This window comes from Promicromonospora sp. NPDC023805, from assembly GCF_040639635.1.
GTDB lineage: Bacteria > Actinomycetota > Actinomycetes > Actinomycetales > Cellulomonadaceae > Promicromonospora.
This window is the reverse complement of record NZ_JBFAAH010000016.1, coordinates 56,444-114,114: the sequence shown is the minus strand read 5'-3', so window position 1 is coordinate 114,114 and position 57,671 is coordinate 56,444. Positions and strand designations below refer to the sequence as shown.

Below are 57,671 nucleotides of genomic sequence, written 5' to 3'. Positions count from 1 at the left end.
TGCCCACCTATGCGGTCCTCTTCCTGCTGGCGCCGCTGCTGTGGCGGCTGCCAGACCGTGCGCTGCTGGGCGTCGGCGTCGTGCTCGCGCTTGCCGGTCCGGCCGTCATCGTCGCGCACGAGACGATCTGGCCGAGCCCCCAGCCCTTCGACCCGGTCACCCTCGGTACACCGCCGTGGGAAGCGGCGTACTCGCTCCTGCTGACCGGCCGGTACCCGCTGCTGAGCTGGACGGTGCCGTTCGTCGCGGGACTGTGCATCGCGCGGCTCGACGTCACCGACACGGCCGTGCTCCGACGGCTGGCCGGCGGCGGCGCGGCCGTCGCGGCAGGCGCGGTCGCGATCGCCCAGCTCACCTACCTGCTCATCGGGCCGGACGCGGACCGCGGGCCCTGGCGTCTGCTGACCGGCGCCGCGCACGGCCAGATGCCGCTGTGGCTGGCCAGCAGCATCGGCGGAGCGGTAGCCATCGTCGCGGCATGTGTGCTGGTCCTGCGCCGGTTCGAACGGCCGCGGGTCCTCGGCTGGCTGGTCGCGTGCGGCCGGCTCTCGCTGACCCTCTATGTCCTGCACTTCGTCGTGCTCGCGCTGATCAAGCCCGCGCAGGGGTTCTCGCTCGGGCAGGGCGTCCTGATCAGCTCGGCGCTCGTCGTCGCGGTGATCGTGGCGGCCGCCCTCTGGGCGCGCACGGGACGGCAGGGTCCGATCGAACAGCTCCTCCGCCGGTCGTGGCTCCTGCCGCGGACGACGCGGGTACGCACCCCCACCCATACCGGACCGACCCCCGAAAGGGCGAGACAACAGTGAGTGACCAGAAGAAGCGGCCGGGCATCGCGGCGGCGTTCGTGACAGCCGCGGTCATGGTGGGGCTCGGCGCCTGTGCGGCGGCGCCGTCCGCCCCCGTGCCCAACCGGACGCCGACCGCGACGGCCTCGGAACCTGTCCCCTCGCCCTCGCCCACTCCTACACCGGAGCCGGAGCTGGGCGCCCACGGCGTCAGCGCCGGTCACCCGCTGGCCGCCGAGGCCGGCGCGCGGATGCTGGAGCGTGGGGGAACCGCCGTGGACGCCGCGGTCGCCGCGGCCTTCGCCGACGCCGTCCTGCAGCCGGCCAGCTCGGGCATCGGGGGCGGCGGCGCCGCGATTGTCCTGGCCGACGGCGACGCCGCGAACTACGAGTACCGCGAGGTGGTCAACCAGGCCGGCGAGATCCCGGACAGCGGCGCGGGGATCCCCGGCTTCGTCGCGGGGATGGAGCGGCTGCACCGCGACCACGGCAGCCTGCCCTGGGCCGACCTGCTCGAACCCGCGATCGAGCTGGCCCGGTCCGGCGAACCGGTCTCGCGGTACCTCGCGTCCCAGATCGCCGGTGCCCCGGGCCCTGAGGTCACCGCGTCGCTGCCGCACTTCCGGCGCGACGACGGTTCGCTCCTCCAGCGGGGCGACGTGCTGGTCCAGGAAGAGCTGGCAGCCACCATGCGCACCCTCGCCGCGGACGGCGCGGACTCCTTCTACACCGGCAGCCTCGCCCGGAAGCTGGCCGAGACCCCGGGAATCGACATGGGGTCGCTCGCCGCCTACGAGGTCGACGTCTCCGAACCCGCGACCGGCCCGGTGGGCGAGTTCACCATGCTCTCCGGAGCGCCGGCGCTGCCCGGCGCCGCCATCATCCAGCTGCTGCAGATCGCCCAGGCCGCCGGCATCGCCGACGTCGACCCCGACTCGCCCGAGTACGTCGACATCCTGTCGCGCGCCTGGCAGATCGCCGACACCTCCGTGCAGGAGCACTTCGGGGACCCGCGCTTCGTGGACGTCCCCGTGGAGCGGCTCACCGATCCCGAACGGAACGCCCAGCTCGCGGCGACCCTGCCGGGCGCCGCCGAGACGAGCCGCAGCTCCGCCGCGCTCGCGAGCTACGAGGGCGCGCCCAACACGACCCACATCTCGGTGGTCGACGCCGACGGCAGGGCGGTGTCGATGACCAACACCATCACCAACTACTGGGGCAGCGGGCAGTACGTCGCGGGGTTCTTCGTCAACAACCAGCTCGGGCGGTTCGGCGACGTCGGCATCGACGGAGCGAACCTGCCGGAACCCGGGCGCCGCTCCGTGACCTGGAGCTCGCCGTCCATGCTGCTCGACGAGCGGCAACGGCCCGTGCTCGTGGTCGGCACACCGGGCGGCCAGCAGATCCCGAGCACCATCGCCAACGTCGTCGCGCGCTGGGCCCTGCACGGCCAGCCGCTGGAGACCGCCGTCCGCTCCGGCCGGTTCTACCTGACCGGCGGCGAGCTGCGCCTGGAGACACCGCCGCTCGCCGACGCGATGGGCGGGATGGGCTACGACGTCGTCGTGACCGACGAGGCGGCCCGGTCCAGCTACGGCTCGGTGCAGGCGCTCGCGATCGACTGGCGCAGGGGCCGGGTGAGCGGCTTCGCCGACGAGCGCCGCTCGGCGGGCTTCGTGGTGGGGCGGGGCTAGCCCGGCTGGGCCCCGGACAGCAGGTCCTGGGTCGTCGTCACCTCGATCAGCGGTGCGTAGAGCCGGATGATGTCCAGCGCGCGCTCGTGGTTCTCCGGCGTCGAACCCGCGCAGGCGTCGGCGACCACGAGCACGTGGCGGCCCGCGTCGGCGGCGGCGAGCGCCGTCGAGATCACGCAGCAGTCCGTCGCGACGCCGGCGAGCACGAGTGTGCCGGCGTCGCGCGTGGCGGCTGCCAGCTCCGGGCCCCACTTGCCGAACGTGGGGAGCGTGACGACGGGCGCCCCGGCGTCCACGACGTCGGCCAGGTCGGTGATCTCGTAGAGCGGGTCGTCCTCTGGCACGAGGGCGAACGGCCACTGCTCGAAGTAGGCGCGCCAGGCGCCGTCGGGCACGGTGGGGGCGATGTACCTGGTGAGGACCGTGCGACCCGCGAAGGCGGGGAGCAGACGGCGGGTTCCGGCGAGCGCGGCGGGGTAGTCGGGGGAGGCCCACGGGCTGGGCGGGCTGGCGAAGACGTCCTGCATGTCGATCACGACCAGGGCGGCGTCCGGGCCGGGCGGCACGGCGGCGGCCGCTCCGGCGTCGGTCATCGCTCCTCCTGGCGGCGGACCTTGCGCGCGGTGAGCAGGAGCGTGCCGAAGAAGCCGAGGGCCAGGGCGACGAGTACGCCCAGGTTGGCGAACGCCCAGTTGCCGTCGACGCCGCCGAGGGGGCCGAGCAGGTATCCCTGCCAGGCCAGCCACGGCGCGTAGGTGTTGGTCACGAGGCCCCAGCCGATGGCGGTGCCGCCGAGCACCAGCGCCACGGCGGACCAGTTCACGGAGCCGTACCGGCCGGCGGCGTCGTACAGGTCGGCGTCGGCGTAGTCGCGGCGGCGCAGCAGGATGTCGGCGAGCAGCACGCCGCACCAGGCGGCGACGGGTACGCCCAGCGTGATGAGGAAGCCCTGGAAGGGGCCGATGAACGAGTCCGCGACGAACACGACGTAGATCGCGCCGATCACCATGAGCCCGCCGTCGATGGCGGCGGCGACCCAGCGCGGGGCGGGTAGCCCGAGGGAGAGCAGCGCGAGGCCGGAGGAGTAGATGTCGAGCGCCGCGCCCCCGATCAGTCCGGCCAGGGCCACCACGGCGAACGGGATGAGGAACCACGTGGGCAGGAGCGTGGACAGGGCGCCGATCGGGTCGGCGCCGATCGCCGCGTTCAGGTCGGGGTCGGAGCCGGCGAGCAGCAGGCCGAAGACGAGCAGCACCACGGGGGCCAGGGAGGCGCCGAGGGTGGTCCAGCCGACGATCCGCGGGCCGGAGGCGGAGCGGGGCAGGTAGCGCGAGTAGTCGGCGGCCATGTTGACCCAGCCCAGGCCGAACCCGGTCATCATGAACACGAGACCGCCGATCACCTGCGGTGCGCCGCCCACGGGGATCGCGGCGACCGCCGCCCAGTCGACGTGGTCGGCCACCAGGATGATGTAGACGACGGTGAGCACGGCGGTCAGCACGGTGATGATCACCTGCAGCCGCATCACGAGGTCGAACCCGAAGACGCCTGCGGCCACCACGATGCTCGCCACGACCACGAGGGCCACGATCTTGGTGACGGTGCCGCCGCCCCAGCCGAGTGCCCCGAGCACTGTCGAGGTGGCGAGCGTGGCCAGGGCCACGAGTACCGTCTCCCAGCCGACGGTGAGGATCCACGACAGCAGGGACGGCAGCTTGTTGCCGCGCACGCCGAACGCCGCGCGGGACAGCACCATGGTGGGCGCCGAACCGCGCTTGCCGGCGAGCGAGATGAACCCGCAGAAGAGGAACGACGCCACTATGCCGATCGCGCCGACCGCCGTCGCCTGCCAGAACGAGACACCGAAGCCGAGCAGGTAGGAGCCGTAGCCGAGTCCGAGCACTGACACGTTGGCCCCGAACCACGGCCAGAACAGGCTGCGGGGCGAACCGCGCCGCTCGGACTCGTCGATGGTGTTCAGGGCATTGGTCTCGACCGCCGTGGGGACGCTCATGGCGGTGATCATGCCACCCGCCGGTGACACGCACGAGGGCCCGCACCGTGTCGGTGCGGGCCCTCGTGGTCAGGCGCGTGGTGCGGGGCTGCGGCTCAGCTTCTGTCTATATCGGCTGCGCCTCCGGCTCAGCCTCTGTCCATATCGGCTGAGCCTGCGGCTCCGCTGCGGGCGCGTGCCTCGTTCCTCGGCCCGCACCCTTCGCTGCGCCTCCGGCTCAGCCGACGCGGATGAAGGTCGGGCTGTTCTGCCAGATCTCCGTGTAGCGCACGGACTGGCCGGGAACCGGCGCCTCGACCTGCATGCCGTCGCCCGCGTAGATGGCGACGTGGCCGGGGCTCCAGATGAGGTCTCCCGGCTGGGCCTCGGCCTGCGAGACCGGCGTTCCGGCGTAGCGCTGCTCCGCCGAGGAGTGCGGCAGGCTGATGCCGATCTGCGCGTAGACGTACGACGTGAACCCGGAGCAGTCGAACCCGGCGGGCGTCGCGCCGGCCCAGACGTACGGCACACCGAGGTACTGCATGGCGATCGCGACGATCTCGGAGCCTCCGGCGGCGGCCGGGACGGCCGGCTCGACGGCTGCGGCGGTCTCGACGACCTCCTCGACGACCGGCTCCGGCTCCGGCTCGGGGGCGGGGGTCACCTTGATGGTGCCCGTCTCCAGCGTGAACTTGCTGTCGGCCGCTACCTGCACGGCGGGTGCGGTGTTCACGGCGTCGACCACCGCGGCCCCGGCGACCGAGCCCTGCGACGTCTTGTTCAGGATGTCGAGCTCTGCGGTGGACGGGCTGTTGTCGGCCACCGGCGCGGCGTCCGCGGGAACGCTGAGCAGGGAGACTGCCAGGCCGGAACCGGCGACGACGAGCGCGCCGCGGCGGGCGGCACCTGAGATGCCCCGGGCCGCGGCGCGGGAGAGGGGAGTCAGCGGGGTGATGGGTCTGCGGGCAGCGCGGTGACGCCCAGGCGTGCGAGTAGTCAAGAGGTTCTCCTGACGCCTACGAGGTGAGCTGTCGGATTCGGATCGGAGAATGACCCGGCCGCGTACTACCTGTGCGGCTTCACCCCAAGGACACCGTCGGTGCCCGCTTACGTGGTTCCCCCGTCCCTGTCCTTGTCTTTGCAGTCTCGGGGCGGTGACAGGGCTCGGCGCCCACCTCGAGTGCCCGCGGACTTCCCGCGAACCGGAGCGACGCTAACCCCGTTCGGCGGCGAAGTCACAATCGCATCACGGCTCACGGGATACTTCGCGTCCTACTTGACCCGAATTGTCCGCATGAGATAGGTCACTTTGCGGCGGGCGGAACGTTGTGATTCCGGGCAAACACGTTGCTCGGGTCGTATTGCCGCTTGATCACCGCTAGCCGCTCGTAGGTCGCCGCCGGATAGACCGCCGCGACGTCGTCCGCGGTGGTCGAGCCGAGGAAGTTCGAGTAGGCGCCGTTGACGTGCGGGGCAAGCCTGGCCCAGATCGCCGCGATGCCGGGACGGGCGGCCTCGATCACCGGCTTCGGGCCGCCGGCCACGGTCGCGACCAGCAGCTCCGCGCCGCGGTGCGCGTACGCCGTCGCGTCGGCGGGGACCCGCGACACCGCGCCGCCCACGGTGCGGATAGCTATCGACGGCGAACCCGCCGACGTGCCGACCTCGGCGAGGATCCGCAGCGTGTCGGACACCGACTCCCGCTCGACGAAACCGCTGTGACCGAGCAGCTCGAGACCCGGCGGCAGCTCCGCGCCGTCTACGAGGATGTCGGCGTACGCGTGGAGCGCGACGTCGTCCTCCAGCACCGTCCCGAGCCGGCGGATCGGGTCGAGCGCCCTGGCCGCGAGCTCCGGGTCGTCGCCGTCGAACGCCACATGGATCTCGAGCGGCGCCTCCGGGCCGCCCGCGAACGGGTTGGCCAGGTTCGCGATCGAGGTGAGCTCCTCGGGCGCCGTGCGGAGGTGCTCCGCCCAGCCCTGGAGCACCGCAGCGGTCTCCGCGGCGGGGAACGTGATCTTCCCGAAGAAGACCTCCGTCGTCGGGTGCGCCACGAACTCGAAGGAGGTCACGACACCGAGGTTGCCGCCGCCTCCGCGGATCGCCCAGAACAGCTCGGGGTTCTCCTCGGCGCTCGCGGGCACTACCGCGCCGTCGGCGGTGACCAGCTGCGCGGCCACCAGATGGTCAAGGGTCAGGCCGTGCTTGCGGACCTTCCAGCCGATGCCGCCGTTCAGCGTCAGCCCGCCGACGCCGACGCTCTTCGTGTCGCCGGAGGAGATCGCGAGGCCGTGCGGCGTCAGCGCCTCGGCAACCTGGCCCCAGGTGGCGCCGCCGCCTACCCGGACGAGGCGGCGGCCCTCGTCGACCACCTCGACGTCGGCGAGCCCGCTCAGGTCGATCACGATGCCGCCGTCGTTGGTGCCGAAGCCGGGAAAGCTGTGGCCGCCGCCGCGTACGGAGAGCGTCAGCCCCGATCCGACGGCGAACCGGACCGCCGCCTGCACGTCGCCGACCGTCTTGGGGCGCAGGACGAAGGCCGGGCTGCCCGCGACCAGCTTCGCGCGGCTCACCGCCTCGTACTCGGCTGCGCCCGGCTCGACGACGTCGCCGCCGAAGTCGCGGCGGAGGTTCTCGATCGCTGAGGTCATGGTGTTCCTTCCACAGGGGGTGCGTGGTGCACCCGATGTGGAAGAGACTCCCCAGCCCCGGGAGATGTGACCGCGCGGGGTATGGCGCCCGTCACACCGACCTCGGGTCGGCCCTATGCAGGGAACTGACCATGCACGTGCTGCCAGAACCGGCCTTGATCTGGCAGCAGATGCATGGTCATCGACGTCGGGCGGAGCCCGACTCCGCCAAAGGTCGTAGGCCAAGTGCGTGCTCGCGGGCGATGTGCCGCCGCTGCCCGCCCGACAGGCTGGTGTCGTCCGGAAGAAAGCCTCCGGACCAGCCCGAACACCCGCCGAGCGCGAGGAGCGCGACGATGTCCCCGACCTATGAGCTACCCACCGAGCGGCCCGGCCGCGTACGCACCATGGCGGCGCTCGCTGCCCTGGGGGCGCTCGCGATCACAGTCGCCGCCGGCGTCCCGGCCTTCGCCGCGACCACCTCCGAGCCGACACCGCCCCCGCCCGTCTCCGCCCCGGTCGGCGAGCACACCCTCGTGCAGTCGGACGTCGACGCCTGGCTCGACGGTCTGCTGCCCTCCGCGCTGGAGAGCGCCGGCATCGCGGGCGGCGTCGTCACGGTGGTCGACGACGGCAAGGTCGTCACCACCCGCGGCTACGGCTACGCCGACACGGGCACGACGGGCGGCGAGGCGGTACCGGTCGACCCGCAGAGCACGTTGTTCCGCCCGGGCTCGGTCTCCAAGCTGTTCACCGCGACCGCCGCCATGCAGCTGGTCGAGAACGGCGACGTCGACCTGGACACCGACATCGGCGAGTACCTCGACTTCGATGTCCCGCGGTCGTTCGACGGGCCGATCACCATGCGCCACCTGCTCACCCACACCGCGGGCTTCGAGGAGCGGCTCGGCGGCCTCATCGGCTCGGGCGACGTATCGCCTGTCCTCCGGGACGAGCTGGCGGAGGACCCGCCGGAGCAGATCTACGAGCCCGGCACCGTCCCCGCCTACTCGAACTACGGCAACTCGCTGGCCGGGTACATCGTCGAGCACGTGAGCGGCGTGCCGTTCGAGGAGTACGTCGAGCAGAACATCCTCACGCCCGCCGGCATGACGTCGTCGACCTTCGAGCAGCCGCTGCCTGACGCGCTGCGCGACCGGATGTCCAAGGGCTACGACACGTCGGCCGCCGCCCCGGGCCCGTTCGAGATCGTCGGGACACCGCCCGCCGGTGCGCTGACCGCCTCCGCGCCGGACATGGCGCGCTTCATGCTGGCCCAGCTCGGCGAGCCCGGTACGGGCTCGATCCTGGAGCCCCGGACGCTCGAGCTGATGCATGCCCCGGGCCTTGACGAGAGCTCGCTGGGCAACCTTGCGGCGTCCCCGCGGATGACGCTCGGGTTCTTCGACGAGAGCCGCAACGGGCAGTGGATCATCGGACACGGTGGCGACACCAACTACTTCCACTCCCACCTGCAGCTCTACCCCGAGGAGCGCACCGGGATCTTCGTCTCGTTCAACAGCACGGGCGACAGCGGCCTCGTGACCCTCGAGCTGCGCGACGCGGTGCTGCACGGCTTCACCGACCGCTACTTCCCGGCGGGGTCCACCCCGGCCGCCGGCACCGTCGACGCCGCGACCGCCAAGGAGCACGCCGCGATCGCCGCGGGCAGCTACGTCGCCTCGCGCGGCATGCAGAGCACGTTCCTGGCCTCGCTGGAGGCATTCAGCACCACGCAGCTCACCCCGCAGGACGACGGCCGCCTCCTGATCACGCCGGGTCCGCTCAGCGACGCGCCCGCCCTGTACGAGGAGATCGAGCCGTGGGTCTGGCGTGAGGTCGGCGGCCAGCGCGTCATCGCGATGCGCGTCACCGACGACAAGGTCGAGGCGATAGGTATCGAGGGTGCCTTCACCCTGCTGCCCGCCCAGCCGGAACGCGCCCAGGCAGTGGTGCTCCCCGTGCTCGGCGTGTCCGCGCTGATCCTGCTCGTAGCGGCCGTTGCCTGGCCGGTCGGTGCGATCACGCGGCGTGTCCGGCGCCGGTCCCTTCCCGGCTCGGTGCCCGTGACCGAGGCCGGGCGTCTCCGCCCGGAGCGCACCGGACGGGTCGTCAGGCTGCTCACCAACATCGCGACGGTCTGCGCGGTGCTCGCCCTCGGCGGCTGGACCGCCACCTTGATCACCGTGATGGGCCTGCAGGACGTCTCCGCGTTCTCCCTGCGTCAGCTGCAGGTGGTCCAGGGCCTCGGCGTGCTGGGGATCGTCCCCGCGGCGCTCCAGGTGGTCGGCGCGATCCGGCACCGTCTCGGCTGGCGCAAGGTCCTCGGCACCGTGCTCGTGCTGCTCGCCCTGGCCGGAATCGCCTGGTTCGCAGCCGAGTTCCGCCTGCTCGCACCGTCTGTATCGTACTGACGATGCCCACGACCGACGGCCTGACGGTGTTCGACGACGTTCCGGTCCCGCCGCGCGTCGGCAGGCTCGACACCCTCCTGACCCGGCTCGGCGTGACCAGCCGGCTGGCGCAGGACGGTCTGCTGGCCGCACTCGTCGCCCTGATGACCGCAGGCTTGCTGGTGGTGCTGTTCCAGTACGTGCTGGAGGCGGAGGACCTGACGATCGGTCCGGCGCAGAGCGTGCTGCTCATGGTCGCGACGTGCGCCCAGGCGCTGCCGCTGGTCCTGCGCCGGACCCGTCCGGTCCTCTGCCTGGGCCTCGTCGTGGCCGTTCAGGTGTTCGTGATCGCCGTGTCGCCCCCCGACCTGTCGGTCGGCGGCATACCGCAGGTCATCGCCGCGTACACGGTCGGCACGCTGCTGCCCGCCCGCCAGGCCCTGGCGGTCACGGGCGCGGCGGTGCCGGTCGGGGTTGTGACGGCGGCGGTGACGGCGCTCGTGTCGGGCAACGGCCTGCTGATGCCGGCCGTGAACCATCTCGCGGCGGGGATCGCCACCTATGTGGTCAGCGCGCTCGTCGGCGGCGCCGTGGCGACCCGTCGCCGCTACGTCGACCTGCTCCACCTCCGGGCAGACGAACTGATGCGGACGCAGCGGGCGACCACCCAGGCGGCGATCTTCGCCGAACGGTCCCGCATGGCCCGCGAGCTGCACGACGTCGCGGCGCACCACCTCTCCGGCCTCGTGGTCCAGGCCGCCGCCGTGGCGCGGCAGATCGACAGCGACCCCGAGGCCGCGAAGGCAGGCACCGCCTGGATCCGTGGGCAGGGCAAGGAGACCCTGGACAGCCTCCGCCTGATCGTCGGGGTCCTCCGCGAACGCCCGAGCATCGACGACGACGGGCACGACGCACCGCCGCCCGGACTCGACGCGCTCGACGGGCTGGTGCGCACCGCACGCACGCTCGGCGACACCGTCGAGCTGGTCCGCGAGGGCAGGGCGCGTGCCCTCGCGCCCATCGCGGACGCCGCGTTCTACCGGGTGGCGCAGGAGTCGCTGTCGAACGCCCGCCAGCACGCATCGGGCGCACCCGTGCGGATGGCCGTGCGGTTCGCGGAGCGCGAGGTCTCGCTCGAGGTCGTCAACACACGCGCCGCGGGGGGCATCCCGACGGACTCGACACGACAGAGCTCGACACGACAGGGGATGGGCCTCATCGGCATGGGGGAGCGCGCGCACCTCGTCGGGGCGACACTGACGACGGGCGCCACGCCGTCCGGCGGGTGGCGCGTGCTGCTGACGCTGCCGCTGCACCACGAGCCCACGAACACCGGAGGACAGGAATGATCAGGGTCTTGCTCGTCGACGACCAGGCGGTGGTCCGGGCGGGGTTCCGGTTCCTCCTGGAGCAGGCGGACGACATAGAGGTGGTCGCCGAGGCCTCGAACGGGCCCGCAGCGGTCGAGCTCGCCCGCCGGCACAGCCCCGACGTCGTCTGCATGGACGTGCGCATGCCGGGTGGGGACGGCCTCGCGGCCACCCGCGAGATAGTGGCGGACGCCGCCTCCGGCGGGGCAGCACCCGCCGTACTCGTCGTGACCACCTTCGACCTCGACGAGTACGTGTTCGGTGCGCTGGAGGCCGGGGCCGGCGGTTTCATCCTCAAGGACTGCGAGCCCGAGGAGCTGATCGACGCCGTCCGCCGGCTCGCCGACGGCCATGGCCTCATCGACCAGGCGGTGACCCGCCGGGTGATCGCCGAGTTCGCCCGGCGCAAGGCGCCGCCCGAATCGGCGTCGGACATCGCGGCGCAGCTCACGGCACGCGAGGCCGAGATCGTGCGACAGCTCGCCCGCGGGCTGTCGAACGCGGAGATCGCGCGCGAGCTCGTCGTGGAGACGAGCACCGTGAAGTCGCACCTCGGCCGGGCGATGGCCAAGGTCGGCACGCGCGACCGCCTGCAGACGGTGGTCTGGGCCTATCAGAACGGGCTCGCACCGGGCTGACGCGGTCTATGCGGGTGGGCAGCCCACGGTCGCGCCGTCGCGTGCGAACGGGGCCGGGTCGAAGACGCCGAACCGCTCGCGGAACTCCGCCGCCCGGCCGGGCCACAGGAGCGTGAGGCGGCCCGAGCGTTCGTCCACGTACCAGCTGCGGCAGCCGCCGCGGAGCCACACCGTCCCGGCGGCGCGCTCGTCGATCTCGCGGGTGTAGGCGGCCTCGGCCGCCGCCGACACCTCGAGCGGCCCGCCCGCCCGATCCTGGTGGTCGAGCGCGCCGAGCACGTAGTCGATCTGCGCCTCGATCACCTCGAGGGCGGAGTGGTGGCCGAGCCCGGCGTTGGGGCCGTCGAGCACGAAGAGGTTCGGAAAGCCGTGCACGACCGTGGAGGCGTGGCTCGTCATGCCGCCGGACCAGTGCTCGGCGAGCCGCTGGTTGCCGCGGCCGGTCACCAGTCGGGCGAACGGCGGCGTGGTCGTCTCGAAGCCCGTGGCCAGCACGAGCACGTCGACCTCGTACCGCGCGCCCGACGCCGCGACCAGTGTCGATCCCTCTACCGCCACCGGCGGGCCCGGCTCCAGCGTGACGTGCGGCTGTTGCAGCGCCGGATACCAGTCGTCGCTGAACAACGCGCGCTTGCAGCCCACCGCGTAGTCGGGCGTGAGGAGCGCGCGCAGTGCGGGGTCGGGCACCTGGGCGCGCAGGTGGGCCTCCGCGCGCTCCCGCAGCTCGGCCTCCGCGGTAGAGCCGGCCATCCGCGCGTCGAACAGCCGGTCGGCCTCCTCCGCGAGCGCCGCCCGTTCCGGCCGGACGTCGCCGGGCGCGTAGGCCCGGTCGCCGCGCGGGAGCACCCAGGGCGGGGTGCGCTGCAGCACGACGACGGACTCCGCCCGGCGCGCCAGCTCCGGCACGAGCTGGACGGCGCTCGCGCCGGTGCCGACGACGCCGACCCGGAGCCCGGCGGGCAGGTCGCGGTCCCAGCGGGCGGAGTGGAACACGCGGCCGGGGAACGTGCCGAGCCCTGGGAGGTCGGGTACGCGGGGTTCGCTGAGCCTGCCGACCGCCGTCACCAGGACCCGGGCGGTCAGGGGACCCCGCGACGTCGTCAGATGCCACGCGGCCCCGCCCTCGTCCCAGCGCGCGTCCGCGAGCTCGGTGCCGAGGCGCAGGTGCGGGGCCAGCCCTTCGGACCGTGCGACGTCCCTGACGTACTCGTGGATCTCGGCGCCCGGCGCGAACACCCGTGACCAGGCGGGCTGGGGCAGGAACGAGTACGAGTACAGCGCGCTCGGGATGTCGCACGCGACGCCCGGGTAGACGTTGTCGCGCCAGGTCCCGCCGACGTCGTCGGCCCGCTCCAGGATCGCGAAGCCCGTGCGCCCGGCACGGCGCAGCCGGGCGCCGAGGCCCACGCCGGCGAGCCCCGCGCCCACCACCGCGACGTCCACCTCGGTGGCCGCTCCGGTTCTGGGGTTCGTGCCCGTCACCCCACCTGCTCGTACGTGGTCGTGCGCTGGCGTACGGGCCGGCCCAGCTCGGCGACGAGCCGCGTCAGGTCCGCCACGGTCAGCTCCCGGCCCTGTTCGGGGCCGGCGCCGGGGTCCAGCACGCCGTCGAGCAGCACGCCGCCGAGGTCGTCCGCGCCGCCCGCGAGCATGCGCTGCGCGCCACGCATGCCGAGCTTGGTCCATGCGGCCTGCACGTGGTCGATCCGCCCGTCGAGCATCAGCCGCGCCACCGCGTGCAGGGCGCGGCTCTCGCGCAGGGTCGCCGCACGTGCGCCGGCCACGCGCACCGGCGACTCCGAGGCCAGCCAGGGCATCGGGATCAGCTCGGTGAAGCCGCCGGTCTCGTCCTGCACGCGGGCCAGCGCGCGTAGGTGGCGCACCTGGTCGCGCGCCGACTCGACGTGCCCGTACACGATCGTCGCCGTCGACCGCAGTCCCGCGGTGTGTGCGGCGGTGACGAGCTCTACCCAGCGCTCGGCGGGGATGTCGGTGCCGCCGGTGAGCAGGTCCCGGATCCGGTCGTCGAGGATGCGGGCGCCCGTGCCCGGCACGGTGTCGACGCCGGCTTCGCGCAGCGTCGTCAGCCAGTCGGGCAGGGAGAGCCCGGCGCGGGCGGCGCCGTCGGCGAGCTCGGCCGGGCGGAAGGCGTGCAGATGCAGGCCGGGCCCGCCCCGCTTCACGGCGCGAGCCAGGTCGAGGTAGCCGTCAACGCCCGCCGACGTCGGCGGCAGGCCCTGCGCGCACACCTCCGTGGCGCCGAGCGTGACGGCCTCCTTCACCAGCTCCTCTACCTGCTCGGGGGAGAGCCCCAGCGACGCATCGATGTTCCGGTTCACCGCGTAGGTGACGGCGTCGCCGACGCGCGCGCGACGCACCTGGTCGGCGAGCCCGGCGAGCTCCTCGAGGTCGGCGCCGTCGGCGCCCAGCAGCTCGACCCAGCCCGCGTCGTCGACCCCGGCCGGATCGTCCGCGACGTCGCCAATCAGTCGAGCCAGCCGCCCCTCCCCGCCCCCACCGTTGAGTGCGGGCTTTTCGCCCTCTCGAGCGCCAGAAAGGGGCGAATATCCAGCACTCAACGAGGTGGAGGCGGGGAAGGCGCCCAACAGGGCATCCTGGCGGGCCAGACCGTAGTCGTCCGCCAGGGAGAGGACGCGGGGGCGCAGGCGGTCGTCCAGCCAGTCAGCACCGTCCCGGGCCTCGCGCAGGTAGTGCGGGTGGGCGGTGAGGCGCTCGCGCAGCGCGTACCCGCCCTCGCCGGTGAGCCGCGCCAGGTCCTCGATCTGGGGCCAGGGCCGCTCAGGGTTCACGTGGTCGGGGGTCAGCGGGCTGACGCCGCCCCAGTCGTCGATGCCGGCGCGCACCAGGAGCTTGAGCTCGGCGGCGTCGGTCAGGTTGGGCGGCGCCTGCACGCGCAGGCCCGGGCCGAGCAGCACCCTGGTCACGGCGACGGCGGCCGCGTACTCCTGGGTCTCCAGATCCTCGGCGCCCATCATCGCGGTGGCCGATTTGGCGCGGAAGTTCTGCACGATCACCTCCTGCAGGTGACCGTGCTTGGCGTGCGCGTCGCGCAGGGCCAGGATCGAGTCCACGCGTTCGGCGTAGTTCTCGCCGATACCGAGCAGCACGCCGGTCGTGAACGGGATGCGGGACCGGCCGGCGTCCTCGATCACGCGCAGCCGCAGCGCCGGGTCCTTGTCGGGGGAGCCGAAGTGCGCCTCGCCCTTCTCCGTCCACAGCCGCGAGGACGTGGTCTCCAGCATCATGCCCATCGACGGGCCCACCGGCTTGAGCCGCTGCATCTCGGCCCACGACATGACGCCAGGGTTGAGGTGGGGGAGCAGTCCGGTCTCGTCCAGGATCAGCTGGGCCATGTGACCCACGTACTCGAGCGTCGAGGCGTATCCGTGGCTGTCCAGCCACTGCCGGGCGACCGGCCAGCGGTTCTCGGGCCGGTCGCCGAGCGTCAGCAGCGCCTCCTTGCAGCCCAGCTCCGCACCCTGCCGGGCGACCTCCAGGACGGCGTCGGCCTCCATGTAGGGCGAGATGCCGGCCTTGGCGAGCTTGCCGGGCGACTGGACGAAGATGCAGTAGTGGCACCGGTCCTGGCACAGGTGCGTCAGCGGGACGAACACCTTGCGCGAGTACGTGATGACGCCGGGCCGGCCGGCCTCCGCCAGGCCCGTGTCGCGCATCGTGCTCGCGACCGCGAGCAGCCGATCCAGGTCAGCGCCGCGGGCGTGCAGGAGCACCTCGGCGTCCGCGCGGCCGGGCGTGCTGCCGCCGCCGTCCTCCAGCCGGTCGAGCGCCGCGTCCAGGACCGGGCGGTCCGGGGCCTGCGGCTGGTCAGCGGCGCGCGAAGGCATGCGCAGGGTCAGGGGAACAGTCATGGGCCCACCTCGGGTGCGGGAACCGGATCAGGATGGTCCGGAGGGGACGGGCCGACACTATGTCATCGGCAGCGGGGTCTCTCCGTCGTCCCGTAGTGCGCTCGCTCACGGTGTGGAAATCCCCGATATCACCCGGCGACGCGTCTTGCTAGCGTCTTGGCGACCAGCAGGCCGGCAGCGTAGCCGCGACCTGCTCCGGATCAACAGACGAACTGAGGTGGTCCCATCATGGTCTCCCGCCGCGCCCCGATCGTCGTCGCAGTTGCCACTGCCGCGATGCTGGCGCTAGGAACGGCCCTCGTCCCTCTTCTGCCGGCCACAGCCGTCAGTGCCGCCGCTACGCACGAGGCAGCCGGTTCCCTCGCGCCGGAAGCCGCCACACCGGTAGCGGCCAACGGCCAGCTGCGCGTGTGCGGCGTGGGCCTGTGCAACCAGCAGGGCAAGCGGATCCAGCTGCGCGGGATGAGCACGCACGGCACCCAGTGGTACTCCCAGTGCATCACGGACCGTTCGCTCGACACCCTCGCGTACGACTGGAACGCCGACGTCGTGCGGATCTCCACCTACGTGCAGGAGGACGGCTACGAGACCGACCCCGCGCGCTTCACCGCGCTGGTGAACCGCTACATCGACATGCTCACCGCGCGTGGCATGTACGCGATCGTCGACTGGCACATGCTCGACCCGGGCGACCCCAACTTCAACCTGCAGCGGGCCAAGACGTTCTTCACGGCGATCGCCGAGCGGAACAACGGCAAGAACAACATCATCTACGAGGTCGCGAACGAGCCCAACGGCGTGTCCTGGCAGACCATCAAGGGCTACCACGAGCAGATCGTCCCGGTGGTCCGCGCGAAGGACCCGGACGCCGTCATCCTGCTGGGCACGCGCGCGTGGTCGTCGCTGGGCGTCTCCGACGGCTCGAACGAGTCCGAGGTGGTGAACAACCCGGTCAACGCCTCGAACGTGATGTACACGTTCCACTTCTACGCCGCGTCGCACGGGCAGGACTATCTGAACGCGCTCTCCCGGGCCGCGGACCGGATCCCCATGTTCATCACGGAGTTCGGCACCCAGGACTACGCGGGTGAGGGCGCCAACAACTTCGCCATGTCGCAGCGGTACCTCGACCTGGCGGCGTCGAAGAAGATCAGCTGGGTGAACTGGAACTTCTCCGACGACCATCGCTCCGGTGCGGTCCTCACCCAGGGAAGCTGCGCGAGCGGCTCCTTCGGGACGGGGAACCTCAAGGAGTCGGGGCGCTGGATCCGGGACCGGATCCGGACGGCGGACAGCTTCTAGACCGGCTCCGCTGCCGGACGGCGCGGCGGCAAGGTGGACTCGGTGCGGGTGCCGGGCCTGAGGCGAACAAGGTTCAGCCCACCCGGCACCTACCGAAACAGCACTACGCGCCGGGATGCCTCGAGCCTGCGCAAAGTAGCCCCAGTCTGCGAGAGGATCCTCGGATGCGCATCATCCAGCTCCCGTCGCGGGAGATCTCGCGGTTCGACAGCCACGGCGTCGACATGGACTTTCTGCCGCAGGTGCTCGACGCCGAGCGCACCATGATGCATATCGTCCGTATCGTCGCGAACGGCACGCTCGGCGAGCATCCGGCGACGGCGCTTCAGGTCTTCGCCGTCCTCGCGGGCGAGGGGGTGGTCACCTCGAAGGGTGTGGCAGGAGACGCCGACGAGCGCTGGGAGATCCAGCCGGGACAGGCCGCGATCTGGGATACGGGCGAGGTCCACGAGACGACGGCGACCACGGACCTGCTCGCCGCGATCGTCGAGACGACCGGAAGCGAGCTGGTTCTCCTCGAGCACGAGCTGCTGTTCGGGCCGCCGCTGGACTGAGCAACCGTCGCTACGCTCCATCCATGTCTCATACCGTGTACGTGATCGGCGCCGGGCCTGCTGGACTGGCAGCGGCCGCTGCCCTGCGGGCGAAGGGCGCGGACGTCACGGTCCTGGAGAAGTCGGGGCACGTGGGCAACGCCTGGCGGCACCACTACGACCGCCTGCACCTGCACACGACACGGGGGCTCTCGCAGCTGCCAGGTCTCCCGATCCCGCGCGAGTTCGGCCGCTGGGTGGCCCGGGACGACGTCGTCCGCTACCTCGAGGCGTATGCCGCCCACCACGACCTGCGGATCGAGCACGGCGTCGAGGTCACGCGCCTCGACCGCGCCGACGGCGTATGGACCATCACCACCACCGGCGAGGGCGTCACCGACGAGCGGCGTACGGCGGACGCCGTCGTCGTCGCCACGGGGTACAACCACACGCCGCACCTCCCGGACTGGCCCGGCCAGGACACGTTCCCGGGGCAGGTCGTGCACGCGAGCCGGTACCGCAACCCGGCCCCCTACGCGGGCAAGGACGTACTGGTCGTCGGTGTGGGCAACACGGGTGCCGAGATCGCGCAGGACCTCGCGGAGAACGGCGCCGCGAGCGTCCACCTCGCGGTCCGCACACCGCCGCACATCGTGCCGCGCAACCAGGGGCCGTGGGCCGCGCAGTACACGGGCCTGCTGGTGCGTCACCTGCCGACCGCCTTCGTCGACGCCCTCAGCGTCCCCGTCCGCAAGGCCAGCTTCCCGGACCTCGCGCACCTCGGGCTGCCGATCCCTGAGGTCGGCCTGGCCACACGCGTGGCCCAGGGCGCCATCCCGGTGCAGGACATCGGCCTCGTCGCCGCCGTCCAGGCCGGCACGATCCGGGTGGTCAGCGCGATCGAGCGGTTCGACGGCGGCGACGTCGTCCTGACCGACGGCGCCCGCCTCACCCCCGACGTCGTCCTCGCCGCCACCGGCTACCGCCGCGCGCTGGAGCCCGTCATGGGCCACCTCGGTGTGCTCGACGAGCACGGAAAGCCGATCGCGACGAACGGCCGCCCGGCCGCGCGGGGCCTCTACTTCACGGGCTTCACCAACCCGATCTCCGGCATGTTCCGGGAGATGGCCGCCGACGCCCACCGGATCGCCCGGAACGTCGCCGCCGGCCGCTGAGACCGGCGACACGACATTGCGTTACAGGTAAATTGCTTGACAGCCCGACGCCGGACCGGAAGCGTCCGGCGCATGAACCGCCGAACGTCCCTCGCCGCAGGAGCCACCGCAACCCTCGTGGCCCTCACGCTCACCGCCTGCGCACCGTCAACGGGCAGCCCGGAACCCGGCGGGGCGGCGGGACAGGGGTGTGACGGCGACACGGTAGCCCTCGACGTGTGGTCCTGGCGCACCGAGGACGTCAAGACGTACGAGAAGATCTTCGACGTCTTCGAAGAGGCCAACCCGTGCATCACGGTGAACTTCCAGGCCCACCTCAACACCGAGTACGACCAGATCCTGCGCACCGGCCTGACCGGCTCCGACGGGCCCGACATCGCGCAGGTGCGGTCCTACGGACTGCTCCAGCCGCTCGTCGAGGGCGGCAACCTCGAGCCGCTCGAGGACCTCGTCCCGGCGCTCGGCGAGTTCGACGACGCGATCCTCGACGGCGCTCGCGGTCGCGAGGACGGCGCGGTCTACGGCGTGCCCCTGGCCTCCCAGACGATCCAGGTCTACTACAACACCGCGATCTTCGAGGAGAACGGCCTGGAGGAGCCCGAGACCTGGGACGACTTCGTGGCGCTCAACGACAAGCTCCTCGGCACGGACGTGACTCCGCTCGCGGTCGGCGCGCGCGACGGATGGTTCGTGCCCACCGTGCACGACGCCTTGACGTCCGCCCAGTACGGCGGCGCGGACTTCCAGCAGGCGCTGCGCGACGGCGACACCGACTTCACCGACCCGGCGTACGTCGACTCGATCCAGACGCTCAAGGACCTGCAGAAGTACATGCCCGAGGACGTGACCGGCGTGGCGTACACCGACGCGCAGGTGCTGTTCACCTCGGAGCAGGCGGCGATGTTCGCCGGCGGCTCGTACGAGCTGGCGTTTTTCCAGGAGGCCAACCCGGACCTCGGGCTCGGCGTGTTCCAGGTGCCCCCGCCGCCCGGCGCGGCGCTGGACCACCCGGTCAGCCCCGGGTACGCGGACGGGAACTGGGGTCTGTCGGCCGCCACCGAGCACCCGGAGGAGGCCGAGACGCTGCTGAACTGGCTGGCCACGCCGGAGTTCGGGCAGCTGGTCGCCGACGAGCTCAAGCAGTTCTCGCCGATCCCCGGCGTCGAGTTCTCCGACCCGATCCAGCAGGAGATGTGGGACCTCTACCAGGAGAACCCCGCGCCGTACCTGCTGCTCGTGGACTACCGCTACGGCGACCCCGTCGGCACCGACCTGATGGGGGAGGCGGGCCAGAAGCTGTTCCTCGGCGACGCCGACGCCGAGCAGGCCGCGGGGATCATCCAGGACGGCCTCTCGGCCTGGTGGACGCCGGGCGAGTGAGCGGCCGTCGCACAGCGGCGCTCCCCACCTCCGTCGCACTGCTCTTCCTGCTGCCTGCGGCGGCGCTGTTCGCCGTCTTCGTGCTCTACCCGATGGCGACGGCGCTCACCTACTCGCTGTTCTCCTGGCGCGGCACCGCGCAGGACACGTTCGTGGGGCTGGACAACTTCGTCACGCTGCTGACCACCGAGCCGTACCGCAGCCAGCTCCCGCGCGCCTTCGCGCACAACGGGCTCCTGTTCGCCGGGGCGATGGTCGTGCAGAACTCCGTGGGTCTCCTGCTGGCGTACGTGCTGCACAGGCGGGAGCGGATGCGCCGGCTGTTCCAGGTGCTGTACACGATGCCGTACCTCGTCTCGCCGCTCGTCGTCGGCTACCTGTGGTCGCTGCTGCTCTCGCCGCTGTTCGGTCCGGTCAACGCCGCCCTGCGCGCCGTCGGCCTGGAGTCGGTGGCGCAGCCCTGGCTGGGCGACCCCGACACCGCCCTGTGGGTGGTGGTCCTGGTGACGGCGTGGCAGTGGGTAGGGTTCCCGCTCCTGGTCTACGGCGCCGCGCTCGGGTCGCTCGACCCCACGATGGAGGAGGCCGCGATGCTCGACGGCGCGTCCTCCCGCCAGCGGTTCTGGTACGTCACGCTGCCCATGCTGGTGCCGGTGATCGGCACGGTGAGCGTGCTGACGTTCATCTTCTCGATGGAGGCCTTCCCGATCCCGTACGCCCTCGGGGGGTCGAACGGCAGCCCGGCGGGGGCGACCGACGTCATGTCGCTCCTCTTCTACCGCACGGCGTTCGGCTCGGGGGCCTCCAACGCGATAGGCGTCTCGTCAGCGGTGGCGATACTGCTGTTCGTCGTGATCGTCGGGGTGTCGGTGCTGTTCACGCGGTGGTTCCGCCGCGTCGAGCGGGGCCTGACGTGAAGCGCGCCGCTGTGCACGTGGTCCTCTGGGGCTACGCAGCGGTAGCGCTGGTGCCGCTGCTGATCATGGTGTGGAACTCGTTCCGCACCGACCAGGAGCTCGTCGCCGAGCCGCTCGGCCTGCCGGTCAGCCCTTCGCTGGACGCGTACCGCCAGGCCTGGGTCGAGGCGTCGTTCTCCACGTACTTCCTCAACTCGGTGCTCGTCACCACGGCTTCGGTGGCCCTGTCCACTGTCGTCTCGCTGCTGGCCGCCTACGCGCTGGCCCGGTCGCGCTCGCGCCTCATGGGCGTCATCGAGCAGGTGTTCGTGTCTGGCCTGATGATGCCCGTGTTCCTCATGATCGTGCCGATCTTCTACCTGCTGGACACGATCGGCCTCGCCTCGACCCGGACCGGCCTGATCCTGGTCTACGCGGCGGTGTCCATCCCGTTCTCGGTGTTCGTCCTGGCCACGTTCCTGCGCCAGCTCCCGGACGAGCTGGAGGACGCCGCCCGGATCGACGGCGCCGGACCGCTGCGCACGTTCTGGTCGGTGCTGCTGCCGCTCGTGCGTCCGGCGGTCGCGACAGTCGTGGTCTTCCGCTTCGTGCCCATCTGGAACGACTTCTTCTACCCGCTCATCCTCGTGCGCGACCGCACCCGGTACACGCTGCCCGTCGGCCTGACCACGTTCTTCGGGGAGTACCAGACGTCGTGGTCCACCCTCTTCGCGGGCCTCGTCATCGCCACGCTGCCCCTGGTGGTCCTGTTCCTCGTTGCCACACGGCAGATAGTGGCGGGTCTGACGGCGGGTATGGGCCGCTGAGGGCCGGTGGATGCCGGACGGTGTGCGGCACGCCACCGGTTTGCATTCGGCGCCTGTGGCCGTGGGGCGTACCATTGACGGGTTGCCCGTGCGTCTCTTGCACGTCGTCGTCAGCGCGGCTGACAGCGAGCAGCGGCAACTGAGCTGAGCATCCCCGCGCCACCCCGGGAAGCAGTACGCCGGCGTGCGCGCACCCCCGACATTCTGGAGACCATCGAAGTGAAGAGCGCCGTCGAGACCCTGGAGCCCACCAAGGTCAAGCTGACCGTCGAGGTGGACTACGACGAGCTCAAGCCGAGCATCGATCACGCCTACGAGCACATCGCGGAGCAGGTGAACGTCCCCGGCTTCCGCAAGGGCAAGGTGCCCCCGCGCATCATCGAGCAGCGGGTCGGCTGGGGCGCGGTGATCGAGCACGCCGTGAACGACGGGCTCTCCGGCTTCTACCGTGACGCGCTCGGCGAGACCGAGCTGCGTCCGCTCGCCCAGCCCGAGATCGACGTGACCGACGTGCCGGCCAAGGCCGGCGAGGGCCAGCTGAAGTTCACGGCAGAGGTCGAGGTGCGCCCGGAGATCGAGCTGCCCGAGCTGTCCGACGTCGAGCTGACCGTCGACTCCACCGAGGTCACCGACGAAGACGTCGCGGAGCGCATGGACGCCCTGCGGGAGCGCTTCGGCACCCTGGTCGGCGTCGACCGCCCGGCCGTCGAGGGCGACTACATCGTCATCGACCTGAAGGCCGTCATCGGTGACGAGGAGGTCGACTCCGTGTCGGGCGTCTCGTACCAGATCGGCTCCGGCAACATGCTCGAGGGCCTGGACGAGGCCCTGACCGGCCTGTCCGCCGGCGAGACCACCACCTTCAAGGCGCCGCTGGCCGGCGGCGACCACGAGGGCAAGGACGCGGACGTCACCGTCACCGCGACCTCGGTCAAGCAGCGCGACCTCCCCGAGGTGGACGACGACTTCGCCCAGCTCGCCTCGGAGTTCGACACGCTCGAGGAGCTCAAGGACGACCTGAAGACCCAGGTCGCCGGCATCAAGACGTCCAACCAGGCGGTCAGCGCCCGGGACGCCCTCATGGAGAAGCTGCTGGAGACCGTCGAGGTCCCCGTGCCCACCGGTGTGGTCCAGGCCGAGGTGCACCGCCACCTCGAGTCCGAGAGCCGCCTGGAGGACGACGAGCACCGCGCCGAGGTCACCGCTGACGCGACCAAGGCGATCAAGAACCAGATCCTCCTGGACACCCTCGCCGAGAAGCTCAAGGTGCAGGTGAGCCAGGGCGAGCTCGTCGAGTACCTGGTGAGCGCCTCGCAGCAGTACGGCATGGAGCCGAGCGAGTTCATCCAGTCCCTCGAGCAGGGCGGGCAGATCCCCGCCATGGTCGGCGAGGTCGCGCGCTCGAAGGCCCTCGCGGTCGCCCTGCGCCAGATCGAGGTCAAGGACTCCGACGGCAACGTCGTCGACCTGAGCGAGTTCATCGGCTCGGAAGACGTCGACGAGGCCCAGGCCGCGCTCGACGCGGCCGTGGCACAGGCTCAGGAGGCCGCTGACGGCGAGGCGCCCGAGGCGCCTGCCGAGGGCGCGGAGCCCGAGTCGTCGGAGCCCGCGAAGGCCTGACGTACACCCGGCCCGAGAGGGCTGATGCATGACGCCGGACGGCGGTCCGCACCCTCGGCGTGAGGGTGCGGGCCGCCGTCCGCGTTCCCCCGGACTTCGCCGTGGGCAGCACCGATGCGCTGTAGGCGAAACGGGCTCCGAATCAGGAGTTCCGGCGGGCGAGGGCACGTTAGGGTCGAGCGACACGACGTCGTAGGACGTGGTCCAAAGACGAGAGTCAGAACCGAGGAGATGGACGTGAACGATCTGCTGCGGATGGATGCTGGGCCGGTAGCGCGGGCGGAGGGTGCTGGTTTCGGGCTCAACGACTCCATCTACAACCGGCTGCTCAAGGAGCGCATCATCTGGCTGGGGTCGGAGGTGCGCGACGAGAACGCGAACGCGATCAGCGCGCAGATGATGCTTCTCGCGGCCGAGGACCCCGACAAGGACATCTGGCTTTACATCAACTCGCCGGGCGGCTCGATCACAGCCGGCATGGCGATCTACGACACCATGCAGTTCATCAAGCCGGACGTGGCGACCGTCGCGATGGGGATGGCCGCGTCCATGGGGCAGTTCCTGCTGTCCTCCGGCACGAAGGGCAAGCGCTACATCACGCCGCACGCCCGCGTGCTCATGCACCAGCCGTCTGGCGGCATCGGCGGCACGGCGACCGACGTCCGGATCGGCGCGCAGCTCATCATGCACATGAAGAAGGTGCTCGCCGAGCTGACGTCCGAGCAGACCGGGCAGCCGATCGAGAAGATCATCAAGGACAACGACCGCGACAACTGGTTCACGGCCGCCGAGGCGCTGGAGTACGGCTTCGTCGACCACGTCGTCGAGAGCGCTGCGCTTGCCGGCGGCGGCGGCATGGCCAGCTGACCGCCCGGAAACTCATCAAGACCTGATCGACGAGGAGATCCATCGTGAGTCCTGAAGCCCAGTTCATCGCAGCCGCAGAGCGCCTTGCCGGTACACGCGCCCACCCGGTCGCGGGGCTGCCCTTTGCCACCGCCGGCGCCATGCCGTCCGCCCGCTACGTGCTTCCGCAGTTCGAGGAGCGCACCGCGTACGGCTTCAAGCGCCAGGACCCGTACACCAAGCTGTTCGAGGACCGCATCATCTTCCTGGGTGTCCAGGTCGACGACGCGTCCGCCGACGACGTCATGGCCCAGCTGCTGGTCCTGGAGACCCAGGACCCGGACCGTGACATCTCGATCTACATCAACTCGCCCGGTGGCTCGTTCACGGCCATGACGGCGCTGTACGACACCATGCAGTTCATCAAGCCGCAGATCCAGACGACCTGCCTGGGGCAGGCGGCGTCCGCCGCCGCGGTCCTGCTGGCCGCCGGTCAGCCGGGCAAGCGCCTCGCGCTCCCGAACTCGCGCGTGCTGATCCACCAGCCCGCGATGGAGGGTGGCGGCTACGCGCAGGCCTCGGACATCGAGATCCACGCGAACGAGCTCATCCGTATGCGCGAGTGGCTCGAGCTGACGATCGCGACGCACAGCGGCAAGACGCAGGAAGAGGTGCGCAACGACATCGAGCGCGACAAGATCCTCACCGCCGCCCAGGCGAAGGAGTACGGTCTGGTCGACGAGGTGCTCCAGTCGCGCAAGCCTGTCGTGGTCGTGACGAACTGATCTCTCCGGTCAGTTCCGTCGAGACCGCTTCCCGACGCCGGGGCGTTCCACCAATAGCGGTGGACGATGAGCCCCGGCGTCGGGCATGGTGGGACACGCTGCACAGATCATGACAAAATTGTCATGATGTGGTGAATATCGGTCGTGCGACCCGCCGGGCCGCCGGGCTGACAACGAGCCACCGGTGGTGTGGAATGGATCTAAGACCGCTCGACGTTGCGGATCTGCTGGGTCAACCGGCCTGTGCGGGACTCCGTGAGGGTGCACAAGGCGAGGAGACAGGTAGTGGTGCGAATCGGTGACGGCGCGGAACTGCTGAAGTGCAACTTCTGCGGCAAGTCGCAGAAGCAGGTGAAGAAGCTGATCGCCGGGCCGGGCGTGTACATCTGCGACGAGTGCATCGAGCTGTGCAACGAGATCATCGAGGAAGAGCTCGGTGAGGCAGCCGAGCTCGGGCTGACGGAGCTGCCCAAGCCGCGCGAGATCTTCGACTTCCTCGAGCAGTACATCATTGGCCAGGACCCCGCCAAGCGCGCCCTGGCCGTCGCCGTCTACAACCACTACAAGCGCATCCAGGCGGGCGAGGCCGGACGGTCGATCGGACCTGACGACCAGGACCCCGTAGAGATCGCCAAGTCCAACATCCTGCTCATCGGTCCCACGGGCACGGGCAAGACCTATCTGGCGCAGACGCTCGCCAAGATGCTCAACGTGCCCTTCGCCATCGCCGACGCGACCGCTCTCACCGAGGCCGGCTACGTGGGCGAGGACGTCGAGAACATCCTGCTCAAGCTCATCCAGGCCGCGGACTACGACGTCAAGAAGGCCGAGACGGGCATCATCTACATCGACGAGGTCGACAAGGTGGCCCGCAAGGCCGAGAACCCGTCGATCACGCGCGACGTGTCCGGTGAGGGCGTGCAGCAGGCACTCCTGAAGATCATCGAGGGCACCACCGCATCGGTGCCGCCGCAGGGCGGGCGCAAGCACCCGCACCAGGAGTTCATCCAGATCGACACGACGAACGTGCTGTTCATCGTGGCCGGCGCCTTCGCAGGGCTGGACGACATCGTGGCCGCCCGGTCGCGCAAGCGCGGCATCGGGTTCAGCGCCCCCATGGAGTCGATAGTCCCCGACGCGGACCTGTTCGCCGAGGTGCGACCAGAGGACCTGCAGAAGTACGGGCTGATCCCCGAGTTCATCGGCCGGCTGCCCGTGATCGCCTCCGTCTCGCCGCTCGACCGCGACGCGCTGGTCCGGATCCTCACGGAGCCCAAGAACGCGCTCGTGAAGCAGTACCAGCGCATGTTCCAGATCGACGGCGTGGAGCTCGAGTTCGACGAGCCGGCCGTTGGCGCCATCGCCGAGCAGGCGCTGCTGCGGGGCACCGGGGCGCGCGGCCTGCGCGCCATCATGGAAGAGGTGCTCCAGCAGGTCATGTTCGACGTGCCGAGCCGTGACGACGTCGAGCGCGTGCTCATCACGCGCGCCGTGGTGCTCGACAACGTGAATCCGACAGTGGTGCCGCGCAAGAGCCCCGTACGGGGCCGTCAGCCGCGCGAGAAGAGCGCGTAACCGCGCACTCCCTGCTCGCCCGGGTCTGCCGAAGTAGAGCATGTCGAAGTAGAGCGCCTGTCCAGTCCTCCTGTGGTCACCACAGGAGGACTGGACAGGCGCTCTACTTCGACATTACCCGGGCGAGCGCGCCTCAGCGGGTCGCCGTCGCCACCGGCGCCCCGTACAGCGCGTCCACGGCGCCCGCGAAGTCGGCGAGCACCTTCGCGCGCTTCACCTTGATGGACGGCGTGAGGTAGCCGTTCGCCTCCGTGAAGTCGAGGTCGAGCACCATGTACTTGCGGATCGACTCGGCCTTCGAGACGGCCTCGTTCGTGTGCTCGACCGCCTTGTCGAGCTCGGCCAGCACCTTCGGGTGCACGCGAGCCTCCGCGACCGAGAGCCTGCGCAGCCCGTTCGCGGAACACCAGCCGGGCAGCATCTCGGCGTCGAGCGTCACGAGGGCGCCGATGAACGGGCGCTGGTCACCGACGACGACCACCTGGCTCACTAGCGGGTGGGCGCGCATGCGGTCCTCGAGCACTGCCGGGGCGACGTTCTTGCCGCCGGCCGTCACGATGATCTCCTTCTTGCGGCCAGTGATGTGCAGGTGGCCGTGCTCGTCGAGGAGGCCGAGGTCGCCGGTGCGGAACCAGCCGCCGACGAACGCCTCGGCGGTCAGCTGCGGCTCGTTGCGGTACCCGCGGAAGATGTGCGGCCCGTGCAGGAGCACCTCGCCGTCGTCGGCGATGCTGATCTCCGTGCCGAAGAACGCGGGGCCCACCGACCCGATCACTATCCGCCCGGGCAGGTTGACCGACGTCGGCGCGGTGGTCTCGGTGAGGCCGTAGCCCTCGAGGATGGTGACGCAGGCACCACGGAAGAAGTGGCCGAGCCGCTCCCCGAGCGGCGCGCCGCCGGAGACCGCCCACCTCAGCTGGCCGCCCATGGTCGCCTTGAGCTTGCTGTAGACGAGCTTGTCGGCGATCGCGTGCTTCCTCTTGAGCGCGCGGTCGGGTCCGTCCGCCGTGTCCAGGGCGCGCGAGTAGTCCTCCGCGACCCGGACGGACCACGCGAAGATCTTGGCCTTGAGGCCCGACGACGCCTTCTGCTCCGCGCTGTTGTAGACCTTCTCGAAGACACGCGGCACGGCGAGCAGGTAGGTCGGGCGGAAGGAGCCCAGGTCGGCCACGAGGCTCTTGATGTCCGGGGCGTGGCCGAGCACAGCGTCGCCCGCGACCGTCGCGACCTCGACAAAACGCGCGAACACATGCGCGAGCGGCAGGAACAGCAGCGTGCGTGCGTTCTCTGCCTGCAGCAGCTCCGGGATCCCGATGGCGGCGTTGATCGCGAGGTGCGCGAAGTTGCCGTGCGTGAGCTCTACACCCTTGGGCCGCCCGGTGGAACCGGACGTGTAGATGATGGTCGCCAGGTCGTCCCGCCGGATGGCGTCGCGCCGATCGGCGACGATGCCCGCGGAGAGGTTGATGCCGGCCTTGCGCAGGTCGAGGATCGCCTCGTCGTCGATGACGAGGATGTCCTCGAGCGTCGGCAGGGTGGGGCGCACGCTGCGGACGATCTCGGCGTGCGCGCCGGACTCGACGACCACGAGCCGCACGTCGGCGTCGGACAGGATCCACTGGACCTGCTCGGCGGACGACGTCTCGTAGACCGGCACGGCCACGGCGCCCGCGGCCCAGATCGCGAAGTCGAGAAGGGTCCACTCGTAGCGGGTGCGCGACATGATCGCTACCCGGTCGCCGGCGGAGATGCCACGGGCCACGAGGCCGCGGGCGACGGCGAGGACCTCGTCCTCGAACTGGCGGGCAGGCACCGCGACCCACGGGCCGCCGGGGGTCTCGCGACGCTCGATGAGCGCCTTGTCTCCGGAGCGGGCCACGCGGTCCGCGAGGATGGTGTTGATGCTGGTGCCCTCTGGCACCTCCACCAAGGCCGGCGACGTGGCGAGTGTCATCTGCTGCTCTCCGTTGAAGTCTTGAAGAGGTGAAGCCAGAGTTCTGGGCCTTCACCAAGTTGCGTGCCTGCTCGCAGACTGTAGCCGATCCGCGTAGCGGCTCGGAACAGCCTTCGCCGGCAAAGCTCTCGGCCGGTTAGCCTTTTCCTGTGTCTGACAACGAACCGACCAGCGCTCCGGTGCCGTCCGAGATCATCCGGCTCCGCGGGAGCATCGACAACATCGACGCGGCGCTCGTGCACCTGCTCGCCGAGCGGTTCAAGATGACGCGGAGGGTCGGTGAGCTGAAGGCGGTAGGCGGTCTGCCGCCGGCGGACCCGTCGCGGGACCAGCAGCAGATCGCGCGGCTCACGGCGATCGCGGAGGAGTCGGGTCTCGACCCCGAGTTCGCGGTGCAGTTCCGCCAGTTCATCGTGAGCGAGGTCATTCGCCACCACGAGCTCATCGCCGCGCGGCACAAGGGCGACAACCTGCCTGAGGTCGACACATACGCTTGAAGGGGTTAGCCCTTTGAGGCGCCTTTGCCGGTTGCTGGCCTGAGGTCAACATCTGGTGGTGAAGATTTGGTGCTCCGGTCACAGGCAATTCCGGCCTGGGGGTGGCGTGTCCTCGCGATCCGTCGTTTCCTGGAGGGAACGCCGAGGCGACGTCGTGCGGTACGGCACTTCTCCGACCTCGGCGGGAGACGCGGAGGTTTGTATGAAGATCGACTGGCTCAAGCCCCTCCTCGGCCACCAGGGCCCCTTTGCGACCCTGCACCTGGACGCTACGCCGTCCGAGCAGGCCGCCGAACGTGACGTCGAGGGCCGGTGGAACTCGGCGCGCAAGGACCTGGCACAGCAGGGGACCCCGGACACCGTGCTGGATGCCATGGGAGAGGTGGTGCTGCGACCCACGAGGGTCCCGGGACCGCACGGCCGGGTGGTCATCGCCGACGACACCGGCGTGCTGGTGGACCGCGTGGTGAACAACCCGCCGGCTGCCACGACGTGCTCGTGGGCCGCCGTGCCGGCGCTGCTCCAGGCCGCGCTGGCCGCCGACGAGTCGGTGGAGCTGCTCAAGGTGATCGTCGACCGGCAGGGCGTGGACTTCTTCCGCGTGGGGCCGGGCGGCAAGGTGCACAGCACGTTCCAGGCCCCGCACGACGAGATCGAGAAGACCGGGTCCACCAGGGTCAAGCGGTCCCGCATCGAGTCGCGCGCCGAGGACTCCTGGGAGCGCAACGCGGAGGCGATCGCGGCCGAGACGGAGCGGCACGTCGCCGACACCAGGCCTGAGCTGGTGCTGATGACGGGGGACAAGCGCGTGGTGTCGCAGGTGCGCGCCGCGCTGACCCCGCCGACGGCCGAGAAGGTGGTCGAGGTCTCGGGCGGCGGTCGCGGTGCCGGGGTGCACGAGGGCGCGTTCGCCGAGCGGGTGAGCGACGCGCTCGACTCGTACCGGGAGCGGCGCCGGGAGCGTGTCCTGGCGGAGCTGCGGCAGGAGCTCGGCCGTGAGTCGAACGCGGTGATGTCGGTGGACGACGTCGTCTCGGTGCTCGCCCGAGGTCAGGTCAAGGAGCTCGTCCTCGCGGAGGAGTACGGCACGGGCAACGCGCCGATGAACGGTCGCAGGCTCTGGATCGGCCCGGACCCGATGCACATCGCGGCCTCCCGGTCCCAGCTCGAGGCGATCGGCGTGACGGAGCAGCTCGAGGAGCTGCCGGTCTCGGTGGCGCTCGTACGCGCCGCCGTGGGGCAGGACGCCGGCCTCACGTTCGCCCCCGAGGGCTCCGTCGAGCTCATGGACGGAGTCGCGGCGACGCTGCGCTGGCGTGACGAAGGTACGCCAACGGAGGCGCTCGCGAGCATGTCGGGGGATGATCGGAGGTTGCACTGACGTCCCGCGTTAACTCGGTGTGAATTCACCCGCCCGTTCTGGGGGACTAATGCCCCCAGAACGGGCACGGATTCGTATAGATTTTCCGTTTTACCGTCTATGGGAAAATGTTGCACAGAAACGTGTCCGTTTTGCCCATACACACGGAAACGCATTATCGGTACGGTCACGGGCCATGGGGATGATTCATTGTGAGTACGCGCGGCTAGCCGCCGAAGACTTCGACAAGGCACGCACCGATCCGACCTGGGCGCTCGAGCACATCGACGAGCTCGCGGGCGAATGGGTGCAGATGGACCTTCCGGCACAGGAAGCGAGGTATTTCAGCATCGGGACCGTCTGGGGTCCGCTGCACAACGTGCTGCGGGTGCACGGCGGGATGCCCGTCGATCCGGTACAGGGTGGAGCCGAACTGGGTTCCGCCGACGGGATCACGCCGGTGCGCTACCTCGGCCCTGATGACGTGGAGAAGGCCGCCGCGTTCCTGGTCGGTACGTCGTTCGACACCCTGGCGCCGCTCGCCGACGCCGCTCAGGTGTGCGACGAGGACGTCTGCCCGGACCCGGGCGAGCACGCAGCCGAGACGGACGCCGAGCGTCTGGCGCAGGCCTACGACGAGCTGACCGCGTTCTACGGTGCCGCCGCCGAGGCCGGCGACGCAGTGGTCCTGATGCTCAACTGACCCGCCGAGGTAGACAGACGGCGAGGTAGTCATCTGGCGAGGTAGTCACCCCCGCGTTCTGCGGTGACTACCTCGCCAGGCGACTACCTCGCCACATGTCTGCCTCGCCAAGGGTCTACCTCGGCGGGGTGGGGTCAGCCCTTGTTGCGGGGCGGGGCCTCGCCCAGCTCGCTCGACGTCACGACCATGCCGCCCTGGACCGCCTGGTCACCCTGCCCCTCGGCAGCGGCCACCAGGTCGAGCGCACCCGTGACGCGGCCGGCGGCCTTGATGTCCTCGACCGCGGTCTCGACGGCGGTCAGCGACGCCGCGGGCACGGCCAGCGACGCGGCGACGATCGGGGTGCGCATAGAGGCCTTGGCCTCGGACTTCACCTTGCGCAGCGCCGCCAGGGCGTGTCCGGCCGCCGCGAGGTCCGTCGGGTCGGCGCCGTCGGACGCCGCACGCAGCGGTGTCGCGACGGGCCACTCCGCGCGGTGCACCGAGCCCTCGCGCCACCAGGACCAGACCTCCTCGGTGGCGAACGGGAGGTACGGCGCCAGGAGCCGCAGCATGGTGTCGAGCGCGATCGCCAGCGTGGTGCGGGCCGACGTGGTCTCGGCGGAGAGATTGTCCGCGTCGTCGCCGGCGCCGTAGGCACGGTCCTTGACGAGCTCGAGGTAGTCGTCGCAGAACGCCCAGAAGAACGTCTCGGTGAGCTCGAGCGCACGGGTGTGGTCGTAGGACTCCAGCGCAGTGGTGGCCTGCTCGACCACGCCCGCCAGCCCCGCGAGCATGGACCGGTCGAGAGCGACGGTCACCGCCGCCGGGTCGAGCGCGATCTCGCTACCCGCGCCGCCGCCGAACGACAGCGCGAACTTCGAGGCGTTGAGGACCTTGATCGCCAGACGGCGGCCGATCTTCATCTGCCCCACCTCGAACGCCGCGTCCGTGCCCAGGCGCGCGGACGCCGCCCAGTACCGCACCGCGTCGGAGCCGTGCTCCACGAGCAGGTCCATCGGCGTGACGACGTTGCCCTTGGACTTCGACATCTTCTTGCGGTCCGGGTCGAGGATCCAGCCGCTGATCGTCGCGTTCTTCCAGGGCAGCACCTTGTTCTCCAGGTGCGAGCGCACCACCGTGGAGAAGAGCCAGGTACGGATGATGTCCTGGCCCTGGGGGCGCAGGTCCATCGGGTACACGCGGTCGAACAGGTCCTGGTCCCGCTCCCAGCCGCCGACGATCTGCGGCGTCAGGGACGAGGTGGCCCAGGTGTCCATGACGTCGGCCTCGCCGACGAAGCCACCGGCCTGACCACGCTGGTTCTCCGTGTAGCCGGCGGGCGCCTGGGATGTCGGGTCGATCGGCAGGGACTCCTCGGCCGGGACGATCGGGTGGTCGTAGTCGACCTCGCCGTTCGTGTCGATCGGGTACCAGAGCGGGATCGCGACGCCGAAGAAGCGCTGGCGGCTGACCAGCCAGTCGCCGTTCAGGCCGTTGACCCAGTTCTCGTACCGCACCCGCATGAAGTCGGGGTGGAAGTCGAGCTCCTTGCCGCGGCCCAGCAGCTCCTCGCGCAGCGCCTTGTCCCTGCCGCCGTTGCGGATGTACCACTGGCGCGAGGTCACGATCTCGAGGGGCTTGTCGCCCTTCTCGAAGAAGTTGGCCTTGCGCTGGGTGGCCACCGGCTCGGTCGGCATGTCGCCCGACGCGACGAGCGCGTCGACGATCGCCTTGCGCGCGCTGAACGTCGTCTTGCCCGCGACCTCGGCCTCGAACAGCTCGGCGCCCGGGCCGCCCGGGAGCCACTCCGGCACCTCACGCGTGATGCGGCCGTCGCGGTTGATGATCGAGCGCGTCGGCAGCTGCAGCTCGCGCCACCACTGCACGTCCGTGAGGTCACCGAAGGTGCAGCACATCGCGATGCCCGCGCCCTTGTCCGGCTCGGCCAGGTGGTGCGCAACCACGGGGACCTCGACGGCGAACAGCGGCGACTTCACGGTGGTACCGAACAGGTGCTGGTAGCGCTCGTCGTCGGGGTGCGCGATGAGCGCGACGACGGCGGGGATCAGCTCCGGCCGGGTGGTCTCGATGTAGACGGGCTCGCCGCCGGCCTGGTGGAAGGCGACCTTGTGGAAGTGGCCGGGGTAGTCCCGGGCCTCCAGCTCGGCCTGGGCGACGGCGGTCTGGAACGTGACGTCCCACAGGCCCGGCGCCTCGGCCTGGTAGGCCTCGCCGCGCTGCAGGTTACGCACGAACGCGCGCTGCGCCGTGGCGCGCGAGACGTCGCCGATGGTCTGGTACGTCTGGGCCCAGTCCACCGAGATGCCCAGGCGGCGCCACAGCTCCTCGAACTGCTTCTCGTCCTCGGCCGTCAGGCGCTCGCACAGCTCCACGAAGTTGCGGCGGCTGATCGGGACCTGGTCCGCGGCCTTGACGCTCTTGCCGGTGCCCTCGAACGGGGGAGTGAAGTCCGGGTCGTAGGGCAGCGACAGGTCGACGCGCACGCCGTAGTAGTTCTGGACGCGGCGCTCCGTGGGCAGGCCGTTGTCGTCCCAGCCCATGGGGTAGAAGACCTCGAGGCCGCGCATGCGCTTGTACCGCGCCACGATGTCGGTGTGCGTGTAGCTGAACACGTGCCCCACGTGCAGGGAGCCCGAGGCGGTCGGCGGCGGGGTGTCGATCGAGTAGACCTCGTCGCGGGTCTTGGTGCGGTCGAACGCGAAGGTCTGCTCGGCGGTCCAGCGCTCGTCGAACTTGGTCTCGAGACCGTCGGTGCTGACCTTGTCCGGCACCTCCTTGACCACCGCGCGTACGACGTCGGCGCCGGCTACCGAGGCGGCCGAGGAGTCGAGGGCGGGTGTGGTCGCGGCCGGGTCCGTCGGCCCGGAGGAGGCAGGAGTGCTCATGCGCACCAGTGTCCCAGATTCGAGCAAGCCGAAGTACACGTTTCCACGGTCACGGAGTGATCCGTAGTTCCGCCCCGTACGGCTCAGCCGCCATCGGCGAGCGCCTGCTCCAGGGTTGCGTCGGTGCAGGTGTCGGTGGCGACGGGACCGTCGATGGAGAGCTCGACCACTGCGTCCTGGTGCTCGGGCGACGACTGGCCGCCGCCGCTGAGCTCGACCGACCAGCCGTTGGGCGCCACGGACTCGACCCAGATGTCGCCGCCGTGCTCGGAGTGCTGCTGCTCGGACATCGGCTCCATGCCGTGCTCCTCGAGCACCGGGTCGACCTCCGCGGCGAGCGAGGCGAGCAGCGCCTGGGCATCATCGATGGTGCCGGTCCCGTTGGCGCTCGTGACGAAGAGGTAGCAGAGCCCGTCCTCCTGCTCGGTGACCGACGGATAGCTGGCCAAGGATTCGGCCCACGTCAGGTCGCGCGCGTCCGGCGCCTCCTCGAGCGCGGCCAGGACGTCGTCGTACAGGTCCGTGTAGGTGGTGAGGGCCTCGTCGAGGGGCGGCGCCTGCTCGGTGGGGCCCTCGGGTGTGCAGCCGGTGAGGGCCGCAGCCGCGAGCGCTGCGGCGAGGGCGGCGGGGACGGTCCGGGATGCGCGCACGAGGTGCTCCTTGACGAGTCGTGGGCTGCTTGCCCGTGATCGGTCTCGGACGCTATCAGCGCCCGCAGCGGCTGTCTCGGCCCTGGCAGGGGGAGCACTCCCCATGGTCAGTCGGCCAGGGTCAGTCGGCCAGGATCAGCCGGCCAGGGTCAGCCCGCCAGGTGGGACCAGCGCGGTTCGAGGTCACGCCAGTGCCCGACGGCGGCGACGCGCCCGCCGTCGAGCACGACCACCCGGTCGGCGGTCGCGAGCGTCGCCGCGCGCGACGTGGTGCCCAGCACCGTCGTACCGGCGGACCGCAGCCGGGACCAGACCTCCGCCTCGGTGACGGCGTCGAGCGCGGAGGAGACATCGTCCACGAGGAGCAGGTCGGAGCCGGTGGCCAGCGCCCGGGCCAGGCCGAGCCGCTGCACCTGACCGCCCGAGAGCCGCAGGCCGCGGTGCCCCACCAGCGTGGCCGTGCCGCCCGCCTCGGCGATGTCACGGCCGAGCCCGGCAGCGTCTACCGGACCGGTGACGGGGCGGTCGTGGTCGAGCCGTACGTTGTCCGCGAGCGTTCCCGACACGACGTGCGGCACCTGCGCGACGTGCGCGACGCGTGGCGGGCGCAGGAACGTCTCCGGATCGGTGACCTCCTCGCCGTTCCAGCGCAGCCGCCCACCCAGGTCGACAAGACCCGACAGGGCCCCGAGCAACGACGACTTGCCGGACCCGACCCGCCCCACGACCAGCACGAGCTCGCCGCGCCGCACCGTGAGGTCCACGCCCGCTACGCCCACCGTGCCGTCGTCGTGCGTCGCGCTGACGCCGTCCAGCCGCAGCTCCCGCAGCGTGCCCGGCGCGGCGGAGGGCGTCCCCGCGGCAGCTGACGCCGCCAGGTCCGACGCGGTCGCGTCCGACGCAGCCGGGTCCGCGGTGCCGGCGAACAGGTCGAGGTCACTTGGCACGTCGGCCAGCCGCTCCGTGCCGGCGTACCGGGAGGTGACCTCTACCCAGCGGCGGGCGGACGCGGCGCTGGTGACGAGCTCACCCAGTCCGTACCCGATCCAGCTGAAGGTACCTATCGAGGTGCTGACCAGGAGGGTGGTGGCGAGCGACCATGTCCCGCCGAGGTGCAGCGACCACGCCAGGACCATCGCGATCCGGCTCAGCACCGAGGGTGCGAGCCCGACGAGGAAGCTGGTGCGCTCCTCACGCAGCGAGGCCTGCACACGGCGTCCGTCCACCCGGGCGACCTGCGCGAGCACACCGCCGGTAGCTGCAGCGAGCTTGACCGTACGAACCGCGTCGAGGGCTGATCCGAGCAGGCGGCCCAGCTCGGCGGCGGCATCACCCGCGCGCCGGGCGGCGGCCGCGACGGACCGGCTGCCCAGTACCTGCGCCGCGAACATCACCGCCGCCATGACCAGCCCGATCGCACCGGCGAGGAGGCTGTCGCTCAGCACTATGAGCAGCGCCAGCGTGAACGGTGCGGTGACGACCTCGCGCCAGGCCTGGGTGTGGCCGGTGAGGCGGTACTCCTCCTGGGCCCGCGCGGCGATCTCACCGGGGGCGTCACGCACCGTGCGGCGCTGCGCCGTCTGCCCGCGCAGGACGGCGAGGCGCAGCCGCAGCCGCGAGTCGGCCCACCAGCGGGCGCTCGTCAGGCGGATGGTGAACGGCAGCAGGGTGTTGGCCACGACCGCGGCCAGGATGGCACAGGCAAGCAACCAGGGCGCCGAGCCCTGCTCCAGGTCGACGACGAGCGACGCCCACAGCCAGCCGACGATCAGGCCGGTGGTGGTGAGGTAGTCGGTGAGCTCCCAGACGACGGCCGGGAGCAGCAGGCCGAGCGGACGGGCGCGCAGCGTGCTCCACACGGCGCGGACCATCGACGTGCGCGGCGGCGCGGGATCCTGGCCATGTCCGGCCCGTGCGGAGCCTGCCGCGTGATCGACGCCGGCGAGCTCCACGGGTGACGTCCGCGGAGCTTGACCGGTGCCTGTGCCGGTACTGGCGTCGGCGTCGGTATCGGTGTCCGCGGGCGGATCCGCGAGCCCCGCCGCGGCGACGAGCTGGGCGAAGTGCCCGTCCGCGGCCGCCAGCCGGTCCCAGGGGCCGTGCTCCACCAGGCGTCCGCCGTCGAGCACCGCGACCGTGTCGGCATGCCGCGCGGTGGGCAGCCGGTGCGCGACGACCAGTGCCGTCCGGCCCGCCAGGAGGGTTCGCGCGGCGAGGGTGACGCGCTCCGCCGTCGCCGGGTCCATCCGGGCCGTCGCCTCGTCGAGCACGACCACCTCGGCGTCCCGCACCAGGAGGCGCGCGAAGGCCACGAGCTGTTCCTCCCCGGCGGACAGGGTCACGCCGTCGGACCCGAGGCGGGTGTCCAGGCCGTTCGGCAGCGACGCGACCCAGGCCCGCAGGCCGAGAACTTCCACCGCCTGCTCCACGCGTTCCGCGGGTACCGGAGCCCAGAGCGTGATGTTCTCGGCGAGGGTCGCGGCCAGGATCTCGGTGCGCTGCCCGACGACGCCGACGCGGGTGCGCAGCTCGTGCAGGTCCAGTCCGGTGATGTCCCGACCCTCCAGGAAGACGCTCCCGGCGGGCGGCTCGACCGCTCGGGACAGCATCTTGGTCAGGGTGGTCTTGCCCGAGCCTGTCCGCCCCACCAGCGCACACGTGCTGCCCGCCGGGATCGTCAGGGACAACGGGCCCAGGCGGAAGCCGCCGCCGTACCCGAACGTCAGGTCACGCAGCTCGACGTCCACCCCGGAGGCGCGGCGGGGGAACGCGTCGCCGCCGACGGGTTCCTCGGGCACACCCAGCAGGTCGCGCACGCGGTGGAACGTGCCGATCGCCTCCTCGACGCGTGGCAGGAGACGGCCCAGGACATCCACCCGGCCGACGAAGCCCGTGACGAGCAGCCACAGCGTGACCAGCCGGGCGACGTCGAGCGTGCCGCCCGTGACCGCCCACACCCCGCCCACGAGGACGGCGCCGACGAGGGCGTCCAGCGGGAGCTCGGTACGCAGCCGCACCCGGGAGAACACGACCGACCACTCCTCCCGGAGCCGGATCTGACGTGCCGCCAGCTCGGCGTACCGGCGCAGCACGTACCGCTGGCCGTGGGCGGTGCGCAGGTCGTCCCGCGCGGCGATGGCCTCCTCGAGCTGCGCCATGTGGTCCGAGCCTGCCTCCGAGCTGCGCCTGCTGAGGTCGCGCAGCGGCCGCGCCGCCCGCCGCGCGAACACGAGCACCACGGCGGCCACCAGGGGAAACGCGATCCAGGCGGGCCACCACACCAGGCCGGCGGTCACCCACCCGACCACCAGGCTGATCGCCGCCTGCCCCAGCGTGATGCCGATACCGCTGATCGCGCGGGTGAGCCGCTCGGGATCGCCGTTGACGCGGTCCAGGAGCTCGCCCACCGCCTGCTCCTCGAGCGCGGGCAGCGGCTGGTTCAGGGCCGCCGTGGCGAGGTCGACCCGGAGCGTTGCCTCCGCGCGAGCCACCGCACGCTGCACGACCAGCCACGTCACGGCGTCCAGCACGACGACCGCCGCGCTCACCACCGCGAGCACGATCAGCGTCTCCCGGGCAGGATCGGCGGCCATCCGGCCCGTGACCACCGCCACGTACGACGAGGCCATGGCCGCCAGCAGCGCGGCCGGGACCGCGACGGCGGCCACCCGCAGTGCGCGGCGACGCCACGAGGCGCGGCGCTGGTCGCCGGCCTCGCTCGTTCGACGGCTCGGCCGAGCCGGGGTGTGGGGCATGGCTCGACTCTGCCACCGGCCACTGACACTCGGTCCGGCCCCGGGGCAGCCGCCGATGGGATCGCTCGGGGGGCCTGTGGTCCGGACCTGATGTGGGTGTCAGAGGGTCGACGTAGCGTGGATTTCGTGACCTACCGCGAGCTCGCACCGCCCACCGGCCTGCTGCCGGTGGTGGCCTGCCTGTGGGAGCACGACCTACCGCCCGACCATGAGCAGCGGATCATCCCTGACGGTTGTGTCGACCTGGTCCGGCTCGAGGGAGAGCTCGTGGTCGTCGGCGCAGACACGGGTCCGGTCGTCGCCCGGTCGCACGCCACGGCGGCGTCGGCCCGGACCAGCGGCATCCGGCTCCGGCCGGGCGCGGCGGGCGCCGTCCTCGGCATCCCTGCCTCAGAGGTGCGTGACCTGCGGGTACCGCTCGCCGACGTGTGGCCCGACGTCGGCCCGGCGCTCGCCGACGCACTCAGCGCGGCGGACCCCGCGGGGCGGTTGGACCTGCTCGCGCGCGCGGTGGTGCGGCGAAAGGCCGAACGGGACGGGCTCGTCGCGGCGGCCGCACGGCGGCTCGGGGTGCCGGGCTCGCGGATCTCCGGCGTCGCCCAGGACCTTGGCGTGAGCGAGCGGCACCTGCACCGCCGCACCGTGGACGCGGTTGGCTACGGGCCCAAGACGCTGGGGCGGGTGGCCCGGCTGCGGCGGCTGATCGGCCTGTCCGCGGGCGCGCCGTCGTCCCTCGCGGAACGCGCGGCCGCGGCCGGGTACGCGAGCCAGGCACACATGTCCGACGAGGTGCGCCGCCTGACCGGCCTCACACCCGTCCGTTTTCTGGAAGACGCCGCACTGACGGCTGCCTAACGTCGAATCCATGAGCACAACGACGAGGATCGACATCGGAGCCGCCAGGCGGTTCATCTACGACGACGCCCGCCTGCTGGAGCGGCACCGCCTCGCGGTGCTGTTCGACGGCGCGCCGGGCAGCCGTGTCCTGGACGCCCTACGTCCTTACCGGAACGACGACGGCGGGTGGGGCCACGCCCTGGAGCCCGACCTGCGTGGGCCGGACAGCCAGATCTCGGGCGCGTTGTCCGCGCTCGCGGTGCTCGCCGAGCTGGGGACCGCCACCGACCCGACGGTCATGCAGCTGGCCACCGAGACCGCCGACTGGCTGGCCTCGGTCGCGCTGCCGGACGGCCGGGTGCCGCACGTGCTCCCGACCGCCGCCGCGTACCCGGCCGCACCGTGGATGCAGCCGAACGAGGGCGGCATGCTCACGTTCGCGATCGCCGGCTACCTGTGGGATCTGGGTGCTGACCATCCCTGGCTCGACGCCGCGACGGCGTGGTGCTGGGCCCAGGTCGAGGCGGAAGGAGGCCTGGTGGGCGGCTACCCGGTCAAGTTCGCCGTCCACTTCCTCGACGCCGTGCCCGAGCCGGACCGCGCGGCCGCCGCGATCGAGCGGATCCGGCCGCTCCTGCGCGCCGACGGCACCATCCCCGTCGAGGGCGGGCAGGACGACGAGAGGCTCAGGCCGCTGGACCTGTCGGCGAGGCCCGGTGCGCCCAGCCGGGCGCTGTTCTCCGCGGACCAGATCTCCGCGGAGCTCGACCGGCTGGAGAGCGAGCAGCTGGACGACGGCGGCTGGGACTTCGACTTCCTGCACTGGTCACCGGGGCAGGCGGTGGACTGGCGCGGCATCGTCACCCTCGGGGCGCTGCAGACCCTTCGAGCGCACGGTCGGCTTCCGTAGCGTGCTCGGTCGTGTGCCGCACGAACCTCGCCACGTCGGGCGACGTAGCGGTGCACGCCCAGGCGACCCGGAGCTCGCTGACCGAGAGACCGACGACCGGCACGACCACCGTGCCGTCGGTCGGCCGCTCGGGCACGTGGGTGCTCGGCATGAAGCCCACTGCCTGGCCGAGCCGGATGCTGCCGGCGTACTGGGCGGCGTCGTGCACCACCGGACCGGGCCGCCAGTCATGGTGCTCGAGGTCCGTCCCGGTCCAGAACGCCATGGCGGCCGGCGGGAGGTCTGGCCAGACCGGGAACGTCTCGCCCGCCAGCTCGCTCCGGTGGACGACGTCCCGCCCGGCCAGCCGATGCGACCCGGGCAGCACCGCGACCCGCGGAACCGTGCTGATGAGGTCGCTGTCCAGGCCGCGGTCGTCGAACGGGCTGCGGAGCAGCGTCACGTCGGCGGCTCCCGCGCGCACCTCGCCGGCCTGGGCGCTCACCTCGACGATCGCCGCACGAGCAGGCAGCTCGTCCGGGTAGCGCTCGTTGTAGGAGTTCACCAGACGCTGCAGGGGTTCGACGTCGCACGCGCGGGCCGTCACACGCAGGTGCGGCTCCTCCCGCCCGAACCTCTTCGCCCGGGTCAGCGCGGCCTCGGCCGCCTCGACGACGCCGCGGGCGTCGCCGCTGAACTGCCGCCCGGCCTCGGTGAGCGCGATTCCCTGGGGCTGCCGCACGAACAGCGCGGACCCGATGGCGTGCTCCAACGCCCGGATCGCCCGGGACAACGCGGGCTGCGTCATCCCGAGACGTTCCGCGGCACGGGTGAAGGTGCCCTCGTCCGCCACCGCCACGAAATAGCGTATGTGCTTGAGATCGACATCCGGTGTCACATCGTGAGCATCGCATGCTCAGAAGCCATGCCGCCAGGGCATACCCCCATGCCACGCGGGCCTTGGATCATTTCTCGCGACTCCGGTGTGCTGTGTGCGGGGGCCGGCCGACCGGCCAGGCACACAGCAGAAGGAGAGAACGATGGCGCAGAACGCAGTAGTCACAGCGGGCACCCGCGGGATCGGCGCGGAGGTGGCGCGGGAGCTGGTCCGGCGCGGCTATGCGGTGACCGTGGTGGGCCGCGACGCGGAGCACGGGCAGGAGGAGGCGCGCCGGATGGGCGGCGCGCGATTCGTCCAGGCGGACCTCTCGGTGCTCGCTGAGGTTCGCGCGCTCGGCGAACGGCTCGCGGCCGAGGGCCCGCTCCAGCTCCTGGTGAACAACGTCGGCGGCATGTGGTCCGAACGCTGGGAGACGGCCGACGGCATCGAGGCGAGCTTCGCGGTCAATCACCTGTCCCCGACGGTGCTGACCGAGGCGCTGCTCGACGCGCTGCGCGCCGGCGGCCCGAGCCGGATCGTCGACGTCACGTCGTCGTCCATCGGCACCTTGAGCGGGCCGCCCGCCTACGACGACGTCGAACCGGACGAGTACTACGGCATGGCAGTCTCCGGCCGGGCCAAGCTCGCCCACCTCGCGTACACCTTGGACCTGGCCGAACGCTTGCGCGGTACCGGCGTCTCGGTGTTCGCGGCGGACCCCGGGGCCGCGGCCACGCCCAACGCAGCGGAGATGACCCCCGAGATCCTGCCGCCGGCCCTGCGTCCCCACTGGCAGCAGATCCTGGACATGCAGCTCCCCGCCGCCGAGGCCGCCCGTTCGGTGGTGTTTGCCGCCACCGACCCCTCGCTGGCGGACCGGACCGGCGTCGTCCTCGACCCGGAGTGCCGGCCGTCGGACGCCCTGACCGGCGCGATCACCCCCGGCCTGCTTGCCGCGTCCCAGGCGCTCACCGAACGGGTGCTCAGCGCCACCCTCTGAACGGAGCTCCTGCCGTCTAGGCTGTCGGGCGTGGTGACCATCGGCTATGCCGCGATGCTCGAACAGTTCGCGCCCCGGGAGGCCGTGGAGCTGGCGGCGCTCGCTGAGGCGCACGGCTTCTCCGGCATCATGGCGGCGGACCACTTCCAGCCCTGGACCCCTGCCCAGGGGCAGGCGGGCTTCGTCTGGAACGTGCTCGCGGCGGCCGCGGAGCACACCACCGGCGACCTGGGCCCCGTGACGGCGCCGACGTTCCGGTGGCACCCCGCGGTGGTCGCCCAGGCGTCGGCGACGCTCGCGGCGATGAACCCGGGCCGGCACTGGCTGGGTGTCGGCTCGGGGGAGGCCCTCAACGAGCACGTGGTCGGCGGCTACTGGCCGGAGGCCGCCGAGCGGATCAACCGCATGTTCGAGGCGGTGGAGATCATCAAGAAGCTCTTCGCCGCGTCGCTGGCCGGACGCGACGTGAAGCATTCGGGCACGTACTTCAAGCTGGAGTCGACGCGGCTGTGGACCATGCCTGCGGTGGCTCCCGAGATCCTGGTCGCGACGGCGGGTCCCGTCACCGCCCGCCGCGCGGGGCGGACGGCGGACGGGCTGATCACGCAGGCGGCGCCCCTCGACCGGATGGCTTCGCTGCTCACCCGGTTCGCCGACGGCGCCCGCGAGTCCGGCCGTGACCCGGCGCGGATGCCGAAGGCACTCCAGCTCCACCTCTCCTGGGCGCCCACGCACGACGAAGCGGTGGCCAACGCCCTGACCGAGTGGCCGGTGGGCGGTATGCGGTTCCCGCGGTCCGACATCCGCTCGCCGCACGACTTCGCGCAGCTCGCGCGGATGGTGCGCCCCGAGGACTTCGAGGGGCGCGTGCTGATCTCCGCCGACCCGGACGAGCACCGGACGTCGATCCAGCGGTACGTGGACCTCGGGTTCGACCGCATCTACCTGCACAACGTGGGCCGCAACCAGCACGAGTGGATCGAGACGTTCGGCAGAGAGGTGCTGCCCAAGCTGGTGCGGTGACGTGCCGCGCGGTGGCCGGAGGGGCCGCCTCCGGGCGACGTCAGCGAGTGGCGTCCCAGTGCCAGCTGTAGCCGTAGGACTCCTGTCGCACCTCCACCGCGGCCAGCGGAGCGACGTCGGGCAGCGTCACGGTGACGGTCACCGGCATGGTGTCCGTGAGATTGCCCTGCGTCCAGAACGTGTCCTGTGCGGTCGCGTCCGCGACCGTGCTCTTCTCGGCCTTCCCGTCCTGCCCGACGGCGTAGATCCCGAGGTACGCGCTCGGCGTCGGGTTGCCGTACACCTCCGTCCCCACCTGGTCGCACGCGAGCGTCAGCGTGGCCCGCCGCCCCTCCACCCCGGTCACGCTGGCGATCCAGCACGAGCCGTTTTCCAGATGCCTGACGGTCCCCTGTGTCCACGGATGGTCCAGGCTGCCGTCCGCGACCACCTGGACGGGGCTCGGGCTGTTCTGCGTCGGCGCCGTGTTCAGCGTCTGCCCCGTGTCTGCGGGCTCCCGATCGTCGTCGGTGAGCGAGCTCCAGATGCCGAACGCGGCCCCTGCCAGCACGGCCGTCCCGGCGACCACCGAGCTCAGGACCACCAGAGGCCGTCGTCGGCGACCTCGTTGCCCGTCGCTCCGCAGTACGCCGCTCCGTTGTACGCGACGCTCGGCGCCGCGCACCCGCCGCGGCTTGACCAGGGGGAGCGTGGCACCGGCCGGCTCGGCAGCGCCGAGCGAGTGCAGGATCGCGTCGAGGGTCGGACGGTGCTCCGGGTCCTTGACGAGGAGGGCGTCGAGGAACGGGCGCAGGTACGGGGGACAGTCGTCGTACGACGGCGGGGACGCCGCGACCCGGTACAGCACCACCGCCGGGTGGTCGCCCTCGAAGAGGTGGTTCCCGGTCGCGGCGTAGTACGCCAGCGCACCCAGTGCCCAGACGTCGGCGGCCGACGTCACCCGGCTGCCCGATGCCTGCTCCGGAGCCATGTACATCGGCGTGCCGACCGGCTGGCCGGTCATGGTCAGCCGGGTCGCGCCGACCGAGGCGACGACGCCCAGGTCGATCAGCCGGGGACCGTCCGGGCCGAGGATCACGTTGGCCGGCTTGACGTCCCGGTGCACCAGGCCGGCGCGGTGGATCTCGTGCAGTGCCTCGGTGACCCCTGCGACCAGCCGCAGCACCTCGTCCTCCCGCAGGGGGCCCTGCGCGGCCAGCGCCTGCGAGAGGGTCGGCCCGGGGACGTACTCGGTGGCGAGCCAGGGCAGCTCCGCGTCGGGATCGGCGTCGATCAGGTTCGCGATGAACCGGCTGCGGACCTTGGCGGCGGCCCGCACCTCCCGCCGGAAGCGGGTACGGAACTCGTCGTCGTGGAGCTGGGCTCCCCGGATCAGCTTGATCGCGACCTGCTCGCCGCGACGGGTGGTCCCGAGGTAGACGTCGCCCATGCCGCCGCTGCCCAGCCGGCTCCGGACCCGGAACGGCCCGATGGTGCGGGGATCGCCGGACCGCAGGGCGGCCGGCTCGGGTACGGGAACCGTCCTCTGAGCGGGCGGGTCGTGCAGCACCGGACGCTTCCCCCATCGATCGCACTACGAACCAGACATGCGCGGCTTGGGCGCGAGGCAGAGTACCGCGCCGGCAGGGCCGACCGCCTTGATACGACGGCCACGAACGGACGCCGTCCTCCACGCCGCACTCCGGCGCCCGGTGGTGGTGTGAGGATGGTCCCCGTGGAACGACTCAGCATCTGGGCCCCCGACGGGCTGCCCGAGATCAGCCCCGGCGACGACCTCGGCGAGCTGATCGCCGGCCTCCTGGCCAGCCAGGACGAGCAGGACCGGCCGCAGGACGGCGACGTCGTGGTCGTGACCTCGAAGATCGTGTCCAAGGCGGAGGGACGGGTGGTAGCGGCCGACGACCGCGAGCAGGCCATCACGGACGAGACCGTCCGGGTGGTCGCCCAGCGGCAACGGCCCGGGCTGCCGCCGCTGCGGATCGTCGAGAACAAGCTCGGCCTGGTGATGGCGGCAGCGGGCGTGGACGCGAGCAACACCCCGGAGGGCACGGTCCTGCTGCTACCCGTCGACCCGGACGCCTCGGCCCGGACGATCCGCGCCGCGCTCACCCAGCGGCTCGGTCTGCGCCGGATCGGTGTGGTCGTCACGGATACCGCCGGCCGGCCCTGGCGCGACGCCCTGGTCGACATAGCGATCGGCTGCGCAGGGATCACGCCAACTGACGACCTGCGCGGCAGCACCGACGCCCACGGCCGCCCGCTGAACGTGACGGTCACCGCCGTCGTCGACGAGATCGCGGCGGCGTCCGAGCTGGTGCGGGGCAAGTCGAGCGGGCGTGCGGTCGCCGTCGTGCGCGGCATGGGCCACCACGTCACCGCCGACGACGGCCCGGGTGCCCGCGTCCTGGTGCGGAGCAGCGCCGACGACCTGTTCCGCGAGGGCTCGGCCGAGGCCTACGCCCGAGGCCTGGCGGACGGCGGCGCGACAACCGGCTGACCCGGCGGGTCCCGGCGTACCCAGTGATTCGGCCCGAAGATCGCTCGATTCTGGGCCGGATCACTGGGCTGCCGGGGCTGCGCGGGCGTGTGCCGACCCGTCGAGCCCTACAGGGACGGGCGGCGTGAGGTCATCCTGACGACCGGCGACGTGTCGTCCCGGTCCTCAGGGGTGACGGTTACCGACCAGTCCGGCTCCGGTCCGCCGCCCTCGGCGGTGTCCGCCGCCGGCTCCGGGGTCGGGATCGGGCCTGGGTCCGACTCTGACGTCGCCGCCGGGTTCGAGTCCGAGGTCGGATCCGTGGCCGACGTCGGTTCGGACCCGGATTCCGACTCGGCAACGGGCAGCGGCGCCACTGCGGGGACCCCGCGCGGCGGCGTGGGCGTTCCGGAGTCGGCGGTCGAATCCGGGGTGCGGGGTGCGGGGGCGTCGGGATACACCACACCGGCCTGCGGCGGAGCTGCCGGTGCCGGACCCGCCGGCGGGGTGGCACTCTGCGGAGCGACGACCGGCGTCGGAGTCGACGGGACAGCCGCCGACGCACCGCCCGCCGTCGACCCACCCGCCGGAGCGACGACCGGCGTCGGAGCCGTACCCACCGAGGGCTCAGGAACGGCCGGCGTCGGCGGCCCGTCGGCCGGCCGCGCGGGTATGACCGGCGTCGGCGTCGTCCTGGCCGGCACGGAAGCCCCGCCCCGGGTCGGCGAGGCGACCGGGTCGACGTCGGGCAGCGGGGACTCCAGCAGGACCACGTCCACGCGCGACTCCCGCATCTCCCGGCAGGTCGCGAGGCCGATGCCGCCCACGTAGTCCTCGAGGGTCTGCAGCAGCTTGAGCGGCGTGGCCAGGATCATGTGGAACCCGAACGCGGCGAACGTGTCCATGGCGGTGCGGGTGAACGCCGTGTCGGCCTTGTCGAAGGCCTCGTCCAGGAGGATCGAGCCGAAGGCGGGCGTCGCGGAGTCCGAGGCACCGGCCAGCTGGTACCGCAGGGCCGCGGCCAGGCAGAAGACGACGAGCTTCTGCCGCTGGCCGCCGGACAGGCCGGCGGAGGAGTCGTGCACGGCCAGCGCTATGCCGCCCGCCGTGACCTCGACACCCGTGAAGTGCACGTGCCGCCGGGTGTCCAGGCACAGGGCGCGCCACGCGCGGTCGGCGGGATCGCTCGACCCGAGGCGACGCACCAGGCGCTCCAGCACCTCGTACTCCGGCTCGGTGTCGCTGGTGAGGGCGTCGAGGGTGGCGAGGAACTCCTCGACGGCCGCGGGCCTGCGCTCCTTGACCCGGATCTCCAGGAACCGGTCGGTGTCGAAGGGGGAGCGGCGCAGGGACGTGTTGACGCCCACGATCCGCTCGCGGATCGCCGCGGGTGCCTGCCGGATCTCGGCGGCGAGCTTGCGCAGCGCGCGTCGGGCCTGGTCGGTGAGGAGGTCGGAGAACCGTGCCTCCTGCTCCGGGAGCCGCGAGGTGCGGATGCGCTCCAGCACCTCGAGATACTGCGACCGGTCGCCGACCTGCGCCGTCAGGTCGCGGGTGATGGCGGGCCAGCGCCGGCGGAACTCGGCGAGCAGCCCGACGATCTCCCGTTCGGCGGCACCCGAGATGCGCAGCCCGGCCTCCCGCTCCGCGTCGAGCGTGCGGGACACGGTGAGCGAGACGTCGTCGATCACCTCGTGCGTCACCGTCTTGCGGACGGCGGCGTACCGCTTCTCCAGCTCCTCGCGGTGCGCGAGCGGGATGGCGTTGGTCGGGGCGTCACCGAGCTCGGAGACCACGCGTTCGAGCGAGCGACGGTGCGCGCGCGCCTCGGCGAGCGTGTCGGCGGCCACCGCCGCGGCCGCGCGGGCCTGGTCCAGGCGGGTCTCGGCCGCCGCGACGTCCTGCGACGCCTGCAACAGGTCCATCGTGCCGTCGAGCAGCCTGTCGAACGACGCCTGCGCGTCGGTCAGGTCGGCCTCGGCGGTCTCGATGTCGACCTCGCGCCACTCCCGGCGGGCCACGTGCCGCAGCGTGAGCTGGCGGCGTACGGCCTCACGCTGCTCGGCGACGGCGTCGGCCACGGCGGCGTCGGCCTCCGCGAGGCGCGCCTGCGTCGCACGGGCGAGCTCCAGGAGCTGGTCGAGGCGGTCGTCGGCGTCCCAGCCGAGCGCCCAGTCCTCGACCCCGGGCAGCAGCGGCTGCTCGATCTCCTCGGGCCCGTGCTTGATCAGGCCCTCGCGGGTCACCGCACGCTCGTGCCGGTCCAGCCCGGACGGGTCGTCCACGCACAGGTAGTCGTACTGCTCCGACAGGCGCCGGTGCAGCCAGCCCGACATCGGGCCGTCCTTCACCTCGACCTTGTGCACCAGCGAGGCGGAGTCCGTGGAGCGGGGCGCGTCGTTGCGCACGCCGACCACGCGGTAGCGCAGGCCCGGCCCGGCCCCGACGGCGCCCGCGACGGCCGCGCGGTGCGCGGGGGCCACGAGCACGACGGTGGCCAGCGGCCGCAGCACGCCCTCGATCACGGGGCGCCAGTCGGCGTCCTCCTCCCGGACGCGCAGCAGCTCTGCCGCGAACGGGAGCGCGGAGATCTCGAGCCCCGCGGCCTCGGCCACTGCCCGGCGGGCCGCCGCGAGCTCCGCGGGCACGTTCGTCTGGGTCTGCCGGACCGCCTGGATCCGCGTGGCGACGGCCTCGTGCCGCAGCCCGACGACGGAGCGCGCCGCCAGCACCTCCCGGATGTTCACGTCGAGCGCCTCGGGCGCCCGCGACCGCCCGACCGTCGCGAACGCGCCGGTGGTGACGGCGGGAAGCGCACCCGTCGCGACCCCGGCTGCCGACGGGACGGGGCCCGTCGAGACGGCGGGCACCTGCCCTGTCGAATGAGCAGGCGAGTGAGCAGGCGCGACGGCGGGCAGGGCGCCCGTCAGCGTCGGTACCGAGCCGGTGGCCAGCGGCCGCGCGCCGCCGAGCTCCCACCTGGCCTTCTCCTTGAGCGCCGCGAACTCCGCGAACGTCTCGGGCATGTTCATGCCCACCGACTGCAGGTCGGTGGAGAGCTCACCGCGCCGGGTACGGACCAGCGCGGCGATCTCGCCGGCCCGCTGGAGGCGGTCGGCCTGCGTGGCGAGCGCCTGGCCGCCCCGCGCGCCGAGCACGTTGACAGCCTGCTGGTGGGTGTTCGCCGCGACGTCGACCTCGGTGTCCGCGGCCTGGCGGTGGTGCTGCGCCCGGTCCTCGGCCGCCCGCGCCTCCGCCAGCGCGCCGTGCGCCAGGTCGAGCTTCCACGCGTCCTTGAAGGTCTCCAGCGACCCGCGCAGCGTGGCCGCGCGCACACCGGCCGACGACCCCTCGTCGTACGCCTTGGTCAGGGACGCGAGCCGGTTCAGGTGCTCGATCTGCCGGCGCGAGGTCTCGATGTCGGCGTAGGCCCGCGCCACGTCCGCGAACTGGTGCACCGCCTGGGCGGCCAGCTCGAACGTGCTGGGCTCGTCCAGCATGTGTCCACGGAACAGGTCGTCCAGGCTGCCCAGGTTCTTCGCCGACTGGGTGCGGTGCAGCAGCACCAGCGCCTGCTCCGAGCCGATCCCCAGTGCCTGCGTGAACGCCGCGGCGAACGGGCCGTGGCGCTCGCTCACCGTCGCCGTGGGCCAGGCGCCGGTCACGCCGCCGACGTCGGGCCCGGACCGCACGTACCGCTCGAACTCCAGCAACCCCACGTCCTCCCGCACCACCACGTGCAGCATGGACGGGGCCGAGGACCCGCGCGTCAGGTGGAACAGGCGCACGAGCGTCACGGCGGAGTCTGGCGCATCCGTGCCGTTCGAGTAGTGCAGCAGGATGCCCGACCAGGTCGCGCCCGAACGCAGGTGGTCGGCAACCACCTCGCCCGTGCTCTCGTCGGTGCGGTGCCGCCAGGCGCCGCGCACGTACGAGACGACGTCGCGGTCGCCCGCCTCGCGCTCGGTCGCGCCCGTGCCGGCGGCCGCCACGTTGAACCGCAGGTGCTCCGGCGGGGTCAGGACCGCCGCCACGGCGTCGACCAGCGACGACTTGCCGGAACCCGAGTGGCCGGTGAGCAGGAAACCCTCGCGGGGGACCGGCACCACGTGGTGCCCGGAGAACGTGCCCCAGTTGACCAGCTCGACGCGCGCGAGGCGCCACTGTCCGGGGTGGGGCGTGTTCATGCGCTCTCCTTCGCCAGTCGTGCGTACTCGGCGCTCAGCGCCGCTACCTGGTCCGCACCGAATACGGTCCGCAGCACGGGCGAGACCACGCACCGGTCCCCGCTGAGCGGCTCCAGCATGCCCGACTCGGTCAGCCGGGCCCACGTCGCGTCCAGCTGCCGCGTGAAGTCCATGGGCGAGCCCCCGCCGCGTCGCCGGTACTGGCCGAGATGGTCGGCCGCCTCGTCGCGGCTGACCGCGACCCGCCCGTCCGGCGAGTCCAGCAGCAGGGCACGCAGGTACAGCAGCAGCGCGGTGTCTAGGAAGGTCAGCGTCAGCTCGCGCACCACCTGCGGTGCGTCCGCCGCCGGCACGTCGCGCACAAACGCGACCTGCGCGTCGGCGTCGACCACCAGGTCGAGGTACTGGTCGGAGAGGCGCTCGCGGACCACGTCCTCGTGGGACAGGAGCGCACGCCAGGTGTCCGGGTCGGACTCGGCGGCCAGATAGGGGCCGCGTACGAGGCGGGCCAGCGCGAGCCGGGCCGGGGCGGGCAGCGTGCCGTGGTCACCCGGCCAGAGATGGGCGCCCGTACCGGCATCGCTCCCGGTCTCCGGGCCGGCCCCGCTCCCGATGCCCGACGACGACGCGCCGCTGCCGGCCGGCCGGCCGGGCCGGGCGCTGGTGAGGTCTGAGGTGCCGGGCGTCGTCTGGCCGGTTCCTGTCACGGTGGGTTCGGTCACGGGACATGCTCCTCGAACTGGTGCTGGGGTAGTACGGCCCGTCGCACGACACCGCGCGAGGACCGCCAGTTCACGTCTTCGTTCTTTCCGGTGGCCACGCCGTTCTGCTCGGCGAGGGTCAGCAGGCCGACCACGCTCGCGGCGCCCTGGGTAGCCGGGTGCGCGGCGAGCACCGACGACACGGTGGCGCGGCCCACGGCCGCGACCCGCTCGTTCACGTGCCCGCGCAGCTCGTCCACGTCGATCTCGGAGTCGCGGGCCATCGCCCGCAGCGCCGAGAGCGAGACGATCCGCGGCGGGGGAGTGGGCGCGGCGGGCGGTGCCTCCGCGTCCTCCCCACCCGGGTTGTGCGGCAGCAGGCCGCCGACGGACCGGGGTGCGACGGTGCCCAGCGGCAGCCTGAGGCGCATCTCGGCCCCAGGTGCGACGTCGGGGGCGGCGGCGAGGGCCGCGTCCTGCGCCTGGCCGAGCAGACGGCGCAGGGCGCGCTCGGCAGGGAGCTCGCCGGACCGGACCATGCGCTGCAGCGCACGGCGCAGGCCGGCCATCGTGTCGGTGAGCTCGTCGGCGGCGTCCTGCAGCGTGGGCAGGAGGCGGCGCAGCGCCGACGCCTCGGCGGGTGTCAGGTGGACGGTGTCGAGCACCCGGCCGACGTCGTCCTGCGCCGTGTGCTCCGCACGTTGCAGGAGGTCGCGGAACGCGACCAGGCCCCGCCCGGCCTCGGACTCGGCCAGGTGGTCCACGCCGCGGTAGATGTCGTCGAGGAAGGTGTCGCGCGAGCCGTCGGACTCCAGGAGGCGGCGGCGCAGCTCACGGTCCGTGCGCTCCAGGTCGGTGCGGACCCTGGCCAGGTCGGCGGGGATGTCGCCGGCCAGCGCGAGGAGCTCGCGGGCGCGTTCCGCGGCGGACTCCGGGGGCAGCGCGGCGGAGTCGCCCCGGCGGGCCCGCTCGATCCGGGCGTCCAGGGCAGCGCGCTGCTCCAGCAGGGACGCGAGCCGCGTCTCGGGGTCGGGGTCCGCATCGGAGGCGAGCGTGTGCAGGCCGTCGAGGATCGTGCCGAGCCTTGACGGCGTCACCGCCGGGTGGGGTTTGCTCAGCCGGGAGACGAAGCGGACGGCGAGCAGGGCGCCGTCGGACAGCTCGACGGTCTCGGTGCCCGGTTCGCCCGCCACCTGCGCGGCCCGCCGCCGCACGAGAACTCCCTCGTCTATCCACTCGGAGACGTAGAAGTAGCCGGAGTAGGGCAGCTCGAAACCCGCGCGGCGCAGCTCGGGCAGGTCGTCGTCGATCCGCTCGGCGAGCTGCTCCACGGGCAGCCTGCGGCGGGAGGCGCCGAGGTTGCGGTCCAGCAGGACGACGGCGGCCGCGGCGTTCCTCGAGCGCAGCAGCACCCAAGCGGGGTGCTCCTGCAGGAGGGCGCGCACGCCCCGTGCCGCCTGGCCGCGCCGACCTGAGCCGTGCCCGGCGGACTGCCGGGACACGGCCGCGTCACCCGGTGTGCTCGCTGTGCCCATGGGGGCTGAGAGTAGTAGGCCAACGTGTCGGAGCGGCACCCCCGGTGGAATCCGCGCCACATGCCCTGTCGATGAGCCGCGACGGCCATAGACGTATAGAGTCAGTCGCACAGGGCTTGCCGGAAAAATGATCTTCACTTTCCGGGAGGCCCTGTCGTGCGTCATGGCACGTTTCGATGGCCGAGCGTCGACGGGAGGGGCGTCTTGCTCACCACTGCAGCCCAGATCGTTGTCAGGATCCGTGCCGAGCGAGGGCTCAGCATGAGTTCGCTGGCAGTGCTGGCGGGCGTACCCACGTCGACGATCAGCCGTATCGAGTCAGGTCAGGTCGAGCCAACGCTCGGCATGATCCGGCGCATCGCGCTGGGCGCCGGCTATCACCTGCACCTGCAGTACTACGACCTGTTCTCGGGCAAGCTTGAGGACCACGTCGTCGGGGCCACGAGCGCCGAGGGAAGGAACGAGAGCGAGGACGATCCTGACCGCTAGAGCAGGGTCGCCGTTGTCCGTTACCTTGTGTCCTTATGGGGTGTGTCCTTATGGGGTGTCTGCGTATGGGGTGTCTGCGTGGAGGGCGTGAGAACCGCGGTGGAGGGCGTGGCCCGCATGTTCTTGCTGGTAGTGAAATAGCGCGTCATTACCGCGAAATCCCGGCGCGTACCCACACTCAGATTGTGCCGGTCATTCCTCCGAGCAATATGGTCGTCATATGCCGAACGTCATGATCCCCGCCGAAGCGCGGGAGGACGTAGAGACGCTGTGGGCGTTCCATGACCTGCAGCACGAGCCGCGACCGGTCGACGTCTGCATCGGCCTGGGCGGTCACGACCTCGGCGTGGCCGACTACACGGCGGACCTCTTCCGCGACGGGTTGTTCCGGCAGATCGTCTTCACGGGCGCCAACGCGCCCACCACCATCGACGCCTTCCCGGAGGGCGAGGCGTTCGGCTACCGCGACCACGCCATCGCCCGCGGTGTGCCGGGCACCGCCGTGCTCGTCGAGCCGGCCGCGACCAACACGAGCGAGAACCTCGAGCTGAGCCGCAAGCTGCTCGCCGAGCACGGGATCGAGCCGTCGTCCGTGCTGCTCGTCTCCCACCCGTACCAGCGGCGGCGTGCGTTCGCGACGTGCCGGGTCGTGTGGCCCGACGTTGACGTCCTGTGCGTGTCCCGGCCGATGCCGCTCGACGCGTACGTCCGGACCAACGGCGACGCCGACCGGGTGGTCGACATGCTCGTCGGCGAGACGCAGCGCCTCACGCTGTACGCGGAGCTCGGCTTCATCTCCCGCGAGGAGGACGTGCCGGACGACGTGGTGGTCGCCTTCGACCGTCTCGTGGCCGCCGGATACACGTCGCGGCTCGTGGAGGACCGGCGCCCGATCGACGTCTGACCTGCTGGGCCCGTGACTTTCGTGGTGCGTCCCGCTTTGTGCGGATAACTTCGGCGCAGGTCGCGCCCTGATCGGGCGCGCACGACGGAGAGGCCCCGCATGCGCCGTGTCGCCGTAGCCGCACTGTCCGCACTCCTCCTCGGTGGGTTGCCCGCAGCGGCGCTCACCCCGTCCGCAGAGAATCCACCGGGCTCACCAGGCTCGGCGCCGCCGGCGTCGGCCGCCGCATCCGGTCCCGCTCGGCACACGGTCACCCTGATCACCGGCGACCGGGTGGCGATCAGCGGTTCGGGGGACGCCCGCGTGCTCACCCCGATCGCCGCACCGCGGCCCGACGGGCGCGTCGTGACCTTCCACTCCGTCCGGCGGGGCGACGCCCACTACGTGCTCCCGTCCGACGTCGCGCCCCTGGTCGGCGACACCCTCGACCTCGCGCTGTTCGACGTCGCGGGTCTGGTCAAGGCGGGTTACGACGACGCGGCGCTCGCCACCGCCGGCCGCACCTCGCTGCCGGTCATCGTGCAGTCCACCCAGAAGATGGCCCGGACCGCCGACGCCGCCGACTGGGCAGGGCTCGGCCTCACCCGCGAACGGACGCTGCAGTCGATCGGCGCGGTCTCGGGTTCCGTCGACGTCGCCACGGGCGGCGGCGAGCTCGCCAAGGTGTGGGGACTGCTGGGCGCGGTGGGTGCTGAGTCGGCCTCGGCGGACGGAGCGCGGGCGAAGGCCAGGTCGGGTGTCACCAAGGTGTGGCTCGACGGACGGGCAGAGGCCCTCGACGTCGACTCGACGCCCCAGGTGGGCGCCCCGGAGGCCTGGGCGGACGGCCACACCGGCGAGGGCGTGACCATCGCCGTCGTCGACACGGGTGTCGACACGACGCACCCCGACCTGGACGAGAGTGTCGTCGCGGAGCGCGACTTCACGGGCGGCGACAACCCTGCCGACGGGTTCGGCCACGGCACCCACGTCGCCTCGATCGCCGCCGGGACCGGCGACGCCGACGCGGACATGAAGGGTGTGGCCCCCGGCGCGGACATCATCAACGCCAAGGTCCTCGACGACTCGGGCTCCGGTGAGTGGTCGGGGATCATCGACGGCATGGAGTGGGCGGCCCAGGAGGGCGCCCAGGTGCTCAACCTGAGCCTGGGGGAGCCGGGCAGCTACACCGACGGCACCGACCCCGCGTCCCAGGCGGTGAACGCGCTCACCGCGCAGTACGGGGTGCTCGTGGTCGCGGCAGCCGGCAACGACGGGCCTGCCGCGGGCACGGTCTCGCCGCCTGCGGTCGCCGACTCGGCCCTCGCCGTCGCCGCGGTGGACGACGACGACGTGCGGGCGGACTTCTCCAGCGCCGGGCCCCGAGCCGGTGACGGTGCGCTGAAGCCCGACATCGCGGGCCCGGGCGTGGACATAGTGGCCGCGCGGGCTGCCGGCACCGAGATGGGTGAACCGGTGGGCGACTCGTACGTCATCGCCAGCGGCACCTCGATGGCAGCGCCGCACGTGGCGGGCGCCGCCGCCGTGCTGCTCTCGGCGCACCCGGACCTCACCTGGCAGGAGGTCAAGTCCACGCTCATGGGCTCGGCCCAGGCCGGCAGCAACTCGGTATGGGAGGAAGGCGCCGGCCGGGTCTGGATCCCGGGGGCCCTCGACCAGCAGGTCACGGCGAGCCCGGCGTCCGTCTCCCTGGGCCGTTTCGAGTTCCCGCAGGACGGCCTGGAGCCGGTCACGGAGACCCTCACGTACACGAACACCGGCGACGCGGAGGAGACACTCGATCTGGCGGTCGACATTACGTCGGGCGCTGAGCCGGCCGCCGGTGCGGTGACCCTGAGCGCTGACAGCGTGACCGTCCCTGCCGGTGGCACCGCGAGCGTCGACGTCACGGCATACCCGGCCGAGGTCGGCATCGGCGACGTCGGCGGTGCGATCACCGCTACGGGCGAGCGCGGGACGGTTCGTACGACGGTTGGTTTCGTCAACGAGCCGGAGCTGTTCGACCTGACGATCCGCGCCACGGACCTCGACGGCAGCCCCGTTGAGAACGAGGACGACCGCTTCGTGATCCAGGGGATCGACGACATCAGGGTCACCGCGTACACGGACTTCGACGAGGAGGGCACGTTCACCGCGCGGGTTCCGGCCGGCCGGTACAACGTGGCGGGCTTCACCGGCATGTCCGACGAGGTGCTCGCCCGGCTGAGCACCACGTCGGCGACCTTCCCGCTCGTTGACGTCACGGAGGACACGGAACTGGTGGTCGACGGCGAGGCCGCGCAGCGCGTCACCATCGACACGCCCCGGGAGACCGGTGACCGCCTGAATTCCGTGGACCTGTCCTTCGAGACCGACGAGCTCGGGGTGACCACCGGGATCTTCGGCGAGCTCGGCGACCTGTACACCCTGCCGGTGGCGCAGCCCGCAGCAGGGCACTACCGGCAGTCGTGGATGACGCTGCTCGACGGGAAGATCCTCGATGTGCAGGTGGGCGACCTCGGTCTCGACCTGGTCCCGCTGGGCCAGCCCGAGCCGGTGGCCGGGACCTTCGACGTGTCGTTGGTCGACGCCGGTCTCGGCGAGGACTTCGCAGGTGCCGACGGCGCCTGGGCGTTCGTGGAGCACGCAGGCCCGGAGACCCTGCAGGGTGTGGCCGACGCCGCTGCCGCTGCCGGGGTCGAGGTGCTCCTGGTGGCGGGCAGCGAGAAGGGCTATGTGAACGACTGGCTGAGCTCTCCGCCGCTCCCGGTCCTCGGTGTGCCGGCCGCGCAGGCGAAGTCGCTGCACGCAGCTCTCGACGCCGGCCCCGTGACCCTCTCGGTCGCGGGCAAGGCCGCGCCGTCGTACTCGTACGCGCTCGCCTTCAGCCGGGACGGCTCGGTGGCCGACGAGCCGATCTCGTACGTCGCGGACGGCAGCACCACCGGGCAGCTGCGTGTCTCGGTGGCGGCCCCTGCGCCGGGTGCCGCCCCGTACGTGGGCGGCAGCGTGTGGACGTCCGTGGGCGGGCTCGGGATGCTGAGCAAGGCCCCGGCTCCCCACAAGCGCACCGTGTTCGTGTCGGCCGACGAGGACGTGGCCTACTCGCCCAGTGCGTCAACCGCCAAGGATGACCCTTTCTTCGGGCTGTTCGAGGGTGTCATGCGGAGCTTCGCGCCAGGGGGGAAGGCGTCCGCCCGTCTGCTGGCTCCTGTCTTCCATGGCGGCGGAGGCATGGCGCAGCGGACCGGAAACAGCATGGACCTGGTCTTTCCGGTCTACGTGGACGACGCGGGTCACCACATGCCGGTGCTGCCGGGCGAGGACGCGCGGACCCGCCTGCGGCTGTGGGCCGGCCAGGAGCTCGTGGCGGACGCCGAGGACTCGACCTGGATGTTCCCCGAGGACCTACCGGCCGCGCCCACCCCGTACCGGCTGCGCCTCGACACGGCCTACTCCGGTGAGTGGTGGCGCACGTCGACCAAGGTCTCGACCGAGTGGCGCTTCCGGTCCGCAGGCGGGGGCGGCGAGGACGAGCCTGCGGAGCTCCCGCTGCTCCAGGTCGACTACGGGGTGCCGGCGGCGCTCGACGGGACTGTGGACCGCACGGCCAAGCTCACGCTGTCGGCCGATCACCAGCCGGGAGTCGAGGGCGCGGACGTCACGGGTATGCGCCTGTGGGCGTCGTCCGACGACGGGAAGAACTGGCAGGAGGTCACCGTGCAGCCCGGCAAGGGCGACACGTTCCGGGCGGTGGTCAAGGCCGCGGCCGGTGCGCGGTTCGTGTCGCTCAAGGCGCAGGCGACGGACGCCGACGGCGGGCGCGTCACCGAGACGGTGATCCGGGCGTACCGCCTCGAGCCGGCCAGCTGAGCCGGTCGGCTGAGCCCGTCGGCCGAATGAGGTAGACATCACGAACCGGGCGACTCGCACATACCTAGCGAGTCGCCCGGTTCTCCGTTACCTTCCGGGCATGGGCGATGAGAAGAAGCGCGGCAAGGATCCCAGGAAGTTCACCTGGCAGGAGATCCTGACGTTCATCGCGGGCGCCGGCTACGTGGCCAGCCCGATAGACCTCCTGTCGGAGGGCGTCCTGGGCCCGCTCGGCCTGGGCGACGACGCGATCGCGATCGTCATCGCCGGCGTGACCCTGTTCAAGGCGGTCCAGCGGTTCCGGCAGCACCGGCCGAAGCCGGGCGCCCCCGGCGACACCTCCTCGGGCAGCCCGAAGCAGGGCGGTACGACGTCGGGGGCCGCGCCGTCGGACAGCGCGACGCCGGGCAGCGCGACGCCGGGCAGCTACGCGACGGACAAGACCATCCCGGGCACCGCAGAGGACGTGACGCCGGGCCGCAGGCCCAAGCGCTGACGCCGGGTCGGGAACGGGCGGGCCGGACGGGTCGTTGGGCGTTCGCGGGATCTGTCAGAATTGAGATTCTGTGTTTTTCGCCTGAGGTTTCACCCGATCCGCCTTTGACTCGAGGACGACGATGTCACGCACCATCCGCCGGGCTGTCGCACGACTGATCTGGGCCGTCACCGGCTACCGGATGCGCTCGGAACCCGCCCCGACCCGGCCCACGGTGTTCATCGGCGCGCCGCACACGTCCAACACGGACTTCTTCCTGATGC

43 protein-coding genes and 1 riboswitch (2 of these 44 running past the window's edge) are annotated in these 57,671 nt (G+C 71.8%); of the genes, 28 read left to right on the top strand and 15 right to left on the bottom strand.

Going from position 1 to position 57,671, the window contains the following annotated elements:
* Both AB0F70_RS16945 and AB0F70_RS16940 read left to right on the top strand, forming a co-directional pair.
* Positions 1-806, top strand: partial view of an acyltransferase family protein gene (locus AB0F70_RS16945; RefSeq protein WP_357450367.1) — the 3' portion only. It extends 352 nt beyond the left edge of the window; the window shows 806 of its 1,158 coding nt (coding positions 353-1,158); its start codon lies off the left edge, out of view; the stop codon is at positions 804-806.
* Positions 803-2,479 (top strand): gamma-glutamyltransferase, encoded by a 1,677-nt coding sequence (locus AB0F70_RS16940; RefSeq protein WP_357450364.1) that lies wholly within the window; start codon positions 803-805, stop codon positions 2,477-2,479. The genes AB0F70_RS16945 and AB0F70_RS16940 overlap by 4 nt, the downstream gene beginning before the upstream one ends.
* On the opposite strand, the gene AB0F70_RS16935 is transcribed toward AB0F70_RS16940, so the two are convergent.
* The 4 genes from AB0F70_RS16935 to AB0F70_RS16920 all read right to left on the bottom strand — a co-directional run bounded on the left by AB0F70_RS16935 (position 2,476) and on the right by AB0F70_RS16920 (position 7,123).
* Positions 2,476-3,072, bottom strand: coding sequence for a cysteine hydrolase (locus tag AB0F70_RS16935; protein ID WP_357450361.1), 597 nt, complete (start codon positions 3,070-3,072; stop codon positions 2,476-2,478). The two genes, AB0F70_RS16940 and AB0F70_RS16935, sit on opposite strands and share 4 nt — an antisense overlap.
* Positions 3,069-4,493, bottom strand: coding sequence for a cytosine permease (locus AB0F70_RS16930; protein ID WP_357450358.1), 1,425 nt, complete (start codon positions 4,491-4,493; stop codon positions 3,069-3,071). Before AB0F70_RS16930 ends, AB0F70_RS16935 begins: the two co-directional genes overlap by 4 nt.
* Positions 4,494-4,710: 217 nt before the next feature.
* Positions 4,711-5,472: an NlpC/P60 family protein gene (locus tag AB0F70_RS16925; protein ID WP_357450355.1), complete on the bottom strand. Its 762-nt coding sequence runs from the start codon at positions 5,470-5,472 to the stop codon at positions 4,711-4,713.
* A riboswitch (cyclic di-AMP (ydaO/yuaA leader) is annotated at positions 5,472-5,652 on the bottom strand. (Overlaps the previous gene by 1 nt.)
* 124 nt (positions 5,653-5,776) lie before the next feature.
* Positions 5,777-7,123, bottom strand: coding sequence for an FAD-binding oxidoreductase (locus AB0F70_RS16920; RefSeq protein ID WP_357450353.1), 1,347 nt, complete (start codon positions 7,121-7,123; stop codon positions 5,777-5,779).
* A gap of 335 nt (positions 7,124-7,458) precedes the next feature.
* Here AB0F70_RS16920 and AB0F70_RS16915 point away from each other — a divergent pair, with 335 nt between their 5' ends.
* From AB0F70_RS16915 to AB0F70_RS16905, 3 genes are read left to right on the top strand one after another with little or no spacing between them, the layout of a single operon-like run.
* Positions 7,459-9,516, top strand: a complete 2,058-nt coding sequence (locus tag AB0F70_RS16915) for a serine hydrolase domain-containing protein (protein WP_357450350.1) — start codon at positions 7,459-7,461, stop codon at positions 9,514-9,516.
* 2 nt (positions 9,517-9,518) lie between these two features.
* A complete protein-coding gene (locus tag AB0F70_RS16910) occupies positions 9,519-10,844 on the top strand; it encodes a histidine kinase (RefSeq protein WP_357450347.1) in 1,326 nt (441 codons plus the stop codon).
* Positions 10,841-11,503 (top strand): response regulator transcription factor, encoded by a 663-nt coding sequence (locus AB0F70_RS16905; protein WP_357450344.1) that lies wholly within the window; start codon positions 10,841-10,843, stop codon positions 11,501-11,503. The genes AB0F70_RS16910 and AB0F70_RS16905 overlap by 4 nt, the downstream gene beginning before the upstream one ends.
* Positions 11,504-11,509: 6 nt before the next feature.
* Here AB0F70_RS16905 and AB0F70_RS16900 read toward each other — a convergent pair whose 3' ends face one another.
* Together AB0F70_RS16900 and cofG are read right to left on the bottom strand one after the other, a co-directional pair.
* The gene (locus AB0F70_RS16900) at positions 11,510-12,985 is read right to left on the bottom strand and encodes an NAD(P)/FAD-dependent oxidoreductase (RefSeq protein WP_357450341.1); all 1,476 of its coding nucleotides are present in this window, start codon (positions 12,983-12,985) and stop codon (positions 11,510-11,512) included.
* Positions 12,982-15,393, bottom strand: a complete 2,412-nt coding sequence (gene cofG, locus AB0F70_RS16895; protein WP_357450338.1) for a 7,8-didemethyl-8-hydroxy-5-deazariboflavin synthase CofG — start codon at positions 15,391-15,393, stop codon at positions 12,982-12,984. Before cofG ends, AB0F70_RS16900 begins: the two co-directional genes overlap by 4 nt.
* 228 nt (positions 15,394-15,621) lie before the next feature.
* Between cofG and AB0F70_RS16890 the strand changes: the two genes are divergently transcribed.
* From AB0F70_RS16890 to clpX, 10 genes are all read left to right on the top strand, one after another.
* Complete coding sequence (locus tag AB0F70_RS16890) at positions 15,622-16,695, top strand: glycoside hydrolase family 5 protein (RefSeq protein ID WP_357450335.1); 1,074 nt, start codon at positions 15,622-15,624, stop codon at positions 16,693-16,695.
* A 164-nt stretch (positions 16,696-16,859) separates the two neighbouring features.
* Positions 16,860-17,249 (top strand): hypothetical protein, encoded by a 390-nt coding sequence (locus tag AB0F70_RS16885; protein WP_357450332.1) that lies wholly within the window; start codon positions 16,860-16,862, stop codon positions 17,247-17,249.
* A gap of 23 nt (positions 17,250-17,272) precedes the next feature.
* Positions 17,273-18,403 (top strand): NAD(P)/FAD-dependent oxidoreductase, encoded by a 1,131-nt coding sequence (locus tag AB0F70_RS16880; protein ID WP_357450329.1) that lies wholly within the window; start codon positions 17,273-17,275, stop codon positions 18,401-18,403.
* Between the two features lie 72 nt (positions 18,404-18,475).
* The gene (locus tag AB0F70_RS16875) at positions 18,476-19,783 is read left to right on the top strand and encodes an extracellular solute-binding protein (protein ID WP_357450326.1); all 1,308 of its coding nucleotides are present in this window, start codon (positions 18,476-18,478) and stop codon (positions 19,781-19,783) included.
* On the top strand, positions 19,780-20,700 hold the full coding sequence (locus AB0F70_RS16870; protein WP_357450323.1) for a sugar ABC transporter permease: 921 nt from the start codon (positions 19,780-19,782) through the stop codon (positions 20,698-20,700). Before AB0F70_RS16875 ends, AB0F70_RS16870 begins: the two co-directional genes overlap by 4 nt.
* A complete protein-coding gene (locus tag AB0F70_RS16865) occupies positions 20,697-21,506 on the top strand; it encodes a carbohydrate ABC transporter permease (RefSeq protein ID WP_357450320.1) in 810 nt (269 codons plus the stop codon). The genes AB0F70_RS16870 and AB0F70_RS16865 overlap by 4 nt, the downstream gene beginning before the upstream one ends.
* A gap of 219 nt (positions 21,507-21,725) precedes the next feature.
* A complete protein-coding gene (tig, locus tag AB0F70_RS16860) occupies positions 21,726-23,126 on the top strand; it encodes a trigger factor (RefSeq protein ID WP_357450317.1) in 1,401 nt (466 codons plus the stop codon).
* Between the two features lie 231 nt (positions 23,127-23,357).
* The gene (locus AB0F70_RS16855) at positions 23,358-23,993 is read left to right on the top strand and encodes an ATP-dependent Clp protease proteolytic subunit (protein WP_357450314.1); all 636 of its coding nucleotides are present in this window, start codon (positions 23,358-23,360) and stop codon (positions 23,991-23,993) included.
* A 44-nt stretch (positions 23,994-24,037) separates the two neighbouring features.
* Entirely contained in the window at positions 24,038-24,757 is a 720-nt protein-coding gene (locus AB0F70_RS16850; RefSeq protein ID WP_357450310.1) for an ATP-dependent Clp protease proteolytic subunit, read from the top strand.
* 285 nt (positions 24,758-25,042) lie between these two features.
* Entirely contained in the window at positions 25,043-26,332 is a 1,290-nt protein-coding gene (gene clpX, locus AB0F70_RS16845) for an ATP-dependent Clp protease ATP-binding subunit ClpX (protein ID WP_357450308.1), read from the top strand.
* Between the two features lie 133 nt (positions 26,333-26,465).
* On the opposite strand, the gene AB0F70_RS16840 is transcribed toward clpX, so the two are convergent.
* Positions 26,466-28,286, bottom strand: a complete 1,821-nt coding sequence (locus AB0F70_RS16840; protein ID WP_357450305.1) for an AMP-dependent synthetase/ligase — start codon at positions 28,284-28,286, stop codon at positions 26,466-26,468.
* 149 nt (positions 28,287-28,435) lie between these two features.
* On the opposite strand from AB0F70_RS16840, the gene AB0F70_RS16835 reads away from it, so the two are divergent.
* The 3 genes from AB0F70_RS16835 (at position 28,436) to AB0F70_RS16825 (ending at position 30,846) form a co-directional block, all read left to right on the top strand.
* Complete coding sequence (locus AB0F70_RS16835) at positions 28,436-28,783, top strand: chorismate mutase (protein ID WP_357450302.1); 348 nt, start codon at positions 28,436-28,438, stop codon at positions 28,781-28,783.
* 202 nt (positions 28,784-28,985) lie between these two features.
* Entirely contained in the window at positions 28,986-30,164 is a 1,179-nt protein-coding gene (locus AB0F70_RS16830) for a hypothetical protein (protein ID WP_357450299.1), read from the top strand.
* Between the two features lie 175 nt (positions 30,165-30,339).
* Positions 30,340-30,846: a DUF1877 family protein gene (locus AB0F70_RS16825; RefSeq protein ID WP_357450297.1), complete on the top strand. Its 507-nt coding sequence runs from the start codon at positions 30,340-30,342 to the stop codon at positions 30,844-30,846.
* 134 nt (positions 30,847-30,980) lie between these two features.
* On the opposite strand, the gene valS is transcribed toward AB0F70_RS16825, so the two are convergent.
* From valS to AB0F70_RS16810, 3 genes are all read right to left on the bottom strand, one after another.
* A complete protein-coding gene (gene valS / locus AB0F70_RS16820; protein WP_357450294.1) occupies positions 30,981-33,734 on the bottom strand; it encodes a valine--tRNA ligase in 2,754 nt (917 codons plus the stop codon).
* An 83-nt stretch (positions 33,735-33,817) separates the two neighbouring features.
* Positions 33,818-34,384, bottom strand: a complete 567-nt coding sequence (locus AB0F70_RS16815) for a hypothetical protein (RefSeq protein WP_357450290.1) — start codon at positions 34,382-34,384, stop codon at positions 33,818-33,820.
* Between the two features lie 149 nt (positions 34,385-34,533).
* Complete coding sequence (locus AB0F70_RS16810; protein WP_357450287.1) at positions 34,534-38,139, bottom strand: ABC transporter ATP-binding protein; 3,606 nt, start codon at positions 38,137-38,139, stop codon at positions 34,534-34,536.
* A gap of 126 nt (positions 38,140-38,265) precedes the next feature.
* Here AB0F70_RS16810 and AB0F70_RS16805 point away from each other — a divergent pair, with 126 nt between their 5' ends.
* Together AB0F70_RS16805 and AB0F70_RS16800 are read left to right on the top strand one after the other, a co-directional pair.
* Positions 38,266-38,994: a DUF6597 domain-containing transcriptional factor gene (locus tag AB0F70_RS16805; RefSeq protein WP_357450284.1), complete on the top strand. Its 729-nt coding sequence runs from the start codon at positions 38,266-38,268 to the stop codon at positions 38,992-38,994.
* Between the two features lie 10 nt (positions 38,995-39,004).
* Positions 39,005-39,886, top strand: coding sequence for a hypothetical protein (locus AB0F70_RS16800; protein WP_357450281.1), 882 nt, complete (start codon positions 39,005-39,007; stop codon positions 39,884-39,886).
* On the opposite strand, the gene AB0F70_RS16795 is transcribed toward AB0F70_RS16800, so the two are convergent.
* Positions 39,837-40,763: a LysR family transcriptional regulator gene (locus AB0F70_RS16795; protein ID WP_357450278.1), complete on the bottom strand. Its 927-nt coding sequence runs from the start codon at positions 40,761-40,763 to the stop codon at positions 39,837-39,839. The two genes, AB0F70_RS16800 and AB0F70_RS16795, sit on opposite strands and share 50 nt — an antisense overlap.
* 142 nt (positions 40,764-40,905) lie before the next feature.
* Between AB0F70_RS16795 and AB0F70_RS16790 the strand changes: the two genes are divergently transcribed.
* On the top strand, positions 40,906-41,745 hold the full coding sequence (locus tag AB0F70_RS16790; RefSeq protein WP_357450275.1) for an SDR family NAD(P)-dependent oxidoreductase: 840 nt from the start codon (positions 40,906-40,908) through the stop codon (positions 41,743-41,745).
* 21 nt (positions 41,746-41,766) lie between these two features.
* On the top strand, positions 41,767-42,768 hold the full coding sequence (locus AB0F70_RS16785; protein WP_357450443.1) for a TIGR03557 family F420-dependent LLM class oxidoreductase: 1,002 nt from the start codon (positions 41,767-41,769) through the stop codon (positions 42,766-42,768).
* Positions 42,769-42,808: 40 nt separating this feature from the next.
* On the opposite strand, the gene AB0F70_RS16780 is transcribed toward AB0F70_RS16785, so the two are convergent.
* Entirely contained in the window at positions 42,809-44,317 is a 1,509-nt protein-coding gene (locus AB0F70_RS16780; RefSeq protein WP_357450272.1) for a serine/threonine-protein kinase, read from the bottom strand.
* A 156-nt stretch (positions 44,318-44,473) separates the two neighbouring features.
* Here AB0F70_RS16780 and cofE point away from each other — a divergent pair, with 156 nt between their 5' ends.
* On the top strand, positions 44,474-45,265 hold the full coding sequence (gene cofE / locus AB0F70_RS16775) for a coenzyme F420-0:L-glutamate ligase (RefSeq protein ID WP_357450269.1): 792 nt from the start codon (positions 44,474-44,476) through the stop codon (positions 45,263-45,265).
* Between the two features lie 107 nt (positions 45,266-45,372).
* Here the strand turns inward: cofE and AB0F70_RS16770 are convergent, their stop codons facing one another.
* The 3 genes from AB0F70_RS16770 to AB0F70_RS16760 are packed head-to-tail and all read right to left on the bottom strand — an operon-like array spanning position 45,373 to position 51,667.
* A complete protein-coding gene (locus AB0F70_RS16770; RefSeq protein WP_357450265.1) occupies positions 45,373-49,431 on the bottom strand; it encodes an ATP-binding protein in 4,059 nt (1,352 codons plus the stop codon).
* On the bottom strand, positions 49,428-50,153 hold the full coding sequence (locus AB0F70_RS16765) for a DUF4194 domain-containing protein (RefSeq protein ID WP_357450262.1): 726 nt from the start codon (positions 50,151-50,153) through the stop codon (positions 49,428-49,430). The genes AB0F70_RS16770 and AB0F70_RS16765 overlap by 4 nt, the downstream gene beginning before the upstream one ends.
* On the bottom strand, positions 50,150-51,667 hold the full coding sequence (locus AB0F70_RS16760; RefSeq protein ID WP_357450259.1) for a DUF3375 domain-containing protein: 1,518 nt from the start codon (positions 51,665-51,667) through the stop codon (positions 50,150-50,152). The genes AB0F70_RS16765 and AB0F70_RS16760 overlap by 4 nt, the downstream gene beginning before the upstream one ends.
* Positions 51,668-51,823: 156 nt before the next feature.
* Here AB0F70_RS16760 and AB0F70_RS16755 point away from each other — a divergent pair, with 156 nt between their 5' ends.
* The 5 genes from AB0F70_RS16755 to AB0F70_RS16735 all read left to right on the top strand — a co-directional run.
* Complete coding sequence (locus AB0F70_RS16755) at positions 51,824-52,156, top strand: helix-turn-helix transcriptional regulator (protein WP_357450256.1); 333 nt, start codon at positions 51,824-51,826, stop codon at positions 52,154-52,156.
* A 220-nt stretch (positions 52,157-52,376) separates the two neighbouring features.
* The gene (locus tag AB0F70_RS16750) at positions 52,377-53,060 is read left to right on the top strand and encodes a YdcF family protein (protein WP_357450253.1); all 684 of its coding nucleotides are present in this window, start codon (positions 52,377-52,379) and stop codon (positions 53,058-53,060) included.
* Positions 53,061-53,159: 99 nt separating this feature from the next.
* A complete protein-coding gene (locus AB0F70_RS16745; protein ID WP_357450250.1) occupies positions 53,160-56,912 on the top strand; it encodes a S8 family serine peptidase in 3,753 nt (1,250 codons plus the stop codon).
* Positions 56,913-57,012: 100 nt separating this feature from the next.
* Positions 57,013-57,408: a DUF1232 domain-containing protein gene (locus tag AB0F70_RS16740; RefSeq protein ID WP_357450247.1), complete on the top strand. Its 396-nt coding sequence runs from the start codon at positions 57,013-57,015 to the stop codon at positions 57,406-57,408.
* A gap of 121 nt (positions 57,409-57,529) precedes the next feature.
* A protein-coding gene (locus tag AB0F70_RS16735; RefSeq protein ID WP_357450244.1) for a 1-acyl-sn-glycerol-3-phosphate acyltransferase crosses the window boundary here: on the top strand, positions 57,530-57,671 show its start. Its footprint extends 446 nt past the window's final position; only the first 142 of its 588 coding nucleotides appear in the window; it begins with the start codon at positions 57,530-57,532; its stop codon lies off the right edge, out of view.

Bases quoted from the DNA above. Each gene is read 5' to 3' on its own strand.
- AB0F70_RS16905 (WP_357450344.1), top strand. From the start codon at position 10,841: ATGATCAGGGTCTTGCTCGTCGACGACCAGGCGGTGGTCCGGGCGGGG.
- cofG (WP_357450338.1), bottom strand. From the start codon at position 15,393: ATGACTGTTCCCCTGACCCTGCGCATGCCTTCGCGCGCCGCTGACCAG.
- AB0F70_RS16935 (WP_357450361.1), bottom strand. From the start codon at position 3,072: ATGACCGACGCCGGAGCGGCCGCCGCCGTGCCGCCCGGCCCGGACGCC.
- AB0F70_RS16930 (WP_357450358.1), bottom strand. From the start codon at position 4,493: ATGAGCGTCCCCACGGCGGTCGAGACCAATGCCCTGAACACCATCGAC.
- AB0F70_RS16915 (WP_357450350.1), top strand. From the start codon at position 7,459: ATGTCCCCGACCTATGAGCTACCCACCGAGCGGCCCGGCCGCGTACGC.
- AB0F70_RS16810 (WP_357450287.1), bottom strand. From the start codon at position 38,139: ATGCCCCACACCCCGGCTCGGCCGAGCCGTCGAACGAGCGAGGCCGGC.
- AB0F70_RS16910 (WP_357450347.1), top strand. From the start codon at position 9,519: ATGCCCACGACCGACGGCCTGACGGTGTTCGACGACGTTCCGGTCCCG.
- AB0F70_RS16740 (WP_357450247.1), top strand. From the start codon at position 57,013: ATGGGCGATGAGAAGAAGCGCGGCAAGGATCCCAGGAAGTTCACCTGG.
- AB0F70_RS16875 (WP_357450326.1), top strand. From the start codon at position 18,476: ATGAACCGCCGAACGTCCCTCGCCGCAGGAGCCACCGCAACCCTCGTG.
- AB0F70_RS16800 (WP_357450281.1), top strand. From the start codon at position 39,005: ATGAGCACAACGACGAGGATCGACATCGGAGCCGCCAGGCGGTTCATC.
- AB0F70_RS16750 (WP_357450253.1), top strand. From the start codon at position 52,377: ATGCCGAACGTCATGATCCCCGCCGAAGCGCGGGAGGACGTAGAGACG.
- AB0F70_RS16760 (WP_357450259.1), bottom strand. From the start codon at position 51,667: ATGGGCACAGCGAGCACACCGGGTGACGCGGCCGTGTCCCGGCAGTCC.
- AB0F70_RS16790 (WP_357450275.1), top strand. From the start codon at position 40,906: ATGGCGCAGAACGCAGTAGTCACAGCGGGCACCCGCGGGATCGGCGCG.
- AB0F70_RS16885 (WP_357450332.1), top strand. From the start codon at position 16,860: ATGCGCATCATCCAGCTCCCGTCGCGGGAGATCTCGCGGTTCGACAGC.
- AB0F70_RS16770 (WP_357450265.1), bottom strand. From the start codon at position 49,431: ATGAACACGCCCCACCCCGGACAGTGGCGCCTCGCGCGCGTCGAGCTG.
- valS (WP_357450294.1), bottom strand. From the start codon at position 33,734: ATGAGCACTCCTGCCTCCTCCGGGCCGACGGACCCGGCCGCGACCACA.
- AB0F70_RS16840 (WP_357450305.1), bottom strand. From the start codon at position 28,286: ATGACACTCGCCACGTCGCCGGCCTTGGTGGAGGTGCCAGAGGGCACC.
- AB0F70_RS16855 (WP_357450314.1), top strand. From the start codon at position 23,358: ATGGACGTGAACGATCTGCTGCGGATGGATGCTGGGCCGGTAGCGCGG.
- AB0F70_RS16920 (WP_357450353.1), bottom strand. From the start codon at position 7,123: ATGACCTCAGCGATCGAGAACCTCCGCCGCGACTTCGGCGGCGACGTC.
- AB0F70_RS16745 (WP_357450250.1), top strand. From the start codon at position 53,160: ATGCGCCGTGTCGCCGTAGCCGCACTGTCCGCACTCCTCCTCGGTGGG.
- AB0F70_RS16890 (WP_357450335.1), top strand. From the start codon at position 15,622: ATGGTCTCCCGCCGCGCCCCGATCGTCGTCGCAGTTGCCACTGCCGCG.
- AB0F70_RS16825 (WP_357450297.1), top strand. From the start codon at position 30,340: ATGGGGATGATTCATTGTGAGTACGCGCGGCTAGCCGCCGAAGACTTC.
- AB0F70_RS16880 (WP_357450329.1), top strand. From the start codon at position 17,273: ATGTCTCATACCGTGTACGTGATCGGCGCCGGGCCTGCTGGACTGGCA.
- AB0F70_RS16830 (WP_357450299.1), top strand. From the start codon at position 28,986: ATGAAGATCGACTGGCTCAAGCCCCTCCTCGGCCACCAGGGCCCCTTT.
- cofE (WP_357450269.1), top strand. From the start codon at position 44,474: ATGGTCCCCGTGGAACGACTCAGCATCTGGGCCCCCGACGGGCTGCCC.